At 38.8% G+C, this 57671-nt stretch carries 41 protein-coding genes and 2 pseudogenes (2 of these 43 cut by a window edge); 36 read left to right on the top strand and 7 right to left on the bottom strand.

Going from position 1 to position 57671, the window contains the following annotated elements:
* The 20 genes and pseudogenes from IX38_RS17830 to IX38_RS17735 all read left to right on the top strand — a co-directional run.
* A protein-coding gene (locus tag IX38_RS17830; RefSeq protein WP_034707220.1) for a bifunctional 4-hydroxy-2-oxoglutarate aldolase/2-dehydro-3-deoxy-phosphogluconate aldolase crosses the window boundary here: on the top strand, nt 1-23 show its 3' end. Its footprint begins 613 nt before the window's first position; the window shows 23 of its 636 coding nt (coding positions 614-636); its start codon lies beyond the left edge, outside the window; its stop codon occupies nt 21-23.
* Nucleotides 24-1307, top strand: coding sequence for an MFS transporter (locus IX38_RS17825; protein WP_034707219.1), 1284 nt, complete (start codon nt 24-26; stop codon nt 1305-1307).
* Nucleotides 1308-1332: 25 nt separating this feature from the next.
* Nucleotides 1333-3795 carry a glycoside hydrolase family 95 protein gene (locus IX38_RS17820; protein WP_034707218.1) on the top strand — a complete coding sequence of 821 codons (2463 nt, stop codon included), beginning with the start codon at nt 1333-1335 and terminating at the stop codon, nt 3793-3795.
* A gap of 19 nt (nt 3796-3814) precedes the next feature.
* Nucleotides 3815-5533 carry a glycoside hydrolase family 43 protein gene (locus IX38_RS17815; protein WP_034707217.1) on the top strand — a complete coding sequence of 573 codons (1719 nt, stop codon included), beginning with the start codon at nt 3815-3817 and terminating at the stop codon, nt 5531-5533.
* A gap of 168 nt (nt 5534-5701) precedes the next feature.
* Complete coding sequence (locus IX38_RS17810; RefSeq protein WP_034707216.1) at nt 5702-7321, top strand: glycoside hydrolase family 43 protein; 1620 nt, start codon at nt 5702-5704, stop codon at nt 7319-7321.
* 95 nt (nt 7322-7416) lie between these two features.
* Complete coding sequence (locus IX38_RS17805) at nt 7417-9345, top strand: alpha/beta hydrolase (RefSeq protein ID WP_034707214.1); 1929 nt, start codon at nt 7417-7419, stop codon at nt 9343-9345.
* Between the two features lie 53 nt (nt 9346-9398).
* Entirely contained in the window at nt 9399-11864 is a 2466-nt protein-coding gene (locus IX38_RS17800) for a glycoside hydrolase family 31 protein (RefSeq protein WP_084680324.1), read from the top strand.
* Between the two features lie 56 nt (nt 11865-11920).
* Nucleotides 11921-13312 (top strand): glycoside hydrolase family 43 protein, encoded by a 1392-nt coding sequence (locus tag IX38_RS17795; protein ID WP_034707213.1) that lies wholly within the window; start codon nt 11921-11923, stop codon nt 13310-13312.
* A gap of 159 nt (nt 13313-13471) precedes the next feature.
* Nucleotides 13472-15481 (top strand): NPCBM/NEW2 domain-containing protein, encoded by a 2010-nt coding sequence (locus tag IX38_RS17790; protein WP_034707212.1) that lies wholly within the window; start codon nt 13472-13474, stop codon nt 15479-15481.
* Between the two features lie 21 nt (nt 15482-15502).
* Nucleotides 15503-18085 (top strand): glycoside hydrolase family 31 protein, encoded by a 2583-nt coding sequence (locus tag IX38_RS17785; RefSeq protein ID WP_034707211.1) that lies wholly within the window; start codon nt 15503-15505, stop codon nt 18083-18085.
* 18 nt (nt 18086-18103) lie between these two features.
* A complete protein-coding gene (locus tag IX38_RS17780) occupies nt 18104-19510 on the top strand; it encodes a glycoside hydrolase family 43 protein (protein WP_034707210.1) in 1407 nt (468 codons plus the stop codon).
* Between the two features lie 24 nt (nt 19511-19534).
* Complete coding sequence (locus IX38_RS17775; RefSeq protein ID WP_034707209.1) at nt 19535-20902, top strand: glycoside hydrolase family 43 protein; 1368 nt, start codon at nt 19535-19537, stop codon at nt 20900-20902.
* A gap of 6 nt (nt 20903-20908) precedes the next feature.
* The gene (locus IX38_RS17770) at nt 20909-22852 is read left to right on the top strand and encodes a glycoside hydrolase family 97 protein (RefSeq protein WP_034707208.1); all 1944 of its coding nucleotides are present in this window, start codon (nt 20909-20911) and stop codon (nt 22850-22852) included.
* Between the two features lie 237 nt (nt 22853-23089).
* The gene (locus IX38_RS17765) at nt 23090-25618 is read left to right on the top strand and encodes a glycosyl hydrolase 115 family protein (protein WP_034707207.1); all 2529 of its coding nucleotides are present in this window, start codon (nt 23090-23092) and stop codon (nt 25616-25618) included.
* Nucleotides 25619-25764: 146 nt separating this feature from the next.
* Nucleotides 25765-28506 carry a T9SS type A sorting domain-containing protein gene (locus tag IX38_RS17760; RefSeq protein ID WP_034707206.1) on the top strand — a complete coding sequence of 914 codons (2742 nt, stop codon included), beginning with the start codon at nt 25765-25767 and terminating at the stop codon, nt 28504-28506.
* Nucleotides 28507-28715: 209 nt separating this feature from the next.
* Nucleotides 28716-31343: a glycoside hydrolase family 3 C-terminal domain-containing protein gene (locus IX38_RS17755; RefSeq protein WP_034707205.1), complete on the top strand. Its 2628-nt coding sequence runs from the start codon at nt 28716-28718 to the stop codon at nt 31341-31343.
* A gap of 158 nt (nt 31344-31501) precedes the next feature.
* On the top strand, nt 31502-33475 hold the full coding sequence (locus IX38_RS17750; RefSeq protein WP_034707204.1) for an alpha-L-arabinofuranosidase C-terminal domain-containing protein: 1974 nt from the start codon (nt 31502-31504) through the stop codon (nt 33473-33475).
* Nucleotides 33476-33613: 138 nt separating this feature from the next.
* On the top strand, nt 33614-35311 hold the full coding sequence (locus IX38_RS17745) for a ribulokinase (RefSeq protein ID WP_034707203.1): 1698 nt from the start codon (nt 33614-33616) through the stop codon (nt 35309-35311).
* 237 nt (nt 35312-35548) lie between these two features.
* Nucleotides 35549-36247 carry an L-ribulose-5-phosphate 4-epimerase gene (locus tag IX38_RS17740; RefSeq protein ID WP_034707202.1) on the top strand — a complete coding sequence of 233 codons (699 nt, stop codon included), beginning with the start codon at nt 35549-35551 and terminating at the stop codon, nt 36245-36247.
* 91 nt (nt 36248-36338) lie between these two features.
* A pseudogene (locus IX38_RS17735) lies at nt 36339-37160 on the top strand (L-arabinose isomerase family protein); the annotation flags it as partial.
* On the opposite strand, the pseudogene IX38_RS17730 reads toward IX38_RS17735, so the two are convergent.
* From IX38_RS17730 to IX38_RS17720, 3 genes and pseudogenes are all read right to left on the bottom strand, one after another.
* A pseudogene (locus tag IX38_RS17730) lies at nt 37155-37766 on the bottom strand (ligase-associated DNA damage response exonuclease); the annotation flags it as partial. The pseudogenes IX38_RS17735 and IX38_RS17730 sit on opposite strands and share 6 nt — an antisense overlap.
* A gap of 151 nt (nt 37767-37917) precedes the next feature.
* Nucleotides 37918-38373 carry a PPC domain-containing DNA-binding protein gene (locus tag IX38_RS17725; RefSeq protein WP_034707201.1) on the bottom strand — a complete coding sequence of 152 codons (456 nt, stop codon included), beginning with the start codon at nt 38371-38373 and terminating at the stop codon, nt 37918-37920.
* A gap of 47 nt (nt 38374-38420) precedes the next feature.
* Complete coding sequence (locus IX38_RS17720) at nt 38421-39266, bottom strand: NAD(P)-dependent oxidoreductase (protein WP_034707200.1); 846 nt, start codon at nt 39264-39266, stop codon at nt 38421-38423.
* Between the two features lie 245 nt (nt 39267-39511).
* On the opposite strand from IX38_RS17720, the gene IX38_RS17715 reads away from it, so the two are divergent.
* Both IX38_RS17715 and IX38_RS17710 read left to right on the top strand, forming a co-directional pair.
* Nucleotides 39512-40141, top strand: coding sequence for a chloramphenicol acetyltransferase (locus IX38_RS17715; RefSeq protein ID WP_034707199.1), 630 nt, complete (start codon nt 39512-39514; stop codon nt 40139-40141).
* A 905-nt stretch (nt 40142-41046) separates the two neighbouring features.
* Nucleotides 41047-41388, top strand: a complete 342-nt coding sequence (locus IX38_RS17710) for a helix-turn-helix transcriptional regulator (RefSeq protein ID WP_051884855.1) — start codon at nt 41047-41049, stop codon at nt 41386-41388.
* Between the two features lie 18 nt (nt 41389-41406).
* On the opposite strand, the gene IX38_RS17705 is transcribed toward IX38_RS17710, so the two are convergent.
* A complete protein-coding gene (locus IX38_RS17705) occupies nt 41407-42138 on the bottom strand; it encodes an MBL fold metallo-hydrolase (protein ID WP_034707198.1) in 732 nt (243 codons plus the stop codon).
* Nucleotides 42139-42734: 596 nt separating this feature from the next.
* Between IX38_RS17705 and IX38_RS17700 the strand changes: the two genes are divergently transcribed.
* From IX38_RS17700 to IX38_RS17680, 5 genes are all read left to right on the top strand, one after another.
* Nucleotides 42735-43436, top strand: coding sequence for a DsbA family oxidoreductase (locus IX38_RS17700; protein ID WP_034707197.1), 702 nt, complete (start codon nt 42735-42737; stop codon nt 43434-43436).
* A 156-nt stretch (nt 43437-43592) separates the two neighbouring features.
* Nucleotides 43593-44180, top strand: coding sequence for a 5'-methylthioadenosine/S-adenosylhomocysteine nucleosidase family protein (locus IX38_RS17695; RefSeq protein ID WP_034707196.1), 588 nt, complete (start codon nt 43593-43595; stop codon nt 44178-44180).
* Between the two features lie 63 nt (nt 44181-44243).
* A complete protein-coding gene (locus IX38_RS17690) occupies nt 44244-45038 on the top strand; it encodes a helix-turn-helix domain-containing protein (protein WP_034707195.1) in 795 nt (264 codons plus the stop codon).
* A gap of 68 nt (nt 45039-45106) precedes the next feature.
* Nucleotides 45107-46117 (top strand): S41 family peptidase, encoded by a 1011-nt coding sequence (locus IX38_RS17685; protein WP_034707194.1) that lies wholly within the window; start codon nt 45107-45109, stop codon nt 46115-46117.
* A complete protein-coding gene (locus IX38_RS17680; RefSeq protein ID WP_034707193.1) occupies nt 46118-46645 on the top strand; it encodes a GNAT family N-acetyltransferase in 528 nt (175 codons plus the stop codon).
* Between the two features lie 171 nt (nt 46646-46816).
* On the opposite strand, the gene IX38_RS17675 is transcribed toward IX38_RS17680, so the two are convergent.
* Nucleotides 46817-48304, bottom strand: coding sequence for an aminotransferase-like domain-containing protein (locus tag IX38_RS17675; RefSeq protein ID WP_034707192.1), 1488 nt, complete (start codon nt 48302-48304; stop codon nt 46817-46819).
* A gap of 64 nt (nt 48305-48368) precedes the next feature.
* Here IX38_RS17675 and IX38_RS17670 point away from each other — a divergent pair, with 64 nt between their 5' ends.
* The 7 genes from IX38_RS17670 to IX38_RS17645 all read left to right on the top strand — a co-directional run bounded on the left by IX38_RS17670 (nt 48369) and on the right by IX38_RS17645 (nt 54184).
* Complete coding sequence (locus tag IX38_RS17670; protein ID WP_034707191.1) at nt 48369-48992, top strand: hypothetical protein; 624 nt, start codon at nt 48369-48371, stop codon at nt 48990-48992.
* On the top strand, nt 48985-49851 hold the full coding sequence (locus tag IX38_RS17665) for an aminotransferase class I/II-fold pyridoxal phosphate-dependent enzyme (protein WP_228377993.1): 867 nt from the start codon (nt 48985-48987) through the stop codon (nt 49849-49851). The genes IX38_RS17670 and IX38_RS17665 overlap by 8 nt, the downstream gene beginning before the upstream one ends.
* Before the next feature lie 67 nt (nt 49852-49918).
* Entirely contained in the window at nt 49919-50074 is a 156-nt protein-coding gene (locus tag IX38_RS23255) for a hypothetical protein (protein ID WP_228377992.1), read from the top strand.
* A 9-nt stretch (nt 50075-50083) separates the two neighbouring features.
* Nucleotides 50084-50710, top strand: a complete 627-nt coding sequence (gene bioD / locus IX38_RS17660; protein ID WP_034707190.1) for a dethiobiotin synthase — start codon at nt 50084-50086, stop codon at nt 50708-50710.
* 2 nt (nt 50711-50712) lie between these two features.
* A complete protein-coding gene (gene bioB, locus IX38_RS17655) occupies nt 50713-51696 on the top strand; it encodes a biotin synthase BioB (protein ID WP_034707189.1) in 984 nt (327 codons plus the stop codon).
* A 110-nt stretch (nt 51697-51806) separates the two neighbouring features.
* Nucleotides 51807-53138, top strand: coding sequence for an adenosylmethionine--8-amino-7-oxononanoate transaminase (bioA, locus tag IX38_RS17650; protein WP_051884853.1), 1332 nt, complete (start codon nt 51807-51809; stop codon nt 53136-53138).
* A gap of 338 nt (nt 53139-53476) precedes the next feature.
* On the top strand, nt 53477-54184 hold the full coding sequence (locus IX38_RS17645; RefSeq protein ID WP_034707285.1) for a DUF421 domain-containing protein: 708 nt from the start codon (nt 53477-53479) through the stop codon (nt 54182-54184).
* A gap of 77 nt (nt 54185-54261) precedes the next feature.
* Here the strand turns inward: IX38_RS17645 and IX38_RS17640 are convergent, their stop codons facing one another.
* On the bottom strand, nt 54262-54606 hold the full coding sequence (locus IX38_RS17640; RefSeq protein ID WP_034707284.1) for a mannan-binding lectin: 345 nt from the start codon (nt 54604-54606) through the stop codon (nt 54262-54264).
* Nucleotides 54607-55149: 543 nt separating this feature from the next.
* Between IX38_RS17640 and IX38_RS17635 the strand changes: the two genes are divergently transcribed.
* Together IX38_RS17635 and IX38_RS17630 are read left to right on the top strand one after the other, a co-directional pair.
* On the top strand, nt 55150-56955 hold the full coding sequence (locus tag IX38_RS17635) for a hypothetical protein (protein ID WP_034707188.1): 1806 nt from the start codon (nt 55150-55152) through the stop codon (nt 56953-56955).
* A gap of 221 nt (nt 56956-57176) precedes the next feature.
* Nucleotides 57177-57641, top strand: coding sequence for an aldo/keto reductase (locus IX38_RS17630; RefSeq protein ID WP_316934147.1), 465 nt, complete (start codon nt 57177-57179; stop codon nt 57639-57641).
* A gap of 26 nt (nt 57642-57667) precedes the next feature.
* On the opposite strand, the gene IX38_RS17625 is transcribed toward IX38_RS17630, so the two are convergent.
* A protein-coding gene (locus IX38_RS17625; protein WP_131368711.1) for a hypothetical protein crosses the window boundary here: on the bottom strand, nt 57668-57671 show its end. Its footprint extends 326 nt past the window's final position; 4 of the gene's 330 nt are visible here — the last part of the coding sequence; its start codon lies off the right edge, out of view; the stop codon is at nt 57668-57670.

Below are 57671 nucleotides of genomic sequence, written 5' to 3'. Positions count from 1 at the left end.
TACAACAACTTAATCAAAACTAAATGCAGGCTCCTAAAAATCACAATATCAGATGGTTTATGCTGTCTTTGGTCTTTCTCGCCACCACCATCAATTATCTCGACCGTCAGGTAATGGGTTTGCTGAAACCTGTTCTTGAAAAAGAGTTTAATTGGGACGAAAAAGATTATAGCTACATCGTGATGGCATTTACCACCACTTACGCCATCGGTTATCTGGCAATGGGTCGTTTTATAGATAGGGTGGGAACTAAAATCGGTTATGCCGTTTCCCTAATTGTCTGGAGTCTGGCTTCGATAGGACACGGTTTTGTGAAAAGCACTGTTGGATTTTTGATTGCAAGAAGTACCCTTGGCATCAGTGAAGCTGGGAATTTTCCCGCAGCAATAAAATCTGTTGCAGAATGGTTTCCGAAAAAAGAAAGAGCCTTGGCAACGGGGATTTTCAACTCCGGAGCAACGGTTGGAGCTATTTTAGCACCGCTTCTCGTGCCATTTATTTTGGGTCATTATGGATGGAGAGCAACCTTCGTTTGGATTGGAGCGCTCGGTTTATTATGGATTGTCCTTTGGTGGAGATTCTACACCATTCCCGAAAAAACAAAAAAGCTGAGTCAGGAAGAGTTACAATACATCAAAAGTGATCAGTATGGAAAAACACAGGAACAATCCAAAGTTCCATTGTCAGAATTATTAAAATACAAAGTCACCTGGTCTTTTGCCATCGGAAAAATTCTGACAGACCCGATTTGGTATTTCTTTATGTTCTGGCTGCCGGCTTATTTTTCAGACGTATTTAAAATGGATATGACAAAACCTTCCATTCCGTTGATTATCATTTACAGCGGAACCACGATTGGAAGCATCGGCGGTGGTTATCTTTCCTCATTTTTAATTAAAAAAGGCTGGGCAATCGGAAGAGCCAGAAGTTTGACAATGCTCTTGTTTGCTTTAATGGTCGTTCCGGTAATGTTCTCAAAATATGTCGACAATATGTGGCTGATTACCATCATCATTGCCTTTGCAACCGCAGCGCATCAAGGTTGGGGAGCCAATCTGATGACAACTGTTGGCGACAAATTACCTAACAATTATGTAAGTTCGGTTATCGGATTTGGCGGAATGCTCGGTTCAGCAGCAGGAATTATTTTCCCGCTTTTTATCGGAATTGTCTTAGATACTTTCAAGAAAGCAGGAAACATCAACGGTGGATACAACATCATATTTTTCATTGCCGGCGTTTCTTACGTTGCGGCTTGGGGAATTATTTGGTTGATCAACAGGAAAAAGACTGAAATTTCTATTTAAAATTAATAAAATATAAAAAATAAAAATGAACGTAAAACATTGCATATTAACCATCTGTATTTTCATTAGTGGATTTTCCTTTGCCCAGAAAGGCGGGAAATATAAGCTTTGGTACGACAAACCCGCAAAACAATGGGTTGAAGCGTTACCTGTTGGAAATGGAAGATTGGCGGCAATGGTTTTCGGCGATCCTTCAAAAGAAAGACTTCAGCTGAATGAGGGCACATTCTGGTCGGGTGGTCCTTCCCGAAATGACAATCCTGATGGTCCCAAAGTGTTGGATTCTATCCGGTATTATTTATTTAACGGAAATTACAAAAGAGCCGAAATCCTTTCCAATAAAGGTTTGACGGCAAAAACACTTAACGGTTCAGCGTTTCAGAATATCGGGGATTTGAATCTTGATTTTAATAATCTCGGCGATGTTAAAGATTATTACCGTGAGCTTGATATTGAAAAAGCAATAACAACAACCACGTTTTCCTCCAACGGAACTCATTATAAAAGAGAAGTTTTCGCTTCAATTCCGGATCAGGTAATTGTGATAAAACTAAGTTCAGACAAAAAAAATGCACTGAATTTCAATGCCGGATTCAACAGCGAACTGAAAAAAAACACAAAAGCGATTGATGCCAATACCTTGCAGATGAATGGACTTTCTTCAACATTGGATGGCGTTCAGGGTCAGGTTAAATTCAATGCACTGGCTAAATTCATTACCAAAGGAGGAACAACTTCTGTTTCAGGAAACGGAATTTCGGTTGCCAATGCAGATGAAGTGATGATTCTCATTTCAATCGCCACCAATTTCACAGACTACAAAACTTTGAATACTGACGAAGTTTCAAAAAGCAAAAAATACATTTCACAATCAGAAACTAAAAATTTCAATACTTTATTTAAAAATCATCTCAACGTCTATCAGAATTATTTCAAAAGGGTAGATTTCAATCTTGGAACTTCTCCTGCGTCACAATTTCCAACGGATTTGCGTGTTAAAAATTTTGCCACAACTTACGATCCTGAGCTCGTCTCACTGTATTATCAGTTTGGGCGTTATCTATTGATTTCTTCCTCACAACCGGGCGGTCAGCCCGCTAATCTTCAGGGGATTTGGAATAATTCCAACAAGCCAGCGTGGGACAGCAAATACACTATTAACATCAATACGGAAATGAATTACTGGCCGGCGGAAAAAACCAATCTGCCGGAAATGCACGAACCGTTGATTCAGATGATAAAAGATTTGAGCGTAACCGGGGCAGAAACGGCAAAAGTAATGTACAAAAGCCGTGGTTGGGTCGCACATCACAACACTGATATCTGGAGAATTACAGGCGTTGTAGACTTTGCCAATGCCGGACAATGGCCAATGGGAAGTGCTTGGCTTTCTCAGCATCTTTGGGAAAAATATCTGTACAGTGGAGACAAAAATTATCTCAAATCCATTTATCCCGTTCTGAAATCTGCGACACAGTTCTATGAAGATTTCCTGATTGAAGAACCTACCCACAAATGGCTGGTCGTAAGTCCGTCTATGTCTCCCGAAAATATTCCGCAGGGAAACAAGGGAAGTGCTTTGGCATCAGGAAATACGATGGATAACCAGTTAATGTTTGACCTGTTCAGCAAAACAAAAAAAGTAGCACAAATCTTAAATATAGATTCAGATAAAATTCCGGTTTGGAACAATATCATTTCCAAATTACCACCAATGAAAATCGGTCGATACGGTCAGCTTCAGGAATGGATGGAAGATTGGGACAACCCGAAAGACAATCACAGACACGTTTCTCATTTGTATGGATTATTTCCCGGAAATCAAATCAATCCTGTCACAACGCCCGAACTTTTTGATGCTTCAAAAACAGTTTTGTTACACCGTGGTGATGTTTCCACAGGCTGGTCGATGGGCTGGAAAATCAATCTTTGGGCTAAATTATTAGACGGAAACCACGCCAATAAATTAATAAAAGACCAGTTAACTTTAGTGGAAAATGACGGTTGGGGCGAAAAAGGAGGAACCTATCCGAATTTGTTCGATGCACATCCGCCGTTTCAGATTGATGGAAATTTCGGTTGTACTTCAGGAATTACCGAAATGCTTTTACAGACACAAAACGGAAGCATTGACATTTTACCCGCACTTCCTGACGAATGGAAAAACGGAAATATTTCCGGACTGAAAACGTATGGCGGTTTTGAAGTCAGTATTGTTTGGAAAGACAATCAGGCAACCGAAGTGATTATAAAATCAAATCTGGGCGGAAACTGCAGAATCAGTGCACCTAATAAAATGGAATTGAAAGGTAAGAACGTCTTAAAATTAGCCTCGGGAAGTAATCAAAATCCATATTTTGAAATTCCGAAAATCAAAGAACCTATAATTTCACCAGAAGCAAAATTGAATGAGGTTAAAATGAAAGAAAGATTCATCTATGATTTTCCAACAGATGCAGGAAAAATATATACATTAAAAATTAAATAATAATCTAAAAAATATAACAATGAGACAGAGAATAATGCATTCGATTTTTTTAAGAAATAAACTCACTTTGGTGACAGCAGTTTCTTTACTTTCTTTAAGTAACGTTTCAGCACAGACATTCTCAGACTTTTCCTACCGCGGAAATGATAAAATATACACAAACAATCCTCTGAAAGAGAATGAATTCTATTCTCCGATTCTACAAGGATGTTATCCGGATCCGAGCATTACCAGAAAAGGAGACGATTATTATCTTGTAAATTCTTCATTTTCAATGTTTCCGGGTGTTCCGATTTTCACGTCTAAAGATTTGGTTAACTGGAAACAGGTGGGGCACGTTCTGGACAGACCTTCTCAGCTTAAAGTACAAAAGGGCGGTGTTTCTCAGGGAATTTATGCACCGGATATCAAATACAACAAATTCAACGACACTTTTTATATGATCACCACGCAGATTGCTGGTGGAATCGGGAATATGGTCGTGAAAACCAAAGACCCTGCAAAAGGCTGGAGCGAAGTTCAGAAACTGAATTTTGACGGCATTGACCCTTCAATTTTCTTTGATGATGATGGTAAAGCCTATATCGTTCACAACGATGCACCGCCAAAAGGAACTGAGCAATACAACGGTCACCGTGTCATCAAAATGTGGGATTATGACTTGGAAAAAGATCAGGTTGTAGCAGGTTCAGATAAAATTATTGTAAACGGTGGTGTCGATCTTTCTCAAAAACCAATCTGGATAGAAGGTCCGCACTTATATAAAAAGAACGGAAAATATTTTCTGATGTGTGCAGAAGGCGGAACTGGTGGTAATCACAGCGAAGTTATTTTTATGTCAGATTCTCCGAAAGGTCCATTTATTCCTGCACAAAATAATCCTATTTTGACACAAAGATATTTCCCGAAAGACAGAAAAGATAAAGTGGATTGGGCAGGTCACGCCGATTTGGTGGAAACTCCCGATGGAAAACATTTCGGAGTATTTTTAGCGATTCGTCCCAATGAAAAAGGACGTGTGAATCACGGAAGAGAAACTTTCATTCTTCCCGTAGACTGGAGTGGAAAGTATCCTGTTTTTGAAAACGGTTTAGTTCCGATGAAGCCAAAATTAAAATTACCGGAAGGCGTAAAAAATCAGACCGGACAAAACGGATTTTTCCCGAACGGAAACTTCACGTATAACGATAAACTGACTGATAAAAATCTTGATTTCCGATGGATTGCAATGCGTGGACCTCGCGAAAATTTCATCACGGCTACGAAAAATGGCGTAAAAGTGAATCCAATGGAAACGAATATCAAAGCTTTGGCTCCGGTTTCGGCATTATTCCACAGATTACAGCACGAAGATTTTGAAACTTCGGTAACACTTGATTTCAAACCAAAATCTGACAAAGAATTATCCGGAATTACTTGTTACCAAAGTGAAAGATTCAATTACGTTTTCGGAGTTACCAAAAAAGACAAAGACTATTATATCGTTCTGGAAAGGACTGAAAAAGGAAGTTCAAAACTTATTGCAAGCGAAAAGATTTCACTTTCAAAAACTATTAAATTACAGGTTGTTGGTGAAAAAGATGAACATCAATTTAATTATTCTTTGGATGGCAAAAACTTCAAGAATCTTGGCGGTCCGGTTTCCGGAGACATCCTTTCTACCGATGTTGCAGGCGGATTTACAGGAAGTTTGATTGGTTTATACAGTACATCGTCTAACGATATTGTGCCTAATTAAAGAAATTATTATCAATAGGAATGGGCTTTAGCCCATTCATTAAAAAGAAAACCAAATTGGCTTTAGCCAAAACCTAATATACAAATGCAGGTTTTGACAGGTGTGAGCTTATTGAAGTATCTTTTAAAATTAGATTAAAGAATAAATCACCAACAAAATACCAAAGTTTTGAAAATTAATAACCCTTTTTATATAGTTTCTTTATACGGATTTATCGGGCTGAATTTCCTTTCAGCTCAGGTAAATCCTGCTCAGAAACAGCAGACGACAGCATTCACCAATCCTGTCATTTGGGCAGATGCACCGGATTTGTCAATCACCAGAAACGGCGATGATTTTTATCTCATAAGCACTACAATGCATCTGATGCCGGGAGCTCCGGTGATGCATTCCAAAGATCTCGTACATTGGGAAATGTCAAGCTATGTTTTCAATACATTGAATGATAATTCCAAATATGATTTGCTTGACGGAACGGTTTATGGTCGTGGACAATGGGCTTCTTCCATCCGTTATCAAAAAGGGAAATATTACGTTTTATTTTCTCCGAATGATGAGCCTTTCAAATCTTATTTCTATGTAACGGATAATCCCGAAAAAGGAAACTGGAAACTGATTACCAGAACCAGACATTTTCACGATGCTTCGTTGCTTTTTGATGATGATGACAGAGTTTATGTCTTCACTTCCAACAAAGTTTTTGAATTAAGTTCTGATTTTAAAGACGTGATCGGGAATCCTGAAGGAACTGTAGTTTTTGAAAAAGATTCTTCGGAAACCGGACTTCTGGAAGGCAATCAGATTATTAAAAAAGACGGAAAATATTATATGATGATGATTTCCTGGCCAAGAGGTGGAAAACGCCGTCAGGAAGTTTACAGAGCCGATAAAGTAACCGGACCTTACGAAAAGAAAATCATTTTGGAAGACAATTTCCTCGGATTTTCTTATGCTGGGCAAGGTGCTTTGATTGATGATAAAAAAGGCAACTGGTATTCACTAATTTTTCAAGATAGAGGTGGAGTTGGAAGAGTTCCGATTCTTATTCCTGTAAAATGGGAAAATGACTGGCCGGTTTTGGGAGACAACGGAAAAATTCCTTTGAATAGTGAAGTTCCGCTTCCGCCATTTAAACCGAAAAATAATATCGTAGAAAGCGATGAGTTTTCAGATAAAAAATTGAAAATCCAATGGCAATGGAATCATAATCCAGTGAATGAAGCCTGGTCTTTATCCGAGAAAAAAGGCTTTCTGAGATTAAAAACTAGCCGTGTTGTAGACAATATTTATGCCTCGCCAAATACTTTAACGCAAAGAATGGAAGGTCCAAAATCAAGTGCTATTGTTGCGTTAGATTTGAAGGGAATGAAAGACGGTGATATTGCAGGATTCAGTGCATTTAATGGTGATTCAGGATTATTATCGGTTATAAAAGAAGGCAATCAGAAATTTTTGACTTTTTCTACCAATGAAGTCAGTTTAGATAATAAAACAAAAGCCATTTTGGGGGTTAAAAAGGAAGAGAAAAAGCGTATTGCTTTAACTTCGGATAAAATTTATCTTCGTATTGAAGCTGATTTTAACCTTGGAAAAGACCTGGCAGATTTCTCTTACAGCACCGACCAGAAAAACTGGACGGTTATGGAAAAAGGGTATAAAATGATTTTCGATTACAGAAGGTTGTTTATGGGATCAAAATTTGCGATTTTCAATTTTGCAACGAAAAGTACAGGAGGTTTTGTGGATGTTGATTTTTTCCGGATAACGGATTCTTCAATCATAAAATAAAACTTTTAGATTAATAATAAAAAAGAAAAAATAGTTCCGTTGGATATTATTTTTTTGTCTAAATTAATAAGTGTAAAAAATACAAATAAAAATTTATGAATAAATCAGTTGTATTTGCTTTAGGTTTTGTTTTGTCAGGAATGTTTATTTCTGCACAAACTTTTGATAAACAGGCTCCGCAAGGTTTTGACATCGAAAAGAAAGAAATTCCTCACGGGAAAATTGATACCATACAATATGAATCAAAAACGGTAGGAACTCAGAGAAAAGCTTTGATTTACACACCGTCAGACTTCAAAAAAGGAAATAAATATCCGGTTTTGTACCTGCTTCACGGTATTGGCGGGGACGAAAAAGAATGGTTCAAAAACGGAACGCCCCAGATTATTCTGGACAATCTCTATGCACAGGGAAAACTGACTCCGATGATTGTGGTTTTGCCCAATGGCAGAGCGATGAAAGATGACAGAGCGACGGGAAATATTATGGCAAAAGATAAAGTGGAAGCTTTCGCAAACTTTGAAAAAGATTTGCTGAACGACCTGATTCCATTTATCGAAAAAAAATATCCTGTTAAAAAAGACCGGGAAAACCGTGCAATTGCCGGACTGTCAATGGGTGGCGGACAAACCCTGAATTTCGGATTGGGAAATATCGACAAATTCGCTTGGGTTGGTGGTTTTTCTTCCGCTCCCAATACCAAAGAACCTCAACAGTTACTTCCGAATCCTGCCAAAGCAAAAGAATTAAAACTGCTTTGGATTTCGTGTGGAGACCAAGACGGATTGATGCCGTTCAGTAAAAGAACGAGCGATTATCTTGCAGAAAATAAGATTCCGCACATCTTTTACATAGAACCGGGCGGTCACGATTTCAAAGTCTGGAAAAACGATTTGTATATCTTTTCACAGTTAATTTTTAAACCTGTCGACAAAACCAAATTTTCTGAATTTACGGTTTTTGGAAGTCCAGCGGAATCAAACATAAGAAACGCCCAGTTTCCACAGATTTTACCTAATGGAAAGGCAATTTTCAGAGTAAAAGCGCCGGATGCACAGAAAGTTCAGATAGATTTAGGAAAAAAATACGACCTCAAAAAAGAAACGGACGACGTTTGGACGGCTACCACAGATTCTTTGAGCGAAGGCTTTCATTATTATTCTTTACTGATTGATAATGTAGCGGTTGCAGACCCATCCAGCAAATCGTTTTACGGAATGGGAAGATACGCCAGCGGAATTGAAGTTCCTTTTGCGGGAGACGATTATTATGCCCTGAAAGACGTTCCGCACGGCGATATTCGTATTCAGAATATGTATTCAAAAATTACAAATTCGTGGAGAAGAGTGTTTATTTATACTCCGCCGGGATACGACAAAAATGTGAATGAAAGTTATCCTGTTCTCTACATTCTTCACGGTGGTGGCGAAGATGAAAGCGGATGGGCAATGCAGGGGAAAACCAATCTGATTCTGGATAATCTGATTGCGGAAGGAAAAGCAAAACCGATGATTGTGGTGATGCCGGATGCGAATATCGGACCTGCCGGATTTGGAAATTTTGGTATCAGAAACCTTCAGATGTTTGAAAAAGAACTGAAAGAATCTGTAATTCCATTTACTGAATCTGGTTTCAGAGTTAAAAAAGATGCTTCTAACAGAGCTTTGGCAGGACTTTCAATGGGTGGGATTTATACATTATACACAGGAATTCAGAACTCGGAAATGTTTTCTTCCTTGGGCGTTTTCAGTTCAGGTTGGATGCTTCCTATGTTGCAGAATGTAGCCGATGATGAGTATAAATTTCTTGCCGAAAATAAGGCAAAATTCAATTCAAATATTAAAAATTTCTGGATTGCAATGGGCGGAAAAGGTGATATCGCTTATAAAAATGGTCAGATGATGAATAAAAAATTGGATGAGATCGGGATTAAATATTCCTATTCCGAATATCCAGGCGGTCACACCTGGCCGGTTTGGAGAAACAATTTGTATCAGTTTGCGCAATTGCTTTTTAAAAATTAAAATTTATTCTTCAGTTTTTAAACTGTTAAAATTTAATTCCATAATCACAAAATATGAATTTCAAAAAAATAAACATAAAAGCTTTAATTATCACCATTGTGGTACTATCAGGAATAGAGCAGAACGCTAATGCACAGTCGTACAAAAAAACGGATTCAGGCTTGAACTTTTCTACAGCTGATATGAATGTGGAAGTGAAATTTTACGGACCACACACAGTAAGAATTATCAAATATCCTTCGGGAAAATCATTTGTAAAAAACAGCCTGTCCGTTATCAAACAGGAACAAAAAACAAAATTCTCGGTTACAGAAAATAATGATATTTTATCAATAAAAACCAATGAGTTACAAATATCCGTTAATACGAAAAACGGAGAAATAGCCTATAAAACAACATCAGGAAAAGAACTTCTGAAGGAAAATGGAAGTGATTTCAAACCTTTCAATGATGCCGGAAATCCAACTTATTCTGTAACCCAATCTTTTCAGTTAGAAAAAGACGAACCAATTTACGGTTTGGGAATTTTACAAAACGGAAAATTATCCCAACGGAATCAGGACATCAGAATGGTTCAGAACAATACCTGGGATTTTGTGCCTTTCTTCCAGTCTGTAAAAGGTTATGGCATTTTTTGGGACAATTATTCCCCGACTCAGTTTACCGATACTGCTCAGAAAACATCTTTCGCTTCCGAAGTTGGAGAAGGTGTGGATTATTATTTTATGTACGGCGGAAACGCTGACGGCGTGGTTGCTTCAATGCGTGACCTTACCGGAAATGTCCCAATGTTCCCGTTATGGACGTATGGTTTCTGGCAAAGTAAAGAACGTTATAAAAGTCAGAATGAAATTGTAGATGTCGTAAAAAAATACCGTAATCTGAAAGTTCCTTTGGACGGAATCATTCAGGATTGGCAATATTGGGGAAACAATTACCAATGGAATGCGATGGATTTTATCAGTCCGGATTTTCCTGATGCTAAAAAAATGATTAACGACATCCACGGAATGAATGCGCATTTGTCTGTTTCCATCTGGTCGTCATTTGGACCGATGACGAATCAATATCGTGAAATGGACAAGAAAGGAATGCTTTTCAATTTTGGAACGTGGCCGGAATCGGGTAGGGAAGTTTGGCCTCCCGATATGAATTATCCTTCCGGAGTGCGTGTTTACGATGCCTATAATCCCGAAGCTAGGGATATTTATTGGAAATATCTGAACAAAGGCGTTTTTAGCCTTGGCGTAGACACTTGGTGGATGGATTCTACAGAACCTGACCATCTTAGCCAGAAACCTGAAGATTTAGATACCAAAACGTATTTAGGTTCTTTTAGAAAAGTAAGAAATGCTTATCCCTTAATGGCTGTTGGTGGCGTTTATGACCATCAGCGGGCAACGACTAGTGATAAAAGAGTTTTTATTTTAACAAGGTCTGCATTTGCGGGCCAACAACGATATGGCGCAAATACTTGGTCGGGCGATGTCAATTCTTCCTGGGAATCCTTACGCAATCAGGTTCCGGCTGGTTTAAATTTTAGCCTTACAGGAAATCCCAATTTCAATTCGGACATCGGTGGATTCTTTGCCGGAAGTTACAAAAAAGGCTGGAGCGAGAGTTCAGGTTCAAAAAATCCAATGTTTCAGGAATTGTATGTCCGTTGGTTACAATACGGAACTTTCACACCGATGATGCGTTCGCACGGAGCTGATGTTCCTAGAGAGATTTACCAGTTCGGGAAAAAAGGAGAGCCGGTTTACGATGCTGTGGAGAAATTCATCAGATTAAGATACAGTATGTTACCTTATATTTATTCTGTTTCCAGGGACGTTTCCAAGAATCAATTAAGTTTTATGAGAGCGTTGGCAATGGATTTTGCAGAAGATAAAAAAGTCTGGGATATCAATAACGAATATATGTTTGGGAAATCTTTCCTGGTCGCTCCCGTACTGAATGCCCAATACACCCCTGAAAAAATAGTGAAAACCAACGAACAAACCGGTTGGGATAAAAAAGAGGAAATTCAAAAAGGACCTTCTGCTACGGATGTAGATTTTACACAAAATAAAACCGTCAAAGTATATCTTCCGTCCGGTTCTGTATGGTATGACTACTGGACCAATGCAAAGCATAACGGCGGACAGGAAATCGATAAAACAGTCAATATCCAAAGCATTCCATTGTATGTAAAAGGTGGAAGCATTATTCCTTTCGGTCCCGATGTTCAGTATGCGACAGAGAAAAAATGGGATAATCTTACTATTAAAGTTTATCCGGGTTCAGATGCAGATTTTGTTCTATACGAAGATGAATTCGACAATTACAACTACGAAAAAGGTGACTACACCGAAATTCCAATGCACTGGAACGATAAAGCAAATACTTTAACTATTGACACTCGTAAAGGAAAATATAACGGAATGATTGAGAACAGAAACTTTACCATTATTCTTCCGGATGGTCAGCAGAAAATGGTGGCTTATTCAGGGAAAAATGTTAAAGTGATTTTTAAATAGGATAGTCAAATTCTTGAAATATCAGGACGGAAGAATTACATTCAAAAAAAATAATTATGATTAAGAAAACAGTTTTAAAATATACTTTAAATATCGGGTTGATGATTACAGGATTTTCGCTGTCTGCCCAGAATCCCATCATTCAGACCAAATTTACAGCTGACCCTGCACCAATGGTCTACAAAGACACCGTTTTTCTGTACACGAGTCACGACGAAGATGATGCATTCGGATTTAAAATGAAAGACTGGCTGTTGTACACTTCAACCGATATGGTCAACTGGACAGATCACGGTGTTGTGGCTTCTTTAAAGGATTTTAAATGGACCGACCCGGAAAACGGAGCGTGGGCGCCTCAAGTCATCGAAAGAAACGGTAAGTTTTATATGTACTGCCCGATGCCCGGACAAAGAGGAATCGGTGTTTTGGTGGCGGATAGTCCGTATGGTCCTTTTAAAGATCCTATTGGAAAACCGTTGGTGAAAAATTCAAGTGATGATATAGATCCTACTATTCTCATTGACGACGACGGAGAGGCTTATTTGTACTGGGGAAATCCCAATTTATGGTACGTAAAGCTGAATAAAGATATGATTTCCGTAGATGGAGCTGTTGTGAAAGACCCGTCGATTGCCAAAGTCAAAGGTTCGCCGGATCCATTCCATTATCAGGAAGGACCTTGGGCGTGGAAACGCAACGGAAATTATTATATGGCGTATGCCTCAACGTGCTGTCCCGAAGGAATCGGTTACGCAATGGGCAAGTCGGCAACCGGTCCGTGGGAATACAAAGGAATGATTATGGACAGCGACAAACGCTCCAACGGAAATCATCCCGGAATCATTGATTATAAAGGAAAATCTTATGTCTTTGGTTTCAATTACAATCTGGGAAAACAAACAATTAGCAAACATTATGAGCGCCGTTCCATTTGTGTAAGCGAGTTGATTTACAATGCCGACGGTACGATTCAAAAATTACCTTTCTGGAATCCAGAAGGCGTAAAAAGAATTGCTACTTTGAATCCATATGATAAAGTTGAAGCAGAAACCATTGCTTTTAGTGAAGGTTTAAAAACAGAAAAAATGACCGAGTGGGAAAGAAATAATCCTTACGACACGGGCAAAAAAATTACCGATCGTCTTGTGGTTTCATCGATTAACAATGGCGATTACCTCAAAATTCAGGGTGTTGATTTTTCAAAAGGAACCAAATTTCTGGAAGTTTCAGTCGCTTCAATGAATGGCGGAAGTATAGAAATCCATACCGATGCTGTTGACGGACCGATATTAGGGACTGTTCTGGTAACAGGCAAAGCTGAAGGCGATGTCTTTAAAACCATTAAAACTAACGTAAAAAACATAAAAGGCGTCCACGATGTATATTTTGTATTTAAAGGAAGCAAAGACCTGTTCTACTTTGACTGGTGGAAATTTAGTTCAAATTAAAGAATTACATAGACACTTCGACTTCGCTCAGTGTGACATCTCCAATACTAGCCGTGAGTTTTAACGGTGTCAGTCTGAGCGGAGTCGAAGACCTAGGCGAAGTTATGGACAATTCTATATTTTTTTAAATACAATGAATCATCTTAATCAATTTCAAAAATGTACAGATTTAAACTCTTTATTCTAAGTTTTTTCATAACCGGATGTTGCCTGAATGCCCAGAATATAGTTTGGCTTGATGAACTTGACCTCAGCGTTTCCACCCAAGGTCACGGCAAACCGGGCATCAATACTTCCGTAGCCGGAAAACCATTGACTATTGCCGGAGAAGTTTTCAAAAGAGGTTTCGGAACCCACGCCGAAAGTTCTCTGTTAATTAAGTTAGACGGAAAAGCAAAGAAATTTACGGCTTTGGTCGGACTTGATGATGAGGTTAAGGGGCAGGATCCTGCAGTAGCTTTTGAAATTTATGGAGATAATAAAAAAATATGGTCCAGTGATATAATGCATCTTGGCGACAAGGCAAAACCTGTATCAGTTTCATTAGAAGGTATATATCAGTTAGAACTCTTGGTGACCGACGGCGGAAACGGTCCTTATTACGATCACGCCAATTGGGTGAATGCAAAATTTGAAACCACAGGAAGCAATACCTTAAAAACGTTCAATCCAATTTCATCAGAAGAATATATTTTAACACCAAAGGCTCCTGTAATGCCACGAATCAATTCGGCAACAGTTTTTGGCGTTCGTCCTGGCTCTCCGTTTCTGTTCAGGATTCCTGCAACCGGAGAAAGACCAATGACATTCTCTGTAAAAGGTCTTCCGAAAGGATTAAAAATAGATTCAAAAACAGGAATCATCACTGGGAAACTGGATAAAAATGGAATTTACGAAGTAGAATTAATCGCTCAGAATGCAAAAGGAAAAACATCAAAAAAATTAAAAATTAATTGTGGAGACCGGATTGCCCTCACGCCAACGATGGGCTGGAACAGTTGGAATTGTTTCGGGCTCGAAGTCTCTGCCGATAAAGTAAAACGTGCCACCGATGCTTTGGTTAAAAGTGGTTTGGCGGATCACGGATGGAGCTACATCAACATCGATGATTCCTGGCAGTACAACCGAGATTCCAAAGACCATCCCAAAATGCGTGATGAAAAAGGATTTATCATTCCCAACTCAAAATTCCCCGATATGAAAGGTCTTGCCGATTATGTTCACGCTAACGGATTAAAAATGGGGATTTATTCATCGCCTGGTCCGTGGACTTGCGGTGGATGTGTCGGAAGCTACGGCTACGAAAAACAGGATGCCGAAAGCTACACCAAATGGGGCATTGATTACTTGAAATACGACTGGTGCAGTTATGGCGGAGTGATAGACGGTCTGCCGGAAAATGACCCTTTCAAAGTTCCTTCCTTGGCTTTTCAGGGAGGAGGCGACCCGGAAAAAGGAGTAAAACCTTTCAAAGTAATGGGCGATTTGCTTCGTCAGCAACCGAGAGATATTGTCTATAACCTCTGTCAGTACGGGATGGGAGATGTCTGGAAATGGGGTGATAAAGTAAATGCACAGTCTTGGAGGACTACCAATGATATTACTGATACCTGGGCAAGCGTCAAAAGCATTGCATTGGCTCAGGACAAAGCCACTCCGTTCGCAAAACCAGGCAATTGGAATGATGCAGATATGCTTGTCGTAGGCGAAGTAGGTTGGGGAAATCCTCATAAAAGCCGTCTGAAACCGGATGAGCAATATCTCCACATCAGCCTTTGGAGCATATTTTCAGCGCCTTTGCTCATTGGTTGTGACCTTGAAAAGCTGGATGATTTTACCTTAAACCTTTTAACGAATGATGAGGTGATAGCTGTGAATCAGGATGCTTTGGGAAAACAGGGCGTTTGCCTTCAGACGATTGGCGAACTTAAAATCTATATCAAAGAATTGGAAGACGGAAGCAAAGCGGTTGCATTTGCTAATTTCGGAAGGGAAAAAGTGAATATGAGTTACAAAGATTTTTCAAAACTTGGAATATCAGGAAAACAAATCATCCGTGATTTATGGAGACAGAAAGATATTGCGAAATTAAATACAACTAACGAAAGCCTGCCACTGGATATTCCGGCACACGGTGTGGCTTATTATAAATTTAACGGAATTAAATAATCACATTCTAAAGTATTTTATATGAACTGGAAAACGATCATCTACCTTTTTATTCTGTTTCCTTTAATGGTGAACGGACAAGCCTATATCAATCATACCGTCAATAAAGATGGTGTAATGGTGAAACTGTCGGAAGGTTTTTTGAAAATAAATCCGGTACATAAAAATGCGGTTAGAATACAGTGGATAAAAGATTTGCCTGCAGAAGAGCGTGAGTTTGTTTTAGTCAACAGACAGGAGATTCCGAAATTCAAATGTTCGGAGAATAAAGATTTTTTAAAGCTTAAATCCGGGAACGTTACTGTTTTGCTCGATAAAAAAAATTCCAGGCTCACTTTTCTTGATAAAAAAGGAAAAGTTCTGCTGGCTGAAGCAATAAATAGTCGAAAATTAATTAATAACACTGTTTCTTCCGAGCCTTGCTACATCGCAGAACAAGGCTTTGAAACAACATCTGATGAATATCTTTTCGGTCTGGGACAGTTCCAGGATGGTCATTATAATTTAAAAAATATCAGCAGAAAACTGATTCAGGTCAATAGCCAGATTGCTTTGCCTTTTCTTTATTCTTCCAAAGGATACGGTATTTTGTGGCATCAGTACGGCTTATCGTGGTTCAATCCGGCGGACAATAATATATTGCTTGAAAAGGATTCATCTTCCAAAGGAGAAGAAAAAGAAGTGACCACGACTAATGGAACCGTGAAGGTTTCACAACAGCAGGCTTCTTACAAAGGCAAATTATCTTTAGACAAAGATTCCGAATATACTTTTATGCTCGATTTGGGCGATATGGATAACCGGCATTTATTGATAATCGATGGAAAACCGGTCATTGACCAGTCCAATCTATGGCTACCTCCAGCTGTAAGCACAAAAATTAGTTTGAAAGCTGGTGAACATCAAATCCAAGTCGTTTGTAAAGCCTCCAACACGCCAACTTTGAAATGGAGCGAAACGGGCAATCTCACAACTTTCCGCTCTCCAAACAGCAAAGCTCTCGATTATGTTTTTTTTGCAGGCAATGATACCGATGAAGTGATAGAAGCCTATCGTGAAATTTCAGGTGAAGTTCCGATGCTTCCGAAATGGGCCTTTGGATATTGGCAATGCCGGGAACGATACACTTCGGCATCGCATCTTGTTGAAACGGTGAAAGAATTCAGAAAAAGAAAATTGCCGATGGACGTGATCGTTCAGGATTGGCAGTATTGGGGAAAATATGGATGGGGCGTTCCGAAATTTGATGAACAGAATTACCCCAATCCGGAACAGTTCATTAAAGAATTACATCAGTTAAATTCAAAATTCTCCGTATCCGTTTGGGAAAATTTAGATAAAAAATCAGTTGTAGCAAAAGATTATGAAGGGCTTTACATTCCGGACAGTCCTTGGATTGATATCTATAATCCGAAAACCCAAAACATTCATTGGAATGCTTTAAATGATAACCTTTTTAAATTCGGGGTTGATTCCTGGTGGATGGATGCCACAGAACCGGAAAATGATGCATTGGCGGGGAAAAAAACGTATTTCGGAGCCGGAGAATTTTACAGATTGACCTATCCTCTTTTCGTAAGTCAGGCAGTTTATGAAGGTCAAAGGAAAACAAATCCTGATAAAAGAGTAGTGATATTAACGCGGTCTGCATTCCCTGGTCAGCAACGTTACGGAACCATCAATTGGTCGGGAGATATTGGCTGGGATTGGGACACTTATAAAAGACAAATTGTAGCCGGACTCAATTATTCTTTGACCGGAATGCCGTATTGGACAACCGATATCGGTGGCTTTTTCCGTCCGGGTTCTTCTCAATATACAGACCCAAAATATCACGATATTCTGATGCGTTGGTTTCAATGGGGTGTATTCTGCCCGATTTTCAGGACGCACGGCTATCAGTCCGAAACAGAACCTTGGAAATATGGTGATAAAGTGGAAGGAGAAATGCGTGAATTAATCAATCTTCGGTATCAGTTATTGCCTTACATATATTCTCAATCTTGGGAAGTTTCTCACAGCAATTCTACTATAATGCGTCCGATGGTGATGGATTTCAAAGATGATTCGGAGGCTGTGAAGCAAGCGTATCAGTATATGTTTGGGAAGTCTATATTGGTTTCTCCTGTGACAATGCCGGAAGCGAAAGAGTGGAAGGTATATCTTCCGAAAGAAACTTCGTGGTACGACTTCTGGACGGATAAAAGCTATGACGGCGGACAAAATATAACCGCTGATGCTTCAAAAAACAAAATCCCTTTGTTCATCAAATCAGGATCTATCATCCCTTCCGGGCCGATAATGCAATATTCTTCTGAAAAATCAAATGAAACAATGACGATTAAAGTTTATGCCGGACAAAACGGTTTTTTTGAGCTTTATGAAGATGAAGGCGATAACTACAATTACGAAAAAGGAAATTACAGCATAATTCCATTTACCTGGAACGAAAAAACCAAAGTTTTAAAGGTTGGCTCACGTCAGGGAACTTTTGAAGGAATGACAGAAAAAAGAACTTTCAATATTAGCGTAATCGGATTGAATGGTAAAACAATAAACAGGACGATTCTTTATGATGGTCGTGGTGTAAAGTCAGAATTTTAATCAAAATAAAATCTAACTATGAAAAAAATAAAAATAATAATTAGTCTGGCTTTATATGGTTTCAGTACTGCCGTTTCAGCACAAAACCCGGTGATCCAGACTCATTTTTCGCCCGACCCTGCACCAATGGTTTATAAAGATAAAATGTACGTTTACACAGGAGATGACATTCCGGGATTTGATTTTTATTATATGACGAAATGGAGGGTGCATTCATCCGAAGATATGGTGAACTGGACAGATCACGGTGTTCCTATTTCCCTAGAGTCTTTCAGCTGGGCTCGTGACCGCGCCTGGGCATCACAATGTATACAGCGAAACGGCAAATTTTACTGGTACATCTGTGCCCAAACCGTTAATAACGATATGGCCATCGGAGTTGCGGTTTCGGATAGTCCGACAGGACCATTTAAAGATGCGCTCGGAAAACCGTTGATTACAACGGGAAGCTGGGACAATATCGATCCGACGACTTTTATAGATGATGACGGGCAAGCCTATCTCTATTGGGGTAATGGCCATCTTTTTTATGTGAAACTTAATAAAGATATGGTTTCGTATGAAGGAAAAATCGTTGAAATTCCGCAGTCGGTGGAATCATTTGGAGGACTCAGACGTCCGGGAAAAAGTGATGAGGTTTTACAAAAGCAAGAGAAATTTGAAGATGTTTTTGTGGAAGGTCCTTGGTTTTATAAACGAAATAAACAATATTATATGATGTACGCAGGAATGACGGGACGTACAGAATGCCTGTCTTATGCAACCAGTGAATCCCCGACAGGTCCGTGGAAATATCAGGGAAAAATAATGACAGACCAGCCAACCAACAGCTTCACCAACCACGGCGGAATCATTGATTTCAGAGGGAAATCCTATCTGTTCTATCACACCGGATTATTGCCGGGTGCAGGAAGTTACGGAAGGTCAACTGCGATTGAAGAATTCAAATATAATTCTGATGGTAGCATTCCGAAAATCACAATGACCAAAGAAGGCATTAACCCTGTGGCAACCGTAAATCCCTACAAAAGAAACGAAGCAGAAATGATGGCTTGGTCTGAGAAATGCAAAACCACCGAAAATAAGAAAACCGGAGTTTACATAACTGAAACCCGAACAGGAGGATTTATTAAAGTCCGTTCCGTAGATTTCGGAAATCAGGGTGCTTTTGCGTTTTCAGCATCAATAGCTTCCGGGCTTGACGGCGGAATTCTGGAAGTCCGTTTGGACAGTGTTACAGGAACAAAATTAGCACAAATTGAAGTACCCAGAACAGGAGGCTGGGACATCTGGAAAACATTGACTGCAAAGATTTCAGAATCCGTTTCCGGCGTTCACGATGTGTATTTTGTTTTTCAGGGAAAAAATATCACAGCGGGTCGCGAGCTTTTTAATTTCGATTATTGGAGCTTTCAGAAGAAATAATGTTGAATGTTAATTAATTTTAAAATGAAAATCAATACCATAAAATCTATATTGAGTACTCTGTTTCTGGGAGTTGTCGCAAATTTGTCTGCACAGAATCCCATCATTCAGACTGCATTTACAGCCGATCCGGCTCCAATGGTTTTCAATGACCGTTTGTATGTGTACACGAGTCACGACGAGGACGATTCTACGTGGTTTACAATGAACGACTGGAAACTGTTTTCCACCAATGATATGGTCAACTGGACAGATCACGGTATTGTTTTATCGTATAAAGATTTTGATTGGGCAAAACGTGATGCCTGGGCATCGCAATGTATCGAAAGAAACGGCAAATTCTTTATGTATGTCCCGATGATTTCTAAAACCAATAACAAAGGAGCGATTGGAGTTGCGGTTGCCGACAGTCCGTTTGGTCCGTTTCACGACCCGTTGGGAAAACCGCTTGTTCAGAGCGAATGGGGAGATATCGACCCGACGGTTTTTATAGACGATGACGGTCAGGCACATCTGTATTGGGGAAATCCAAAACTTAAATATATAAAGCTGAACGAGGATATGATTTCCTATTCCGGCGATATTGTTGAAGTTCCGATGACCGAAGAATCTTTCGGAAAGAGGGAAGGAAATCCTGAAAGACCAACCAAATACGAAGAAGGACCGTGGTTGTACAAACGAAAAAATCTCTACTATCTTTTTTGGCCGGGCGGTGCATTACCCGAATTTATCGGCTATTCCACCAGCAAAAATGCGCAAGGTCCGTGGAAATATGGCGGAATTATAATGCTTGCGGAAGGAAAATCTTTTACCAATCATCCCGGCGTTATCGATTTCAGAGGGAAAACTTATTTCTTCTATCACAACGGCGCATTGCCAGGCGGAAGTGGATTTACAAGGTCGGTAAGTGTAGAAGAACTTAACTTCAACAAAGACGGTTCCATTTCGCCATTCAAAATGACGACTGGAATTACCAAAGCAATTGGTTCTATAAATCCATTCACGATGAATCAGGCTGAAATGATTGCCTGGTCGGAAAATGTAAAATCTTATCAAAACAAAGTCGCAGGAGTTTTCATTAAAGCAAAGAAAAATGGAGCTTACACAAGCGTAAAAAATGTTGATTTTGGAAAAGATGGTGCACAGTCATTTTCTGCAAGAGTTGGAACTACTCATAACAGCGGTGTAACAATGGACGTTCGTTTAGACAGTTTAGAAGGACCGATTGTCGGAACAATAAAAGTCCCTATGACAGGCGGAGATGACCGATATGAAACCGTTAAAATTAATGTGTCCAACAAAATTACAGGCATTCATAATCTATATTTCTTGTTCAATGGTAAAGCGGAAAAAGATATTATGTTCTTTGATTATTGGACGTTTTCAAAATAAATTAGAATGAAAAAATTTACACTCATATTTCTATCATTAATAAGCTTTTGTTTTTTATCAGAACTTAAAGCACAGGTTGCAGAAGTCTCCAGTCCGGATGGAAAACTGAAACTGAATGTATTTTCAGAAGAAGGAAAAGCATTGTATTCCGTGACTTTTCAGGGGAAAATGATGCTCGAAAAATCTCCGTTGGGTTTAATCACCAATGAATCTGATTTTTCTAAGAGTTTAAAATTCATCAACAGCAAAAAAGATCTCGTTTCTAAAAAATACAGCAACGAGAAAATCAAAAAATCTGAAGTTGAGTACAAAGCTAATACTCTAATTGTCAATTTTACCAATGCAGACCAGTTCAATATTGGTATTGAATTTCAGGTAAGTGATAACAATATTGCTTTTCGATACGAAATTCTGCCAATGAAAGACCGCTTAAGTGTTGTGGTACAATCGGAAATTACTGGATATAGATTTCCATCACAAACCACAACTTTTCTATCACCGATGATGAAGCCGATGACCGGTTTTGCACGCACCGCACCGAGTTACGAAAGTGGATACAAAGCCGATGCGGAATTAGGGACAAAAGCTGATTATGGTTACGTTTTTCCCGGACTTTTTCATATAGGAAACTACGGTTGGATTTTACTTTCGGAAACGGGAGTCAGCAGTTTGTATTGTGCTTCTCATCTTAACACTACTTCAGAAAAAAATCTATACCAAGTTTCCTATCCGAATATGGCTGAAAACAATGGTTTCGGAAGTACAGGTGCAAGTCTTTCTCTTCCGGGAAAAACACCGTGGAGAACCATTACGGTTGGAGATTCTCTAAAACCGATTGTGGAAACTACCATTCCTTTTGATGTGGTGGAACCACTTTACGAACCTTCGCAAAAATATCAGTTTGGCAAATCTACTTGGAGCTGGATTCTATGGCAGGATAACAGTATGAACTATGATGACCAGACAAAATTTATTGATTTGGCGTCAAAACTCGGTTATGAATACATTTTGATTGATGCACTTTGGGATAAAAATATCGGAAAAGACAGGATGAAAGAACTCATCCAATACGCAAAATCCAAAAATGTGGGTGTAATGCTTTGGTACAATTCCAACGGAGCTGCCAACGATGCACCAATGGGACCTCGAAACAAAATGAGCAGTTCCGTAGAGCGAAAAAAAGAAATGAAATGGCTGAAGGAAATCGGTGTAAAAGGTTTGAAAGTCGATTTTTTCGGAGGAGACAAACAGGAAACAATGCGACTGTACGAAGATATTTTGTCAGATGCTAATGATTTTGGATTAACCATTATCTTCCACGGTGCTACTTTGCCGAGAGGTTGGGAAGTGATGTATCCGAACTATGCAGGAAGCGAAGCTGTTCTTGCCTCAGAAATGCTTTACTTTTCGGAAGATGTCCGCAAGCAGGAAGCATTTTTTGCCACTTTACATCCGTTCATCCGAAATACAGTCGGAAGTATGGAGTTTGGCGGGACTTTTCTCAATAAATTTTTAACCAAATCAAACAAAGACAAAAACAGAAGATTAACTACCGACGGATTTCAGTTGGCGACAGCCGTTCTGTTTCAAAATCCGGTTCAGATGTTTGGGGTAATGCCCAATAACCTGACCGATGCTCTAAAATTTCAATTGGATTTTATGAAAGAAGTTCCCACACTTTGGGACGAAACGGTTTTCATCGACGGCTATCCCGGGAAATATTCGGTCATTGCGAGAAGACATAAGGATAAATGGTATGTCGTAGGTGTGAATGCGGAAAAAATTGCTAAAAAACTTAAACTTAATCTTCCGATGCTGGCAGGCAAAAATGTTGAACTTATCAATGATGATAAAGCCGGAAACACTTTTACAAAACAGGTTTCCATCAATAAAAAAGGAACATACGATATTGAAATCCAGCCGAACGGAGGATTTGTGTTGAAGAATTAATGCAGGAATAATTTGGGCAGCTTTATCCGCCCTCCGTTCCCGCTTTTTTGTTCCGCTTTGCTCCACAAAAAGAGCTCCACTCAAATCGAGGAACGAGATTCGCCGATTCCTTTAAAAAAATAAAAATAGAGAGGCACTTCGGGCTGCGTTCGATTCGCCCCCGATAAATGTTAAACTAAACCTTATAGGTTTTTAAAACCTATAAGGTTTCAATCCAATCAAAATAAAATATAGATTATGAACAGATTACCAATACTATTTCTCGTTGTATTATTGTTTGGTGCTTGTTGTAATGTACAGGCAACAGAACCATTTATCACAACAAAAAAAAGCGATGATGCCATTCTTCTGAAAGAAAAATCAGTCAGGATTTCATTATTTACAAACAATAATATTGATGCCGGAATATTAAGAGCTGTAAAAAACCTGCAGTCCGATTTCCAGAAAGTCACAGGTGAGCAACCAACTATTTTGAATCAGGTTTCAGGAATGAATTCTCCTTTAATCATCATCGGAACGGTCGGAACAAAATCGGTGATTGATGATTTAATCAAACAAAAAAAGATCGATGGAAAATCTTTAACCGGAAAACGTGAAAAATACATCATCCAGAATATCAGCAATCCTTTTCCCGGAGTTTCGGAAGCGATTGTGATTGCGGGAAGCGACAAAAGAGGAACTATTTATGGAATTTACGAAGTTTCTCAGCAGATTGGCGTTTCACCGTGGCATTATTGGGCAGATGTTCCGGTAGTAAAGAAAGAAAATTTATATTTCAAAAAAGGAAGTTATACCGATGGTGAACCAGCTGTAGAATACCGCGGAATTTTCCTGAATGATGAAGAACCTTCGCTCAGCGGTTGGGCAAGAGCTACTTTTGGCGGCATCAATTCTAAATTTTATGAAAAAGTTTTTGAACTGCTTCTTCGCTCTAAGGCGAATTATCTTTGGCCCGCAATGTGGGGAAAAGCGTTTTACGATGATGATGCTTTGAGTGGACCATTAGCTAACGAAATAGGAATCATAATGGGAACTTCACATCACGAACCGATGGCTCAGGCACAGACCGATTGGCACCGATACATCAAAAGAAATAATCTTCCGAACATTTGGGATTACTCAAAAAATGCCAAAGTGTTGCAGGAATTCTGGAAAGCCGGACTCGTGAGAAGCAAAAACTGGGAAAAACTCGTGACTGTCGGGATGCGTGGCGACGGCGATGAGGCGATGGGAGAGGGAACCAATATTTCCTTGCTAGAGAATATAGTAAAAGACCAACGAAAAATCATCCAGAATGTTACAGGTAAAAATCCAAGCAAAACACCACAGGTTTGGGCTTTGTACAAAGAAGTTCAGGATTATTATGATAAGGGAATGAGAGTTCCGGATGATGTGATTTTGCTGTTTTGTGATGATAACTGGGGCAATGTGAGAAAACTTCCGGACCCTTCAAAACCTTTACACAAGGGAGGTTACGGAATGTATTATCACTTCGATTATGTAGGCGGACCGAGGAATTCTAAGTGGATTAACATCAATCCAATTCAACGTGTTTGGGAACAGATGAATCTTTCCTATGAACACGGTGTAGATAAAGTTTGGGTCGTGAATGTTGGTGATTTGAAACCAATGGAATTTCCAATCAGTTTTTTCTTAGAAATGGCTTGGAATCCGAAACAATTTAATTCTAAAAATCTTTTGGAATACACCGAAAAATGGTCTGCTCAACAGTTTGGCGAAAAGCATTCAAAGGAAATTGCCAGAATGATTAATCTTTATGCCAAATATAACCGAAGAGTAACTCCGGAAACGTTGGACAGCAAAACATTCAGCCTTGAAAATTATAGTGAATTTGAAACGGTTCTTGATGATTATAGAGCATTGGCAGTAGATGCGTTACGTTTGAAAGACCAGATTCCGGCAGAATATCAGGATGCTTATTATCAGTTGGTTCTTTATCCGATTGATGCGTGCAGCAATTTGTACGAAATGTATTATGCTGTTGCCAAAAATAAAGAATTGGCTGCCAAAAATGACCTTAAAGCTAATTTCTATGCAGATAAAGTGAAAGAATGTTTTGAAAGAAATGCTTATCTCGACAATAAATATAACAATGAAATTGCAGGCGGAAAATGGACGCATATGATGGATCAGATGAAGATAGGATACAAGGCCTGGTTCGATGGAAAAGTAAATATAATGCCTGAAGTCACATATGTTTCTGAAGCAAATGTTCCGAAAGAGAAAGTTTTCCAGGAGAAAAATGGTTATGTTTCTATCGAAGCGGAAAATTTTGCAAGAATGAATAATTCAAACAGAATTCATTGGGAAGTCATTCCTGATTTCGGGAAAACAAAATCCGGCATCACGACTTTTCCGCAAAATGTCTATCCAAAACCTGACGAAAATATTTACTTGGAATACGACATTAATTTTGAATCCAAAGGCGAATTTGAGGTACAACTTTTATTAGCTCCAACTTTAAACTATAATCATAATAAAGGATTGCGCTACGAGATTTCTTTTGATGGCGGAACATCGCAAACTGTAAACTTCAATGGTCATTACAAAGGGGAATTGGGACAATGGCAGTCGGAACACATCATTAAATCAATTACAAAACACCAAATTTCGCAACCGGGGAAACATACGCTTCGTTTCAGAGTTTTAGAACCCGGAATTGTCTTAGAAAAGATTTTAATCAACACAGGAGGCCTTAAACCAAGTTATTTGGGAGCGCCTGAAAGTGATTATTCAGGAAAATAAATAAAGATGGTCATTGTTGAAAATTAATGATTGAATGGTTTAATGAAGCAGACAAATTTTCAAAGGAAAGCCTTTAGAATATTAATTATAACCCTTAAATCTATTCATTAGACCTATTTTATATCACAATTAAACAACTTATTACTATGAAAAAAATCTTCAAGTTTATACTTGTAATGATTACAGGTATTGCAATGTCAGTACAGCTGAATGCACAAAACGTGCAGGCAAAAGTAAAAATCGATAAGAATATTTCTTATCAGAAAATAACAGGTTTTGGCGGTTTTGTCTGCAGTCCGCAATTCGGATACAACCATATGACTACCACAGAGATTCAGAAACTTTGGGGCGCAGGCAGTGAAGGTGGATATAATATTATGCGTCTCTATATTCCCGAGCAAAGCAGCAATTGGAGTGCGGCTCTTGCGACGGCTCAGCTGGCGAAATCTATGGGACTTACCATATTCGCCAGTCCGTGGACGATGCCGGCAGAATGGAAAACCAATAACCACGTAAACGCAGTATATACTGATGCAAACGGCGTACAGCAGATCGGCTATCTCAAGCCGGAAAAATATCAGGATTATGCTCTTTATCTCAATAGTTTTGTCACCTATCTGCAAAACAACGGTGTTGCTCTTGATTACATATCCATACAGAACGAGCCTGATGAAATGGCACAGTATCAGGGATGTATCTGGACACCGACGCAAATTGCAACTTTTGTTAAAAACTACGGTCAGCTTATCAACTGCAAGGTAATTGCGCCGGAAAGTGTTGGTTTTACGGATAATTTTGCTAATGCATTCTTAGATCCTGCGGTAATGGCGAATTTTGAGGTGTACGGAGGGCATCAGTACGGCTCGATGCAGTCGGCTTACAAGCAGTTTCAGAATTATAACAAAGAAATATGGCAGACAGAATATCTGATCAACTGGAATTCTTCAAGCAGCCAGACTCCGAGAGATTTTTTATGGAATACCGATGGCTTCACGTTCGCAAAAAGTGTCAATAATGCATTGCTTGGAAATGTAAATGCGTGGATTCATTACACCTCAAAAAGATATTACGGTCTGATGGGAGACGGTACATACGGAACAGTTGCCGGAGACATGACCAAAAGAGGATATATTTTATCACAATATGCTAAAAATACCACGGGTAAAACCAGGATTGACGCAAAATGGGAAACCTCAAGCGGAACTTTAGAAGGTTCTTCCTATATTTCGCTGGACGGCAATCAGATTACCCTTGTTGTTATCAATTCTTCTTCCAACACCTATGATCTTAAAGTTGATCTGCCATTCTTTACAACCTCAGGAGTAAAGACAACCACTTCACAATCTGTGAATATGGCTTCATCACCTTTTTCTTTCAGTACGGCGAGTTTTCGTCCGACAGTTCAGGTGAGCCCATCCAGTGTAATGACTTTTGTTTTTAATAAAAGTGGCGACAGACCGGTATCATTAATGACAGGCGGAGATGTTCATTATAATAAAATTGAAACTCAGATCCCGACCAATTCAGCGTTTGGTATTAATTATCAGCTTAGCGGAAAAACGGTTACATTCTACAATTCTACCCCGTTGATAAGCCCAAACACAGATGCCAACAGCGGATATTTGAATCTGGATGACCGTTATAACAAATTAATTTTTAATGTATTAAGCTATACAACAAGCAACTTGCCGACTTCATCAAATACAACATTGTATTATGTTGATAACAGCGGAACTGTAAGATCTTATAATTATGGCAGTGTAGCATTTCCTGCACCAGGATCCGGAAGTTTTAATCTTGTGTTTGATATTTCTAGATCAGTTCTTCCTTATGGCTGCAAAGGAATCATCGGGCTTAGAAGCGGAAATTACAGCTCAATTCTTACCCTGACTTTAGGTGATGTCTATTTCAATGTAGGTAATGAAAGAGCTTCAAAATTTGCGTCAGCATATTCACTTTCAGACAGTAACCTTACTGATGCCTTAGAAAATGAATATTATACATCTGTTGATTTCAAAAATGTTACAGGAAACACATCGGCAGATACTTGGAACAATGCTTCTGCCAACCGTAACAGTATTTTTTATGTTAACGGAAGTGTCAGCAATAATAATGTAAATGTAGTTTCAGGCAATTCTTGTCAGAACCTTACGCTTTCAGATTTAGGTAAAGATTTTCAGGTTCCGTTCGGCTTTACAGCAAATTCTGCCACGTATACAAGAACTTTTAATGGGTACGGGATTGTTCTTTTACCTTTTCAGTCAGCCATTCCTTCTGGAGTTACGGCATACATGATGCAGCCGGGCTCCGGAAATGTAGTTTGTACACCAATTTCCAACGGAGTAATTCCTGCCAATATTCCTGTATTGATTAATGCTACAGGAAGCAAAACATTCACAGGATCAGGAGCTGTATCTACACCAAAAGCAATTACTGTTAATCAGATAAACGGAGTTTATCAGTCTATAAAAGTGGCTGCAGGAGGATATGTCCTGAAAACAGAAAGCGGAGTTACAGGATTTTATAAAGTAACAGCGGGCAACGAGCCTGTAATCAGTTCATTTCAGGGATATCTTACCGAAGATAATACTTACACAAATAATTTTCTTTCTTTGAGCTTTGGTACGCTTGGAGTTGAGAATTTAATAACAGCAAAAGACGATATTGCCCTATATCCAAATCCTGCCAAAACCGAAATTTTTATTGATTGGAAATCGGCTGATTCAACTTATTCTATCATTGATGCAAAAGGAAGTACAGTTTCCTACAAAGCAAAACTGACCAACGGCAAAAACAAAATTGATGTTTCAAAACTTCCTTCCGGAGTATATTTTATTGAAATATCAGGTTCAGGGAAAAACATCACAAGCAAATTTATAAAGCAATAACCTTTAATCATATTTTTTTCAAATTAATTTTTTTACAAGGTCATCGGTTTATTTCGATGACTTTTTCTTTTACTACTATTTATAAATTAAGTGTAATATATACATTTATTCAAAATAGAATCTTATATTTGTCTTTATCACACTGCAAAGGAATATCCGGTGATAATATTCAATATTTATTAATAAAAAACTGCTTTAAAATCAATCATATGAACAAAATTTTATTAACCATATCAGTATTTGTCTGTACTTTCAGTTTTGCTCAGAATTACAAATATCCGTTTCGAAATCCCAATCTTCCCGTCGAGCAAAGAATCGAAAATCTTTTGGGATTATTAACAGCAGATGAAAAAATAGGGATGATGATGGATAATTCCAAAGCTGTACCCAGACTGGAAATTCCGGCTTACGGATGGTGGAATGAAGCACTTCACGGCGTTGCAAGAGCAGGAACGGCAACCGTTTTCCCTCAGGCGATCGGATTGGCTGCAACTTGGGACGTTCCCGAACATCTCAAAACTTTTGAAATGATTTCTGACGAAGCCCGTGCGAAATACAATAAATCTTTTGATGAAGCCAGTAAAACCGGACGCTACGAAGGTCTTACATTCTGGACTCCGAATATCAATATTTTCCGTGACCCTAGATGGGGAAGAGGTCAGGAAACCTACGGTGAAGATCCATATCTTACTTCTGTTTTGGGTGTTGCTGCGGTAAAAGGTTTACAGGGAAACGACCCTAAATATTTTAAAACCCACGCTTGCGCCAAACATTTCGCCGTTCACAGTGGCCCGGAATGGAACCGACATTCCTACAATGCCGAAATTTCAAAAAGAGATCTTTATGAAACCTATCTTCCGGCTTTCAAAGCACTTGTTTTAGAAGGAAATGTAAGAGAGGTGATGTGCGCTTACAACGCTTTCGACGGACAACCTTGTTGTGCCAATAATACTTTACTTAATGAAATTCTCCGTGGTAAATGGAAGTATGACGGAATGGTCGTTTCAGACTGTTGGGCTTTGGCAGATTTCTATCAGGAAAAATACCACGGAACGCATCCCGACGAAAAAAGTGCAGCAGCTGATGCTCTAAAACATTCCACAGATCTGGAATGTGGAGATACTTATAATAACCTCAATAAATCCCTCGCAAGCGGATTAATTACTGAAAAAGACCTCGATATTTCAATGCGCAGAATCCTGAAAGGCTGGTTTGAACTGGGAATGCTTGATCCTAAATCTTCCGTTCACTGGAACAATATTCCTTATTCTACGGTAGATTCTAAAGAACACAAAGAACAGGCATTAAAAATGGCTCAGAAGTCTATTGTACTGATGAAAAATGAAAAAAACATCCTGCCTTTAAATAAAAATATTAAAAAAATAGCCGTTGTGGGTCCCAATGCCGATGACGGAATTATGCAGTTGGGGAATTACAACGGAACACCTTCTTCAACCGTAACGATTTTAGAAGGAATTAAAACCAAATTTCCGAATGCTGAAATCATTTACGAAAAAGGAAGTGAAGTGGCAGACCCGTCGTCCAGAGCTTCTCTTTATCAGAATTTTGTAAGCCAGAAGAATGGCGAAAAAGGAATGAAGGTGGAGTTTTTTAACAATAACGAATTCAAAGAAAAACCGGTCAATACTTCGGTTAATAAAACAGGAATTACCTACAACAGTTTTGGTGGAACACAGCTTGCACCAGGAGTCGCCAGAGAAAATACTTCAGCAAGAATTTCAGGGATTTTTAAAAGCAGTTATTCGGGCGAAGTAATATTTTCTGCCGCAACATCAGATATTTATACACTTTTTGTTGATGGTAAAGAAATCGCTACAAGAAAAGGTCCCGATGCAAGACATCCTTCGGAATTTCCTGTGAAAATGGAGAAAGGGAAAGAATACCAAATAGAATTGCGTCACAGTCAAAAAGGAAAATATGTAAGCATTGCCTTTGAAGTGTACAGAAAAGACCCGGTAAATTTCGCTTCAGTAAAAGATAAAGTGAAAGACGCCGACGTCATTATTTTCGCAGGCGGACTTTCCCCAAGTCTGGAAGGTGAAGAAATGCAGGTAAGTGCTGAAGGTTTCAAAGGTGGTGACAAAACTTCAATAGAACTTCCTAAAGTTCAGCGTGAACTGTTGGCAGAATTGAGAAAAACAGGGAAACCCGTCGTGTTTGTACTGTGCACGGGAAGTGCGCTTGGTTTGCAGCAGGATGAAAAAAATTATGATGCTCTGCTGAATGCCTGGTACGGCGGACAATCCAGCGGAACTGCCGTTGCCGATGTTCTGGCGGGAGATTACAATCCTTCCGGAAGATTACCGATTACTTTTTACAAAAATCTTGAGCAATTGGATAATGCACTTTCGACCACAAGCAAGCATCAGGGTTTTGAGAATTATGATATGAAAGGAAGAACCTATCGTTATATGACCGAAGATCCTTTATATGCATTTGGCCACGGTTTGAGCTACTCAAAATTTACTTATGGCAATGCAAAATTGAGCAAAAACAACATCAATTCTAATGAAAATATCACAATAACCATTCCTGTTACCAATATTTCAGAAAGAGATGGTGAAGAAGTGGTGCAGGTATATGTGAAAAGAAATAACGATGCTTTGGCTCCTGTAAAAACATTAAGAGCTTTTGAAAAAGTTTTGATTAAAGCAAAAGAAACAAAAAATATCCAATTGACTATTTCAGAAGATTCATTCAAATTTTATGATGAAAAAGCTGATGATTTGGTTTCAAAACCAGGAGATTATACCATTTTCTACGGCGGGACTTCAAAAAACTCAGCACTAAAAAGTATTCAGTTGAAAGTCAAATAAACTATTCTCAATTTAGAAAACCTTATAGGTTTTTAAAACCTATAAGGTTTGTCAATAAACAAAATAATATCATTTAATTCAAAAGTTCACAATTAGAGATGTCACACTGAGCGTAGTCGAAGTATCTATTTTGGATAATTCCCAAAAATAAATTATCAATGAAAACAAAAAATAAAATTTTCACCATTCTTCTCACAAGTTGCGTTGCGTTTTCAACTGCGCAAACCTCAAAGTTTACTTTTGATTTGGATGGAAGTCCTACCAACATCAAAATCCAGCCAACGATGTACGGGATTTTCTTTGAAGACATCAATTTTGCAGCCGATGGTGGAATTTATGCTGAATTAATCAAGAACCGAAGCTTTGAATTTGATGAACCATTGATGGGTTGGAAACAGCAAAATACAAAGACGCTTTCTCCAAATTTAGATTCCGGTTTTCTGACCATTTATTCAGATCATTCTAAAACCAATAAAAACTACGCAAGAATCACCGTTTACAATGACAAAAATTATATTTTGGAGAACGAAGGTTTCTGGGGAATCGGGCTTCATCAAGGTGCAAAGTATGATTTCAGTTTTGATTTGGAAAATGTATCAGGAAACATTTCTGCTGTAAATGCAAGCTTGGTAGACGAAAATGGAACCGTAATTTCTACAGTTCCGATATTGATCAAAGGAAAAGGCTGGCAAAAATATACTGCCGTTTTTTCTCCATCAAGAATGGTTGAAAAAGCGAAACTGCAAATCACTTTTACCGGAAAAGGCGTAGTAAATATGGATATGATTTCCCTCTTTCCGCAAGATACCTGGAAAGGAAGAAAGGGTGGTTTGCGCAAAGATTTGGTTCAGAAATTATATGATTTGCAACCCGGATTTTTACGTTTTCCAGGTGGCTGTATCGTCGAAGGCAGAACACTTGCCGAAAGATATCAATGGAAGAAAACATTGGGAAATGTCGCCGACAGAGAATATCTCATCAACAAATGGAGTTCAGGTTTTGCACATCGTCTCACTCCCGATTATTACCAGTCGTTCGGTTTAGGTTTTTATGAATATTTCCAGCTTTCCGAAGATTTGGGAGCAGAGCCGTTACCGATTCTGAGTTGTGGAATGGCGTGCCAGTTCAACACTGCCGAATTGGTACATTTGGAAGAACTAAATCCTTACGTTCAGGATGCATTGGATTTAATCGAATTTGCTAATGGAAACGAAAGTACAAAATGGGGAAAAATCCGTGCTGAAATGGGACATCCAAAACCATTCAATATGAAATATATCGGCGTTGGGAACGAACAATGGGGAGAAGATTACATCGAGCGTTACAAGATTTTTGAAAAAGCCATTCACGCCAAATATCCCGATATCAAAATCATTTCTGGTAGCGGACCGTCACCTGACGGAGAATTCTTTGAATATGGCTGGAAAGAACTCAAAAAACTCAACGCACAGATTGTTGACGAACATTATTACAATTCGCCCGAATGGTTTACAAAAAATGCCGGAAGATATGATGCTTACGACCGTTCCGGACCCAAAGTTTTTGCCGGAGAATATGCTGCTCAGTCAGTTGGTGTCGTAAAACCTGATAATAAAAATAACTGGCAGACCGCTCTATCGGAAGCAGCCTTTATGACTGGGCTCGAAAGAAATGCAGACGTGGTAACAATGACTTCCTATGCGCCGCTTTTTGCACACGCAGACGGTTGGCAATGGACACCAGATTTAATTTGGTTTAATAATTTGCAGTCTTACGCAACGCCAAATTATTACGTTCAAAAATTGTTTTCAAATAATAAAGGAACTGATTTAATCAGAATTTCTGAAAATGGAAATGCCGTAAAAGGTCAAAATCAACTCTTCGCATCTGCAGTGGAAGACAGTAAAAATAATGAAGTGATTATCAAGATTGTCAATACAGATTCCCAGGAAAAATTAATTGAAATCAATCCAAAAAACATCAAAATAGGAAGTAAACTGACCAAAACAACCTTGACAGCTTCACAACTTTCTGCCGAAAATAATTTCCAAACAGAAAATATAAAACCTCTTGAAGAGAATTCTTTGATAAAAAAAGGGAAGTTTTCTGTTCAAATCCCATCTAATTCTTTGGTGGTTTTAAAGGTGAAATAGCCCATTAAATACCATCAATAAAAGAAAAAATAAAATTAAGTGTAATATTTACATTTATTTAAAATAATAATTTATATTTGTTTTATTCTCTCAATAAGAGAAATGTAAAAATTTTTTAAAATTTAATTCATCGCAAAAATGAAGAAATATGTTATCGGATTAGATTATGGAACAGATTCCGTACGTGCAGTCCTGATTGATACAGAAAATGGAGCTGAACTCGCCACATCCGTGAGCTATTACCAAAGATGGAAAGAAGGAAAATTTTGTAAACCTGAAGAAAACCAGTTCCGTCAAAATCCTTTGGATCATATCGAAGGTTTACAAAAAACCATTTCAGATGTCGTAAAAGAAAGTAGAATAGCACCTGAAAATATTGTCAGCATTTGTATCGATACCACGGGTTCATCGCCACTTCCGGTAAATAAGGATGGAATCGCATTGTCTCTAACTCCCGGTTTTGAAGAAAACCCCAATGCTATGATGGTTTTATGGAAAGATCATACTTCTATCGACGAGGCAGAAGAAATCAACCATTTGGCAAGAAATTGGGGCGGCGAAGATTATACAAAATTTGAAGGCGGAATCTATTCTTCCGAATGGTTTTGGGCAAAAATCCTTCACATCAACAGAGTTGACGATAATGTAAAAAAATCGGCTTACAGCTGGATGGAACATTGCGATTATATTACGTTTCTCCTTTCCGACAATCAGGATTTGGCAACTTTCAAAAGAAGCCGTTGCGCAGCGGGTCACAAAGCAATGTGGCACGATTCGTGGGACGGACTTCCTTCAAAAGATTTCCTCGGTCAATTAGACCCGTCATTAGCGGAACTTCGTGACAGATTGTACGATAAAACTTACACTTCCAACGAAGTTGCAGGAAATTTAAATCAAGAATGGGCAGCAAAATTAGGATTGACAACCAACACTGTGATTGCAGTAGGAACGTTCGATGCCCATTCCGGAGCAGTCGGTGCAAAAGTGGAAGAGAACACACTCATCCGAATTATGGGAACTTCCACCTGCGATATTATGGTCGCACCCAATGAAATTATCGGAGACAAAACTGTGAAAGGAATCTGCGGACAAGTAGATGGTTCGGTCATTCCGGGATTGATTGGTCTGGAGGCGGGTCAGTCAGCGTTTGGTGATTTGTTGGCCTGGTACAAAGACATTCTGATGTGGCCAACTCAAAATATTCTGATGAATTCTAACGTTATCGATGAAAATCAAAAACAACAATTAAAGGAAGAAATAGAGAACAATCTTATCCGAAATCTAACTTTAGAAGCCGAAAAAATCCCTCTTTCCGAAGCCGTTCCTATTGCCCTGGATTGGGTGAACGGAAGAAGAACACCCGATGCCAATCAGGAACTGAAAGCCGCTATCAGCAATCTTTCATTAGGTACAAAAGCACCACATATTTTCAAAGCTTTGGTGAATGCGATTTGTTTCGGTTCCAAAAAAATCGTCGACCGTTTTGAAGAGGAAGGCGTGAAAATAGAAAAAGTAATTGGAATTGGTGGTGTTGCCAGAAAATCTCCGTTCATTATGCAGACTTTGGCAAATGTCCTGAATATGCCGATTGTGGTGGCTGCATCCGACCAGGCTCCGGCTTTGGGAGCCGCAATTTACGCCGCAGTTTCGGCAGGAATTTATCCCAACGTTCAGGAAGCAAGTCAGAAAATGGGTTCCGATTTTGAAGCCGAATATTTCCCACAGACAGAACACGTAGAAAAATATGCAGAATTGATGAGTCAATATCAGATTCTCGCCGACTTCACGGAAAATAACATAAAATCGAAAAAGAAGTTGATTGTTGACAGTTTATAGTTGATAGAAATCACATTCAATTTTAAAATAACAACTAATAACCAAAGATTTTATGGCAGCTTGATCCGCCCTCCGTTCCCGCTTTTTTGTTCCGCTTTGCTACACAAAAAGAGCTCCACTCAGGTCGGGCTGCGAGTGATTCAATGCTGAAACTAAATCAATAACGAGCTGAAACCTGAAATAAGTAAACTGTAATCTTTAAATTATTTAATCTTTCAATCATTTAATAAAACTAAAATGAGCATCTATAAAGAACTCCAGAGAGAATGTTACGAAGCCAATATGCAGTTGGATGCGTTGAAGCTTGTCGTTTACACATTCGGAAACGTAAGTGCCGTTGACCGTGAAAAAGGAATCTTTGCCATCAAACCAAGCGGTGTTCCCTACGAACTTTTAAAACCGGAAGACATTGTGATTTTAGATTACGATGCCAATGTGGTTGAAGGAAATTTAAGGCCTTCGTCCGATACCAAAACCCACGCTTACCTTTACAAAAACTGGGAAAACATTGGCGGAATTTCCCATACCCACGCCATTTATTCGGTAGCTTGGGCGCAGGCTCAGATGGATATTCCTATTTTCGGAACCACACACGCCGACCATCTGACTTCAGATATTCCCTGTGCACCGCCGATGCGCGATGATTTAATCGAAGGAAATTACGAATACAATACAGGAATCCAGATTCTTGATTGCTTTAAAGAAAAAGAATTGTCTTACGAAGAAGTCGAAATGGTTCTTATAGGAAATCACGGACCGTTCACCTGGGGTAAAAATGCGGACAAAGCTGTCTACAACAGCAAAGTTCTCGAAACCATCGCAGAAATGGCGTATCGCACAAGACAAATCAACCCAAATGCGCCACGTTTGAAAGATTCGCTCATCAAAAAACATTACGAACGAAAACACGGCAAAAACGCCTATTACGGACAGTAAAAACTGTTGACTAAACAAACCTTCAAGGTTTCAAAAACCTTGAAGGTTTAATATATAATAAAAATCAATCATCATTTATCAACTATAAAATATGTTAACACCTCTCAATACAAAAGAAATCTGGTTTATCACCGGAAGCCAGCATTTATACGGACCTGAAACATTAGCGCAGGTTGCCGAACATTCACAGAAAATTGTTGAAGCGCTTAATATTTCTTCATCAATTCCGGTAAAAGTTGTTCTGAAACCAACGGTAAAAACTACGGAAGAAATTTTTGAAACCCTTACAGCTGCTAATTTCTCAAAAGACTGTATCGGAATTGTAACCTGGATGCACACTTTTTCACCTGCAAAAATGTGGATTCGTGGATTGACCGCTTTGCAAAAACCAATGTTACATTTGCACACGCAGTTCAATCAGGATATTCCGTGGTCAACGATGGATATGGATTTTATGAACCTGAATCAGGCAGCTCACGGCGACCGTGAATTCGGGTTTATGGTAAGCCGTCTCCGCAAAAACAGAAAAGTAGTTGTAGGACATTGGTCTGACGAAAGAGTTCAGAAACAAATCGGAGAATGGAGTCGTGTTGTAGCAGGCTGGGACGATTGGCAAGGAGCGAAATTCGCTCGTTTTGGCGATAATATGAGATATGTTGCCGTTACCGATGGCGACAAAGTAGAAGCAGAAACCAAATTCGGATTTTCGGTAAACACTTGGGGAATCGGGGATTTGGTAAGCGTTGTCAATTCCATTGGTGATGGCGAAATCAAAACTTTGATGGAAGAATATGAAGCGTCTTATAAAATGGCGGAATCTCTTCTTTCAGGCGGAAGCAACAGAAAATCTCTTGAAGCGGCTGCAAGAATAGAATTAGGTTTAGAAAAATTCCTGAAAGACGGAAATTTCAAAGGTCTCATTCAGTTTTCCGATGGAGTAGTGGACGTAAATTTTCCCTAACCCTTCCACAGCCTTCATAATACGCTGGGCTTTCCCCAACGAATATCCTATAAATACGGATGTTTTTGAATTTTCCTGGTTTTTCAGCACCCAGGTTTGAAGTTTTTTATTGAGATCGGGAACTTCCAGCCAGTTGTAAATAGGCAGTCCGAAAGTACTTTCTGTGACAAATTCATTACATTTTACCAGTTCAAATGGCGTGCTCAGTCCGTCTTCCTGCACTTTATAGTCACCGGAGATCACGGAAACATATCCTTTGTACTCTAATCTTATCTGGGCAGATCCAATGATGTGTCCGGCAGGATGCAGCGAAATTTTTACTCCGTTCAGGGTTATAACTTCCCCATATGCTACACTCTGGCATTCAATATCTATCCCGATCCTCTGGTAAAGAATTGGTTTTGTAAAGTGATGGCAAAGGTATTTTTTCATTCCCCACCGGGCATGGTCTGCATGTCCGTGCGTGATGACTGCCAGGTCAACAGGCCTCCAGGGATCAATATAAAATTTACCCTGCGGACAGTAAATTCCCTTTTTTGTGAATGTGATTAATTTCAATGGTGTGATTGGTTTATATTTTACATTCAAAAATCCCACCAAATTAGGATGATGCATCAATTTTACAGCAAAGTGTGGTATGTGAAAAAGTTTATACCATAAACTCTTTACCATGCTTATTCAAATACACCGTTTTAAGACATTTCACCCGTTATTTTTCAAAATCATAGAAGTTGATTCCTGCGTCTTCATCTTTAATTTTAACAGCTCTGGTATCCAGCGGATAGAAAATAAATTCTCCTGCGCCACGGATCTTTGCATCCAGAAGGTGTCCCGCCAAAGCTGAATAATCTTCTCTTCCCAGGGTAATATGAAGATGGAGCACAGGCTTTCCTTCTATCACGGAAACGTTTCCTGAAATATTGGTGGCTTCCATCTGTTCACTAAATGTTTTGTCGACATAATTTTTATCTGAAGGCTTGAAAAAGCGAAGTGTGGCTTCGTCTACCGCTCCAATCCCGGTAACTTCTCCAGCCAGGATATTTTGATCTTTAACAAAATCAGTCAACGCATTCATGATGCTTGATCCGTTTTTTACACTTACAATGTATATCTGATCTACTTTTCTAGCGGACCAGTTATTTCCTTTAAAATTTTGTGTATCCATAGTATTTAGAGTTAAAAAATCAATATCATGGCCGGATTATTCTGTATTTATTTTTTCAGATAATTGATAATGCCGATCACATCATCTTCACCAAAACCTTCATTATGAGCGGACTGGTAGGTTTCACTCAACACCTTTGATAAAGGGAAGTCGGCGCCTGCATTTTGGGCAAGAAGAATATCTTTCAGCATCAGATCCAAAGCGAATGCAGGGTCATATTTGTTGTTGATCAGCATTGGCGTTTTCACTCTGGTAGCACCACTTCCGCTGGCACTTTCGTTGATGATTTCCAGCATAGAAGTACGGTCAATTCCCAGTTTATCAGCAAACAGAACCGTTTCTGCCAATCCCTGATAAATAGCAGACAGGAAATAATTAACGGAGAGTTTTCCGGCAATTCCTTTTCCGTTTTCACCTAAATGTTTTACAGCTTTTCCAAGTTTTTCCAAATAGGGCATTGCCCGCTGCAGGTCTTTTTCTTCACCGCCGGCCATGATGATCAGGGTTCCCTCTGCTGCAGGTGCCGTGCTTCCGGCCACCGGAGCATCTATAAAAGAGGCTTCTTTTATTCTGACTGCACCATTCAGTTCAGCGGTAGCCTGAGGAGAAATAGTACTCATGTCTATAAAGAGTTTCCCGCTGATATCCGATTTTAGAATTTCTTCATAAACTGCTTTGGCTGCACGATCATCGGTAAGCATAGTGAATATAATGCTGTTGTTCTGAACGAGCTCAGGAATCTGAGTATAAACCGTTGATTTTTCTTTAAAATCTTCGGCTTTTTTAGATGATCTGTTGTACACTGAAAGCGGAAATCCCGCCTTTTCAAGATTTTTGGACATGGGATGGCCCATATTTCCGAGCCCGATAAATCCTATTTTTTCTGTATCCATATTGTCAGTTATTATTAAGTAACGGCTTCTAAAGTATGATAAGGCCTGAAGAATATAAGCTGGAATTTACAAGATAAAAGCAAATACCAATCCTGTAATCCCGTGTTCTGTCTGCATCAAAAAACTGACCAAATCCGGCCGTTTACAGCAAGGTATGATTAAATTTTAATGATTTATCTCTATATTTTTTCCCTATACCTTTTAAAACCGGTAAAACTTCCTGAAATTTGCACCAAATAAAATCAATGAAGATCATAGACATCGAAAAATGGAAACGGAAAGAGCATTTTGAATTCTTCTCGAAAATGGAAAGCCCTTATTTTGGTTTTACCACGGAAGTTGACTGTACAAAAGCTTATGATTACGCCAAGGAAAACGGAGATTCTTTTTTCGCCACTTATCTTCATCGGTCTATGATTGCGGTAAATACTGTGGATGAACTGAAACTGCGGATCGTTGACGGTCAGGTCATTTTATACGATACCATTCATGCGGGAAGCACGATCGGCAGACCGGACGGAACTTTCGGTTTTGCATTTATGCCTTTTTCTGAGGATTTTCAGGTATTTAATGCGGCAATGCAAAAGGAAATAGAGGCTGTAGAGCATTCTTCGGGGCTCAGGCTGAATAATGGCGATCTCGGTAAAGATCTGATCAGGCATACGACAATCCCGTGGAATTCTTTCAGTGCGCTGCTGCATCCTACCAGTTTTAATAATTCGGAATCTGTCCCGAAAATCACCTTTGGAAAGTTCAGTATCCGTGAGGGTAAAAAATACCTTCCCGTTTCTGTGGAAGCCCATCACGGCCTGGCAGACGGGATTCATCTTGCGCAATATCTGGAGGAGTTCCAGAAACAACTTGATGGTAAGTAGCGATAAATGATGATTGATAAGCCGTTGGGCAGAATTTCCATTCTTTCTTTACATCTTCCAAACCAGAAAAATTAATACATAATCTTCCTCTTCTCAATTTTCAGAATCTTATCTTTTTCCATGCTTTTTATGGCTCTTATAACGGTTTCTACCCGGAGTCTGGTAAGAGAAGGCAAGCTTCTGTCTCGTTAAAGAATCTTGAAGTAATAAAAGCTTTTGAGATAATCCATCAGTTTTAGCTTCAGCGCAGGATTAATATTCTTTAGTTTCTGCTCTAAATGAAATGAGTAAATCTTCAGCGATCATGGTCTGATAGTTTTTTAATTGAATTTTAAACAAATATTTAACCATTGATGTCTTTCAACCACAATAAATTCAAAAGCACAAATATCAATATTAGTAAGAAAATTCAGGTTGAATAAATTCCCTTCATACAGAATGCCACAGAAAATTGAGAATGTAATTTCAAATCTATACCAAGAAGACAGGGAAATAAGATCTTCAAAACATTGATCGAGATCATAAAAAAACAAGCTCTATATCCTTTAAATTTGTTTAAAATAAATAAAGATGAAACTTAATTTCAAAACTGGGTTCAAAATAAAATAAATTTCTGTTTTACGGATAGGTCGTGGTATGTATGTGGTATTTCAATTCCGTAAGATTTTAATCATTTTTTATTTCTTTGTTTCATTAAAAAAAACCGGAACAATGAACTTCAGTTCGGGGATTTAAGATTAATACAGGTTTCACCAAAATGCATTTTACACATCAGAATGTATGAAACCTGAATAAACAAAATAACCTCAATATTAAACGGCTATTACAATAGCTTAAGGAAAAGATTTTATACTGATACAGATCATCTTTAGGTATCGGAAATAAAGTATCGATGAGAAAATATTATGAAAAACGAAAGACCGCAATCAAATTTAGAAGAATTGAACCAAAAGATTTTAATGCAGGACGAAATTATTACACTGGCTAAAGAAAATTCACCACGTCTGCTGAATAAATTCAGACTGGTCTACCCTGATTTTTTTGATAAAATTGCCAAGGTACATCCCAATCTGAAAAATTCTGAACTGATTTTCTGCATTTACCTTAAACTCAACTTTACCACCAAGGAAATTGCGACCTACACTTTTGTGACGCCAAAAGCCATCCAAAACAGGAAAAACAGAATACGCAAGAAACTTAATATTCCTTCTGAATTGGATATCTACAAATGGTTTAATGATCTTTAAACCTATTTATTAATCAGATTATATTTGGATTACTGCTTTGTCCAGATCATGATAAAGCAGTATTTTCCAATGATCTTCAGCGGCTTTTTTCTGCCAGGCTAATCTTAATTCCATTGCTTTTCTGCCATCGAAATCACTTTTATAGGCCAGATGGTATTTCAGGTAAGATTCCTGCGGAAGGTCATCTGCACCGTAAAAAGCAGTCTCATCATTTTCTTTGATCCAGAATACCTGCATGAAAGGGGTATGCCCGCCCACTACTTCAAAAAAAATCTCATCACCGATCTTTCCCTGGTCCTCATCCATCCATACAATGTTCGGCAGGCTGATCAGCTTATCCAGGGTATCAAAGTCAAAAGAAGGATTTCCTTTATTTTCCATAGCAAAAGCCAGCTCCCGCTTCTGGATATAAATTTTCGCATTGGGAAACGCGGCAGCAAATCCATTTTCATTTTTCTGAATGCTGCCGTCAATATGATCCTTATGAAGGTGGGAGAGGAGAAGCTTGGTAACCTGTCCAGGTGTGATATTTTCTTTTTCCAGCAGTTTGGAAATGACAGTCTTTCCTTCAGCATTTTTCCAGCCGATCCCGGCATCAAGAAGAATATAATCATTATCCGTGACAATCAGAAATGGCTGCACAGACATTTTAATTCCTTTGATGGTGTTCAGATTTTCATCTGTCAGTAAAGTAAATTCTTTCGTTTTGCTGGCCGAGAAGTTGCCTTCTTTAAGCGGGATGATTTTCATTCTGCAAATTTCCCTAATATTTCCAAAACCTGAAAACCTTTTTTTCAATAGATCTCATCGGAAAAAACGATCAGGCGACTTTCTTAAAACTGTACAGTGTAATATCCTACATTGATAAAGTGCTGTTTTTCTTTCCAAATACCCCAATACTCCGAAGTAGATGTTTGAGTTCCTGATTTTTCCCCATGAAAAATCCTTTATATAAAGGCATTTAAGAAAATCTTTATTAAATATTCAGAATAAAAAATACATCTGCAAAATATTAACAGTCATTTTTCCGTTAAAATAAAACAAAAAACACGCAGCCTGCATTCTGTAAAGCTGTTATCGATGAAAAAATACCTCCAATTTTCCTGCTGACACATTATTTTAAGATTAAATGCTATAGTTGATTGAAAGAGGCCGCTTACTTGGAGCGGCCTCTTTTTTACCTTTAACCGTTGAAGATATAATCGAATCATATTTTAGAAAAAAGAGCCGGAAAAACAGAAGATAATTGTTCCGCTTTCATAATGTAATGTAACAAAACTTGTTACATTGACCGGAATACATTAAATTTGATGAATAATTCAACAGGAATTCAAAATAAATAAAAAATGAAAATAGAAATATGGTCGGATGTTATGTGTCCGTTCTGCTATATCGGGAAAAATAATTTTGAACAGGCTCTTGAAAAACTGCCGTTTAAAAATGAAGTGGAAATAGAATGGAAGAGCTTCCAGCTGGACCCAACCTTAGATGCTTCAAAGCCACAGAGCACAATTGAATATTTTAAAGAGAAAAAAGGTTTCCCGGCGGAACAGGCCTCTCAGATGATTGCCCAGGTTGCCCAGATGGGAAAGGGAGCAGGAATTGATTTTAATTTTGAAAAAGCTTTGGTCATTAATACTTTTGCCGCACACAAGCTGCTTCATCTTGCCAAAAAACACGGTAAGTCCAGTGAAATGGAAGAAGCTCTGTTTAAAGCGCATTTTACCGATGGAAAAAATGTAGGAGATGTTGAAGAACTAATTTCCCTTGCTGAAAAAACAGGCATTGATAATGATGAGGCACGACGGGCTTTAACATCAGATGAATTCAACTATGAAATCAACCAGGATATTCAGGAGGCAAAAAACAACGGTATTTCGAGCGTTCCTTTCTTTGTTCTGAATGGAAAATACGCAGTGTCCGGTGCGCAGCCCGCAGAAGTTTTTGCAGATGCACTTCAGCAGACTTACAAAGAAACAGCAAGTCCGTTTAAAGATCTTTCTCAAAACGGAGGAGCTTCCTGTGATACGGACGGATGCAGTATTTAAAACCAGGTTAATACATCAAAAAATGAAAATTAGCCTTTTATCATAAAAACATCTCCATTTGAGGTGTTTTTTCTTTGCCATAAAGTCCAATAAAAGTAGAAAAAAATCCCATTTTATCTGTTCAATGCTTATTTTTGTTGAAATAATTGTGTTCAAATGATAAAAATCAATGTTGCATCTCAGTATCCGGTTTCGGAAACACTGTTTGTCTTTGCTTTGGATTCGGAGGCCGGGAAAGTTTTTGAAGGAAAGAATAAACTGGTAACAGGGATAGGCAAAGTAAATGCGGCCATAGAGCTTACCCGGGAAATTCATGCCAGAAAACCTCAGCTGATCATCAACCTGGGTTCTGCAGGAAGTAAAAGCTTCAGTAAAGGTGAGGTGATCTGCTGTACCCAATTTATTCAGCGTGATATGGATGTCCGTGGTCTTGGCTTCAGCCTTTATGAAACCCCTTTATCCGGCATTCCTCCTGTTCTGGAATACGGCCTTCAGATGAACGGCCTGAAAGAGGGGATCTGCGGCAGCGGTGACAGCTTTGAGATGAACCATTCCGAAACGGATTACAATATTGTTGATATGGAAGCGTACCCGCTTGCTCTGATCGCAAAGAAAGAAAACATTCCTTTCCTGTGTCTGAAATACATTTCCGATGATGCGGGAAGCGATGCAGCAGACGACTGGGCAGTGCAGGTACATCTGGCTTCTGAAGCGTTTAAGAAAATTTTATTTGCATCAATATAAATCCTGAAGACATTTTCAGGACTTTGTTTTCTATCTGTATTTTATATTCAGGCCTGGGATCATATGAAAGTTACTTTTTATCAACCTATACATCCTTTTCTCAAAAAATATATTGAAGGTTATTATTTTATGGAGAAGAATGATGCTCACTGCCCGGTAACTTATCTCACTTTTCCTGACAACTATTTCATTGTTTCGGCTTGTCAGGATGTTTCCATTGTCCAGGATAAAGGATGGGTGAAAATCCATAGATCTCTGTCAGAAAATTTAGTGACCGATTTTGTTTGCAGGTGTTCTGTTCCTACTGAAATTTTTTATGAGCAGTCCATTAATGAAGTTACCGTTTACTTTAAACCATTAGGAATGTATCATTTTTTTGATGCAGACGACAGTGAAGCCTTGCAGGACAACATTCATCGCTCAGATTTTAAAGAAATTATGCATGCTGTTTTGAAGGAATCCAACAGAAAGAAACAGATTGAAATGCTGGAAGCTTACTGGCTTTCAAAATTCCGGGCAAAGAATTTAACGTTTGCCTATGCTCTGTTAGCTGATCTTGAAACTGAACTTAGCATAGAAGAAATTGCTGCAAAAAATAATATTACGAGACAATATCTTAACAAAATTTCCAAACGGTATCTGGCCAAGCCAACATCAGAATTCAGGAAAATCCAGAGATTCCGTAAAGTTTTGATTTCAAACAAAAGAGTGAAAAATCTCACGGAGCTTTCCTATGAGAATCTTTTCTATGACCAGTCCCATCTGATTAAAGATTTTAAGGAATTAACAAAAATAAGTCCCAGAAAATTCTTTGAGAATGTAGATACTGAACAGAATAATATCTGGCTGTTTATCTGAGTTTCCATTTTTACAATTTATACTATTACCATTAAAATACTTTTGCTGAAATATTACCTATTATTTCAATGAAAAAATTACTGACCGGAATTTTCGTTTTCAATGCCTTACTGTCTTATGCACAGAAAGATGACAGGACAGCAGTACTTGCTGATATCACAGAAAAGGTGAAAAGTTATTATATTGATAAGGAAGTTTATAAAAAAGTGGATTCCTTATTTCAAGATGAGTCCCGGAAAGGGGCTTTTAATAATCTGACCGGAAAAGACTTTGCATCGCTTTTCACTCAAAAATTGAGAATATCTGTAAACGATAAACACTTTTTCGTTAAATATCTCGGGAATTATACTCCTGAAAAGCCGATAAATGAGAAAGAAGAAGAGAAATTGAACAATTTTCATAACAGTCTTGAAAATTTTGGGTTTGAAAATGTTCTGCGGCTGCAAGGCAATATCGGTTACATTAATTATAAAGGCTTTGCCACTATGGAATCCAGTGAAAAAACATTGGCCGCCGCAATGGATTTTGTTGCCAATACCAATTCTCTGATTATTGACCTGAGAGAAAACGGCGGCGGAGATAATGGAATGCTTTTGTTATTCTGCAGTTATTTTTTTGATAAAAAAACAGACCTCTATACTACTTATTTCAGGCATAAGGATGAAACAGTAATAAACAGCACACAATCTAAAGTGACCGGACAGAAATACCTTCACAAAAACATCTATATTCTTACCAGCAAAAAAACTTTTTCCGCAGCAGAAGGGCTTGCTTACTTTTTACAGCAATATAAACTGGCCAAAGTCATAGGTGAAAAAACGGAAGGTGCGGCCAATCCGGTAGATCACTTTATCATTCAGAATCAATATCTGCTGCTTGTTCCGGCAGGGAAGATCACGTCTTCAGTAAGCCATAAAAACTGGGAACATACCGGAATATTTCCTGATCAGGAAGTAAAAGCTGAAGATGCTTTAAAGACTGCACACGTAAAAATTTTAAAAAATATTCTACAGACAGAAACAAAAACAGAATTAAGCATACCTGAAATAAAAAATCTTATTAATAAATTAGAGCAATAAATGAAAAATATGTCAGTCATCATCCATAAAGCCGGAATAAAAGATCTCGAAACCATTCAAAGCATTGGCAGACAGACTTTTTCCGAAACCTTTGCAGAAAGCAATTCGGAGGAAGCGATGAAAACCTATCTCGAAGAAAGTTTCAGTACAGAGAAAGTGAATTCAGAATTAAACAATCCTGATTCCCATTTCTATATCGCATGGGAAGAAGATATCCCTGTCGGGTATCTGAAACTGAACTCGGCATCTGCACAGACTGAAGCGCATGATGATACTTATATGGAAATAGAACGTATTTATGTCAAACAAAGCCATCACGGCAAGAAAGTGGGACAGCTGCTGTATGACAGGGCTTTGAACACTGCTCAGAGCTTTAATAAAAATTATCTTTGGCTGGGAGTCTGGGAAAAAAATCTCAGGGCTATTAATTTTTACAGGAAAAACGGCTTTGAGGAATTTGGTAGCCATACCTTCAGGCTGGGAGATGACGATCAGACTGATCTGATGATGAAAAAAAAATTAAGCTAACCAGAAATAATTACTAAAGAAAAACATTCCTCCCGTAGATTAAAGAGATTTATTTTCAGTTATAAAAATCCGCATAATCTGCCAAATCCGCTAGATTTTAAAAATTTAAACAGCCTCTAACAGGTTTAGCGGATATTCCAAACACAAAAATCTGCTTTATCTGCAGGAGATTTATAACAGCCTTTTTGCATGTCCGGAAAAAACTTCAATACTCTTTTCCATTTCTTCAAAATTAAGATTTCCGAAACCCAGCCTCATCGCAGTAAGATCTCTGGTCTGGTACAGCAGTGTTTTCGGGATAAAAAGATTATTCCCGGCACAGTTTCTGCTCAGCTGCATCAGATTCACGGGGACGTTCCATTCCAGCCAGAAAGCAAGTCCTCCCGATGGTTTTTGGAACCGTATCAGTCCGCTTAAATTTTCCCTGAGCAGTTCTGCAAAATAGTCGCGTCTTTCCTGATAGACCTTTAGCGATTTTTTCAGATAACGGTTTATTTCTCCTTCCTCAATCATTTCCCCTAAAGCCCTTTCCATTAAAATATCGCCCTGCCGGTCTATGATTCCCAGGTATTTCCTCATTTCAGCCATCAGGTTTTCCGGGGCAACAATGAAACCTGTCCGGAATCCCGGGGCCAGCGATTTTCCAAAAGATCCGATATAAATAACCATTCCATTTGTATCAGCACTGGCCAGCGGAAGAATAGGGCTTTTGTCATAATGAAATTCATAATCGTAATCATCTTCCAGGATGATGAAGCCATACTCATGAGCAAGATCCAGCAGCTCAAGCCTTCGCTGGGCACTCAAAGCAACCGTAGTAGGATAGTGGTGGTGCGGTGTGAGGTAAAGCATTCTGATCTTCTGTTTTTTACAGGCTTCACGCACATTTTCTACAATGATTCCTTCCCCGTCAATTGGCAGTGATACGATATTGACACCCGTTTTCTGGAAAATCATGTTGACAGAAAAATAGCTCAAAGCCCCTACCAATACCGTATCTCCTGCAGAAAGCAGGATTTCAGAAACGATGTAAATGCTCATTTCAGTACTTCGCGTGATAAGAAGGTTATTCTTTGAAATAGGCAGTCCGCGGGAAAGGTTAAGGTAATGGGAAAGATGTTCCTTAAAAAATTCACTTCCGTCATGATTGTAATGGCCCAGCATTTTCTGGTTGGATTTCCGTTTAAGAATAGAGCTGTAAAACCTTGAATGCTGTCCGATCTGGGTAAGCCTGATATCCGGGACACCATCATTAAAAACATACTCGCAGTCCGAATGCTCAAAAGGATTATCCAAAATATTCGAAGTTTTAAAAGAAAATCCCGTGGTTTCAGGGTAATTCTGAAGGCTGTTTTTTTCAAAATCTTTAACCTTTACCGGTTTTTCCTGATTCCCACCGATTATAAAGGTTCCTTTGTTCGGAAGGCTTTCCACCCAGCCCTGCGCCGATAATTCATCGTAAACTGCAACAGCTGTATTGCGGTGAATTTCCAGTACTTCACTGAATGCCCTGGTTCCCGGCAGCTTTGTTCCATGAGGCAGAAAACCTCTCTGAATAGCATTGATCAGTTGATTGGCAATCTGCATATAGATAGAAGCCTCTGAATTTCTATCAATGTCTATAAAACTTTTGTAAGGAATATTAACCGGACTATCCATAATATTAAAACTGGCACCTTTTAACGGTCCGGCAATATACTAATTTTGGTTCAAAATAAAATCTATGGAATTTCAAAAACTCCTTGAAAGAATTGTACAGGACGATAGTACCCATGCCAAATGGCTGAATACCCTTTCGTTTATGGAAAACGCAGGGGCCAGAAAAATATCGAAGTGTGAGCATCCGGTTTCAGTTACACTGATCCAGCTCAAACACGCTGCTGAAGAGCACCGCCATGCCTACTATCTAAAAAAACAGATCGGAAAAATAAACCCTGAATTATGCAAAACATACCAGGAACATGAGCTCTTGGCTCCGGTTGCTACCCGGCAGTATCTGCATTCTTTGGATATAAAGGCCTGCAGATACCTTCGTTCTGCATTTAATCTGAATAATGAAGAGCTGAAATACGCAGCCTATCTTTTTGTGACCTATGCCATTGAAGTCCGTGCGGATGAGCTGTATCCGGTTTATCAGGATATTCTGACCAAGGAATCTTCTAAGATTATGGTAAAATCTATTATTCTGGAAGAAGAAGGCCACCTCGAAGAAATGATCAGTCAGCTGAATGAATTCTCACCAGACTGGAAACAGCATGCAGAAAATATTCTGGCTGTAGAAAAGATGCTGAATGATGAGTGGATCAATGCCATAGCAGAGGAAGTATCACAGTTAGATTATGCTTAAAAAGTTTCAGGAAGCCCTTGACAAAAGAAAGGAGACGGGAATACTGAGAACATTAAAGCCAAAATCAGCCGGTATTGATTTTTATTCCAATGATTATCTAGGTTTAGCAAGGAGCCAAGAATTTCACCAGCTTCTTCTGAAACAGATACAGGAAAATCCAGGATTACTTTACGGGAGTTCAGGTTCCAGGCTGATCAGTGGAAACAGCAGTACAGTAACGGAAACGGAAAATTATATTGCGGAACAGCATCAATATCCTGCAGCCCTGCTTTTTTGCTCCGGTTACAATGCCAATCTGGCTTTATTTTCTACACTGCCGGACCGCCATGATACGGTGATTGTGGATGAGCATATCCACCGTTCTGTTCATGATGCCTGCAGGATGTCTCATGCAAAAAAAATAAAATTCCGGCATAATGATCCGGAAGATCTGGAAAGTATTCTGAAAAAACATCCCGGGCAGTGTTACATTGCTATAGAAAGCCTGTATTCAATGGATGGAGATTTTGCCCCTGTCCGGGAAATTGCAGCATTGGCTAAAAAATATAATGCCGCACTGATTGTAGATGAAGCCCATTATTTCGGAGTTTTCGGGTATGGCCTGATTGAGAAATATCAATTGCAACATGATGTTTTTGCGGCTGTAATCACTTATGGAAAAGCTTTAGGAGCACATGGCGCATGTATTCTTTGTAATGAGACAGTGAAATCCTATTTGGTGAATTTTTCTTCTCCTTTTATTTATACAACTGCGGCACAGGATTTTTTATGGATCGCTATTAAAAGCGGTTACCAATTTTTAAAATTAAAACCGGAACTGTCAAAAAAACTTCATCAGAACTTTTTTTCAGAACATTAAAACTCCATCTTCAGAAATAAGCCCGATACAGGCGGTATTGGTTCCGGACAACAAGCAATTGGGAAATATGCAGAAAATTTTATCCGGCAAAGGCTTCTTGACCTATGCCGTTTACAGTCCCACCGTCAAAGCAGGAACGGAAAGACTGAGAATATGCCTGCACAGCTTCAATACAAACGAAGAAATTATAGAACTGACAAAAATTATTAAAGAATTTATTTAAGCTAAATAAATGAATAACCTCAATGAAAAACTATTCATCACCGGTATAGGCACCGACGTGGGGAAAACCATATGCTCTGCCGTTTTAACCCAATATTTTAAGGCAGATTACTGGAAACCTATACAGTCAGGAGATCTTGATTATACGGACAGCCATAAGATAGAGTCCTGGACAGAAAATACGGTTTGCCATCCGGAAACCTACCGTCTTAAACTGGCTGCATCACCGCACCAGTCAGCAAAGGAAGAAGACATACGGATCTGTCTCGGTAATTTCCAACTGCCCCAAACTGACAACAGTCTTATTGCAGAAGGAGCCGGAGGTCTTATGGTCCCGCTTTCGGATGATACTTTCATGATCGATCTGATAGAAAAACTTGAAATTCCTGTTGCACTCGTCGTGAGGAATTATTTAGGATGCATCAACCACAGCTTACTTTCCATCATGGCATTAAAACAAAGAGGGCTTAAGCTGGAATACCTGATCCTCAACGGAGCTTTTCCTCCGGATACCGAAAGAGTGATCCTGAGCTTCATTGAAAGAGAAACCGGGATTATCCGCATTCCCGAAATTGATCAGGTAACCAAGCACAGCATCAAAGCTGCTGCAGAACAATTAACAAAAACAAATTTATGATAATGGACAAAAAAGCAACCATCAGAAACAACTGGACAAAAGAAGAAATAGAAGACATTTATCATCAGCCTTTACTGGAACTGATCTATAAAGCATCAACAGTTCACCGTGAATGGCATGATCCGTCAGAAGTGCAGATCTCTACGTTGTTATCCATCAAAACAGGAGGATGCCCGGAGGACTGCTCTTACTGTGGCCAGGCTGCCCGCTACCACACCAATATCAAAGTTCAGGCATTACTTCCCACAGAAACCGTTATTGCCCACGCGCAAAAAGCAAAAGACAGCGGATCTTCCCGTTTCTGTATGGCTGCTGCATGGCGTGAAGTCCGTAACAACCGTGATTTCGACAGGGTAATTGATATGGTGAAAGGAGTGAATGAACTGGGACTTGAAGTATGCTGTACCTTGGGAATGCTTACAGAAGAACAGGCTGTCCGTCTTCAGGAGGCAGGATTATATGCTTACAATCACAATCTCGATACTTCTGAGCAGTATTATGAAGAAATTATCTCGACCAGAACATTCGATAACAGGATCAATACGATCAATAATGTAAGAAAAGCAGGAATAACGGTATGTTCAGGAGGAATTATAGGCCTTGGAGAAACACACCGGGACCGGATTTCAATGCTTTTAACCTTGGCCACAATGCCCAAACATCCGGAATCTGTTCCCATCAATGCCTTAGCAAGAGTGGCAGGTACACCGCTTGCAGACAACGAAAAAGTAGATACCTGGGAAATGGTAAGAATGATTGCCACGGCAAGAATTATTATGCCTTCCTCAATGGTCAGATTAAGCGCCGGACGTATCGAAATGACGGAAACAGAGCAGGCCTGGTGCTTTATGGCCGGAGCCAATTCCATCTTCACAGGAGAAAGGGAAACCCTTCTGGTAACACCCAACCCGGGAGTTTCCGAGGATATGCAGATGCTGGAAAAACTGGGACTGAAGCCGATGAAAATGAAGGAGAGTTGTTGCTAGTTACGGGGTGAATTAATTAATTTTAAGTTACAGGTTGGGGTTACAATACTTCCATCTCCATCTTCCAGCCTCTAATTTCTGTCTTCTAAAAAAATCATAAATACATTTACATGAATACATTAGTACAAACCCGCCTTGCAGAAAGGGACAAAACTGTCAACTGGCATCCTTATACCCAGATGAAAACAGCAGGCAATGCCATACCCATCGTAAAAGGAAAGGGCATTTATTTATATGATGATGAAGGTAAAAAGTATATTGATGCGGTTTCCTCCTGGTGGGTGACTCTGCACGGTCATGCACATCCCTACATTGCAGAGCGTGTATTTCAGCAGCTCACTACTTTGGAGCAGGTTATTTTTGCAGGTTTTACCCATGAACCGGCTGTTCAGTTGTCGGAAAACCTGCTGAATCTGCTTCCGGAGAACCAGAAAAAAGTTTTTTATTCGGATAACGGCTCTACTGCGGTGGAGGCAGCACTGAAAATGTGCATTCAATACGCTTATAATTCCGGAAAAGAGAAAACTAAAATTTTAGCTTTTAAAAATGCTTATCATGGCGACACATTCGGAGCCATGTCTGTGAGCGGGAGAAGCGCCTGGACAAAACCTTTTGGAAGTATGCTTTTTGAAGTGGTTTTTATAGATACACCCAATGCGGAGAATCTGGAGAATTTAAAAGTTCAGATCAGGGACCTTGCAGAAGATATCGCCTGTTTCATCTATGAGCCTTTGGCACAGGGCGCTGCGGGAATGCTGATGTATAAAGCTGAACATCTTGATGAGCTGATGAAATTTTGCAGAAGCGAAGAAATCCTGATGATCCAGGATGAGGTATTTACAGGTTTTGGACGAACCGGAAAGCTCTTTGCCGCCAATCACCTCACGGAAATGCCGGATATTATGTGCTTTTCTAAAGGCCTTACAGGGGGAACGATGCCTATGGGAATTACAACCTGTACTCAGGAAATTTTCAATGCTTTTTTATCCGAAGACCAATATAAAACACTTTTTCACGGACATTCCTTTACAGCAAATCCGTTAGCCTGCACTGCGGCACTGGCAAGTATGGAACTTTTATTACAGGAAGAAACTTTAACCGCAATTGACCGTATATGCGCACAGCATTCAGGTTTTACGGAAATTCTTATGCAGCATCCGGATGTTAAAAATGTACGCCAAACCGGGACCATTCTGGCTTTTGAATATAAAACAGATCAGAATACATCCTATTTTAATGAAATCGGGAAAGTCTTTTATAACGAATTTCTGCAACGGGGAATCATTATGCGTCCGTTGGGAAATGTTATGTATCTGGTTCCGCCGTACTGCATCACTTCAGAAGAACTGGATTTTATTTACCTGAATATTCTAGAAGTTTTAGAGACTTTAATAGATTTCACTCCATCGAATAATGTACTTTCCTTAAAAACGGAGAAATAGGAATAATTTATTTTAACCTGAATTCGGGATAAGGATTAAAAATAAACCAAGAATAAACAATGAATTTACAAAGTATTCGGTTCATTTTTTTAAGTTAAAACAAAGCCGTTTCACTTATAGATAAAGATGCATATGAATTATTCCGTATCCTTTGCTGAATGAAATATCCTTTGTTTGCCTTTGCGATAAAATAACATTGGCTGTAAGCATTTTCTTATTCCGAATTCAGGTTATTGTAATGAATTAAAATCATCAGTTTTATCATATAATAGGAATTATCATCAGCTGAACTGCCTTCTATGGCTTATTTTTTGAATGCTGTTTTAAAATTAATTTCTATGCTGACCTTATTTCTGTTAGAACTCAACTGGAAAGAATTACTTCTGGGACACGAAGAATGGTCCTTTCTGTTAGAGATTATCCTCCGCACGGTCATTATGTTTCTTGCTATTATCATAGGGCTGAGGATTTTAGGCAAGAGGGGAGTCAAACAGCTTTCCATCTTCGAGCTGGTCGTTATTATCGGCTTGGGCTCTGCGGCCGGCGATCCTATGTTTAACAAAGATGTCGGGATTATTTCTTCCATTCTTGTTTTTATCGTTATCATTCTTTTATACAGTATAGTCACTTTCTTTATCGGAAGAAGCAAAAAATTCGAAAAAATGGTGGAAGGAACTTCTGTCTGCCTGATCCGTGAAGGTGAATTTGCCATTGATAACTTTAAAAAAGAAAACCTGGGCAGCGATGAATTCTTTGCAGAGCTGAGGCTGAAAGGTGTTTCACAGTTGGGGCAGATAGAAACAGCCATAGAGGAAATCTCAGGTGAAATCAGCGTATTTTATTATGAAGATAATGATGTGAAATACGGACTCCCTATTATGCCGGGATCACTGGAAAACAGGTTCGTAAATATTCATAAAGAAGGTCACTTTTCCTGTACTTTCTGTGGACACACAGAATTGAAGCCTGAAGGAAATACCGTAAGCTGTCCCAAATGTCATAAGAATGAATGGGTAACAGCCAGCAACAGAAGGAGAGTAACTTAAACACAGCTTATCCTTTCAATTGGTATACAAAAAAATCTCCAGGCTGCCCTGGAGATCCATACCTTATTTAAAGTGTATTAGAATTTGAATACACAACCGCAAACGCTCATTTTGCCTTCAACGACTGTAGTCCACTGTCCGTTCCATGTACCTCCGTAAGAAGCACAGATTGCAGGGCATACTTCTTTTGCATCTTCAATGCTCCAAAGAGGTCCCGCTAAAACGTCCATAGTATATTCAGTACTTCCGGTTGGCTGTGTATCGTATTCAACTTCGATAACGCTCATCTCACCTTCGACAATAGTGCTCCATTGTCCTGTGAATTTTCCTAAATGTGCAGCAGCAATACGGCCACCTAATTTTTGTGCTTCGTCGTTGCTCCAAAGCGGACCTGCAACGATGTTGATTTTGAATGTTGACATGGTAATGTTTTTTAATTTGTTTAACATTACAAAGGTGTCACTTTAAAGAGAAGCATACCAGCGTAGAAAATACCAAATTCATTACTCCGTATTTTCACCTACATCCCGCAAGGACATAAACCCGAAAATAAAAAAAGGCCTCCTAAAAGGAGACCTTAAAAAAACACAAATGATGAAAAAAAATTATTTCGATTTACAAATGTAAGTAAAAAATATAGTATGCAAAACATCATAGAAACATAAATATTAAAATTTATTAATTCTAGTTAAAAATAAATATTGTTAACTAATCTTTCCTTCAGTTTCTTACAATGATAACAAACCTCCGCATATTTATAAGTTTTTGATGAAGGTTTTAAAAATTATAAAAAAATGATATTTAACATATTTTTGACATTACAGGGTGCTATTTGATGCATAGCTAATATTAAAATGATAAATTTAGGTAATTAAAGTCCCGGGATTAAGGTATCTGGTTCAATAGAAATAGGGTACACCGTGATTTTAATTCATTGCCAACGAAAGAATTTTTATCAAAATAAAATGACACATAAACCGTTACACAATTTCCACATTCCGGTCATGGGCCTGGCGTATACCATAGACAGCCCGATCCGCGTTGCCCAATATGGAATTTCTTCCGTTATTTCCATTATTGATGACGAGATCCTGGAAAAAATGAAAGGCTTTTATAACAAGAAATTTAACCTTGGCTATTCAGGAATTTCAACCAAAACAGAAGATTACAGGGCCAAAAGAATTACAGCCTACCTGGATATGGTAGACGATATCGTGAATGAAAAATTTGAATCTTTCAAACATGAAATCACTAAAAACAAGGAAGCGCTAAAGAACTTTATGGCCATGCTGCCCAATACTTCAGATCTTAAAAGCGGGCTTCAGAATCTTGTTAGCCAGACAGATAATTTAGGTTCAGGCATCAAGAATTTCATCGAATCTAACCTGAAGCCGGGAAGTATTGATGTCAATATTATGACAAAAGTTGACAAAGACAACTATAAAAAGGACGAGCAGCTTCCCGTAATATTCAATGATGCCCATGCCTCACTGCGTGGTTTTGCACAGAGCAAATTGTCTTCTTCAATGGTGCTGTCCGCAGGGATGAATCCGCGTTTATACAGCTATATTGAGGAATTTGATGATTTCTTTCCTGATCAGAACGGTATTTTAAAAAAGAAAATCATTCTTAAGGTAAGCGATTTCCGTTCAGCCATGATCCAGGGAAATTTTTTAGCTAAAAAAGGATTGTGGATTTCAGAATACAGAATAGAATCCGGATTGAACTGCGGAGGACACGCATTTGCTACGGAAGGGATGTTGCTGGGGCCTATTATGGAAGAATTTAAGCAGAAAAAAAATGATCTGATCCAGTCTGCACATGCCTTAATGATCACCGCCTTGGAGCAAAAAGGAAAACATACCGTTTCCAAGCCTCTCGAGATGAAAATTACAGTTCAGGGTGGGGTAGGAACCTCTGAAGAACATGAGTTTCTGCTTGACAACTACAAAGTAGACAGTGTCGGATGGGGATCACCGTTCCTGCTGGTTCCTGAAGCTACTTCTGTAGATACCGAAACCAGAAACCTGCTTTTAAAATCAGGGGAAAAAGATTTTTACCTGAGTAATATTTCGCCTTTGGGAGTTCCTTTTAATACCGTAAGAGGCACATCTAATGAAATTTTGAAAGAACAGAAAGAAGCCGCCGGAAAATACGGAAGCTCATGTCCAAAAAAATTACTGGCCTTAAGCAAGGAATTTTCACCGCAGGGAACCTGTACAGCTTCCAAGAAATACCAGGATATCAAACTGGAAGAACTTCAGGCTGATCATGAACTTTCTGCCGAAGAATTTAACAAAAGGAAGACTGAAATTACAGATAAAGCGTGCCTGTGTGTGGGATTGGTAAATGCGGCATACATGGAACAGAATCTTGAAATAAAAGGCGAAAAACAAGGGGTTGTCATATGTCCGGGACCTAATCTGGCGTTTTTTGACAAGGAAGTTTCCCTTTCGGAAATGGTAAAGCACATTTACGGAAATGCCAATATCCTTCCCGATAACCAGCGTCCGAATATGTTCATCAATGAACTGAAAATGTATGTTGATTACCTTAAAAAAGAGATTACCGGTTCTTCAGTACAGATCACCAATTCCCAAACCAAAAAATGGAATGCATTTAAGAAGAACATATTGGAAGGTATTGATTATTATCACAACCTGTTTACCACATCCAATTTCTTTAAAAACGGACTGAAAACCATAGAACTGCAGCTTCAGGAATATAAGCTGATACTTACCGCCATTGAAATTCCTCAGGCTGAAAAGTAAAAGGATTTTTTTAATTGACAGATAAAGCAGCCTTCATTTCGGAGGCTGCTTTTTTATTGATTTTTGATTCAGGCCTGTCCGCCTGCTTTAAGTATAAAGTGAGGAAGAATAAGCCTTTTCATTTATAATAACTATAAGTGGAATACTTATTTTGAATCTGAAATCATTCATGATATTCCTTACCTTAGATCATTATTAAATTTTAATTTCAAATCATTTTTATGGAAAAAAGAAAGATAAAAAATACCGACCTGTCGATCGCACCTGTTAATTTTGGAGGGAATGTTTTCGGATGGACGCTTGATGAGAAACAGTCTTTTGATATATTGGATCAATTTACTTCTGAAGGCTTCAATTTCATTGATACGGCGGATACCTATTCCTGGTGGGTGAACGGAAAAGGAGGCCAGTCTGAAGAAATCATCGGAAAATGGATGAAAAGCCGTTCCAACCGTCAGGATATGGTCCTGGCCACCAAAGTAGGATCTGAAACCAAAGAGCACGGTTTTGATATCAGCAAAAAACATATTCTGAAATCTGTGGATGAATCTCTGCAAAGACTTCAGACCGATCATATCGATATTTATTATACTCATTTCGATGACAACACTACACCGGTAGAAGAAACGCTTTCTGCATACGATGTGTCAATTACAAAAGCAAATGATAAATTACACAATTTGTGATTTTTAGAATACGAATATCGGTGTATTTAA

It is taken from the genome of Chryseobacterium luteum (assembly GCF_000737785.1).
Classification (GTDB): domain Bacteria; phylum Bacteroidota; class Bacteroidia; order Flavobacteriales; family Weeksellaceae; genus Chryseobacterium; species Chryseobacterium luteum.
Note: the sequence above shows the minus strand (reverse complement) of the source record. Positions and strands in the feature narration are given on the sequence as shown.

What these genes read in the sequence shown, in the direction of transcription:
- IX38_RS17825 (WP_034707219.1), top strand. Translation starts at nt 24, where the DNA reads ATGCAGGCTCCTAAAAATCACAATATCAGATGGTTTATGCTGTCTTTG.
- IX38_RS17820 (WP_034707218.1), top strand. Translation starts at nt 1,333, where the DNA reads ATGAACGTAAAACATTGCATATTAACCATCTGTATTTTCATTAGTGGA.
- IX38_RS17815 (WP_034707217.1), top strand. Translation starts at nt 3,815, where the DNA reads ATGAGACAGAGAATAATGCATTCGATTTTTTTAAGAAATAAACTCACT.
- IX38_RS17805 (WP_034707214.1), top strand. Translation starts at nt 7,417, where the DNA reads ATGAATAAATCAGTTGTATTTGCTTTAGGTTTTGTTTTGTCAGGAATG.
- IX38_RS17800 (WP_084680324.1), top strand. Translation starts at nt 9,399, where the DNA reads ATGAATTTCAAAAAAATAAACATAAAAGCTTTAATTATCACCATTGTG.
- IX38_RS17795 (WP_034707213.1), top strand. Translation starts at nt 11,921, where the DNA reads ATGATTAAGAAAACAGTTTTAAAATATACTTTAAATATCGGGTTGATG.
- IX38_RS17790 (WP_034707212.1), top strand. Translation starts at nt 13,472, where the DNA reads ATGTACAGATTTAAACTCTTTATTCTAAGTTTTTTCATAACCGGATGT.
- IX38_RS17785 (WP_034707211.1), top strand. Translation starts at nt 15,503, where the DNA reads ATGAACTGGAAAACGATCATCTACCTTTTTATTCTGTTTCCTTTAATG.
- IX38_RS17780 (WP_034707210.1), top strand. Translation starts at nt 18,104, where the DNA reads ATGAAAAAAATAAAAATAATAATTAGTCTGGCTTTATATGGTTTCAGT.
- IX38_RS17775 (WP_034707209.1), top strand. Translation starts at nt 19,535, where the DNA reads ATGAAAATCAATACCATAAAATCTATATTGAGTACTCTGTTTCTGGGA.
- IX38_RS17770 (WP_034707208.1), top strand. Translation starts at nt 20,909, where the DNA reads ATGAAAAAATTTACACTCATATTTCTATCATTAATAAGCTTTTGTTTT.
- IX38_RS17765 (WP_034707207.1), top strand. Translation starts at nt 23,090, where the DNA reads ATGAACAGATTACCAATACTATTTCTCGTTGTATTATTGTTTGGTGCT.
- IX38_RS17760 (WP_034707206.1), top strand. Translation starts at nt 25,765, where the DNA reads ATGAAAAAAATCTTCAAGTTTATACTTGTAATGATTACAGGTATTGCA.
- IX38_RS17755 (WP_034707205.1), top strand. Translation starts at nt 28,716, where the DNA reads ATGAACAAAATTTTATTAACCATATCAGTATTTGTCTGTACTTTCAGT.
- IX38_RS17750 (WP_034707204.1), top strand. Translation starts at nt 31,502, where the DNA reads ATGAAAACAAAAAATAAAATTTTCACCATTCTTCTCACAAGTTGCGTT.
- IX38_RS17745 (WP_034707203.1), top strand. Translation starts at nt 33,614, where the DNA reads ATGAAGAAATATGTTATCGGATTAGATTATGGAACAGATTCCGTACGT.
- IX38_RS17740 (WP_034707202.1), top strand. Translation starts at nt 35,549, where the DNA reads ATGAGCATCTATAAAGAACTCCAGAGAGAATGTTACGAAGCCAATATG.
- IX38_RS17725 (WP_034707201.1), bottom strand. Translation starts at nt 38,373, where the DNA reads ATGGATACACAAAATTTTAAAGGAAATAACTGGTCCGCTAGAAAAGTA.
- IX38_RS17720 (WP_034707200.1), bottom strand. Translation starts at nt 39,266, where the DNA reads ATGGATACAGAAAAAATAGGATTTATCGGGCTCGGAAATATGGGCCAT.
- IX38_RS17715 (WP_034707199.1), top strand. Translation starts at nt 39,512, where the DNA reads ATGAAGATCATAGACATCGAAAAATGGAAACGGAAAGAGCATTTTGAA.
- IX38_RS17710 (WP_051884855.1), top strand. Translation starts at nt 41,047, where the DNA reads ATGAAAAACGAAAGACCGCAATCAAATTTAGAAGAATTGAACCAAAAG.
- IX38_RS17705 (WP_034707198.1), bottom strand. Translation starts at nt 42,138, where the DNA reads ATGAAAATCATCCCGCTTAAAGAAGGCAACTTCTCGGCCAGCAAAACG.
- IX38_RS17700 (WP_034707197.1), top strand. Translation starts at nt 42,735, where the DNA reads ATGAAAATAGAAATATGGTCGGATGTTATGTGTCCGTTCTGCTATATC.
- IX38_RS17695 (WP_034707196.1), top strand. Translation starts at nt 43,593, where the DNA reads ATGATAAAAATCAATGTTGCATCTCAGTATCCGGTTTCGGAAACACTG.
- IX38_RS17690 (WP_034707195.1), top strand. Translation starts at nt 44,244, where the DNA reads ATGAAAGTTACTTTTTATCAACCTATACATCCTTTTCTCAAAAAATAT.
- IX38_RS17685 (WP_034707194.1), top strand. Translation starts at nt 45,107, where the DNA reads ATGAAAAAATTACTGACCGGAATTTTCGTTTTCAATGCCTTACTGTCT.
- IX38_RS17680 (WP_034707193.1), top strand. Translation starts at nt 46,118, where the DNA reads ATGAAAAATATGTCAGTCATCATCCATAAAGCCGGAATAAAAGATCTC.
- IX38_RS17675 (WP_034707192.1), bottom strand. Translation starts at nt 48,304, where the DNA reads ATGGATAGTCCGGTTAATATTCCTTACAAAAGTTTTATAGACATTGAT.
- IX38_RS17670 (WP_034707191.1), top strand. Translation starts at nt 48,369, where the DNA reads ATGGAATTTCAAAAACTCCTTGAAAGAATTGTACAGGACGATAGTACC.
- IX38_RS17665 (WP_228377993.1), top strand. Translation starts at nt 48,985, where the DNA reads ATGCTTAAAAAGTTTCAGGAAGCCCTTGACAAAAGAAAGGAGACGGGA.
- IX38_RS23255 (WP_228377992.1), top strand. Translation starts at nt 49,919, where the DNA reads ATGCAGAAAATTTTATCCGGCAAAGGCTTCTTGACCTATGCCGTTTAC.
- bioD (WP_034707190.1), top strand. Translation starts at nt 50,084, where the DNA reads ATGAATAACCTCAATGAAAAACTATTCATCACCGGTATAGGCACCGAC.
- bioB (WP_034707189.1), top strand. Translation starts at nt 50,713, where the DNA reads ATGGACAAAAAAGCAACCATCAGAAACAACTGGACAAAAGAAGAAATA.
- bioA (WP_051884853.1), top strand. Translation starts at nt 51,807, where the DNA reads ATGAATACATTAGTACAAACCCGCCTTGCAGAAAGGGACAAAACTGTC.
- IX38_RS17645 (WP_034707285.1), top strand. Translation starts at nt 53,477, where the DNA reads ATGCTGACCTTATTTCTGTTAGAACTCAACTGGAAAGAATTACTTCTG.
- IX38_RS17640 (WP_034707284.1), bottom strand. Translation starts at nt 54,606, where the DNA reads ATGTCAACATTCAAAATCAACATCGTTGCAGGTCCGCTTTGGAGCAAC.
- IX38_RS17635 (WP_034707188.1), top strand. Translation starts at nt 55,150, where the DNA reads ATGACACATAAACCGTTACACAATTTCCACATTCCGGTCATGGGCCTG.
- IX38_RS17630 (WP_316934147.1), top strand. Translation starts at nt 57,177, where the DNA reads ATGGAAAAAAGAAAGATAAAAAATACCGACCTGTCGATCGCACCTGTT.